The organism is Halorubrum hochsteinianum (genome assembly GCF_023702125.1).
GTDB classification, from domain to species: Archaea; Halobacteriota; Halobacteria; order Halobacteriales; family Haloferacaceae; genus Halorubrum; species Halorubrum hochsteinianum.
Genome location: NZ_CP098415.1, coordinates 1,555,082 through 1,609,872 on the forward strand (window position 1 = coordinate 1,555,082; position 54,791 = coordinate 1,609,872).

The window sequence follows — 54,791 nt, forward strand, 5'->3', positions numbered from 1 at the left end:
GACCGACGGCGGGACCCACGTCGGCCCGCGGACCGACGGGGGCCGCGCGGTCGACGACGCGGTCGTGGACGACCCGTGGGCCGCCGAGCGCTTCCTCGACGACATCGATCACGGCGCGTACGGCACGGACGCCGCGACGCTCCGCGACGGACTGGAGGTCGTCGCCGTCGCGGACCGCGTGTCGGTATCGCCCGGCATGCCGTTCGTCGTCCCGATGGCGATCGGGCTCGTCGTCTCGCTGACGTACGGCGACGCGCTGTTCGCGGTGCTCGGCGCGGTCGGTCTCGTCTGAACCCCGACTCCGAGAAAAATTCGTTCTCCCGGCGGCGACTCGTCTCAGCCCTCGGCCCAGACGTCGGCGGCGGCGAGGACGCGCGTCCCCGCCGGTCGCTTCACGAACTCCCCGAGGTCGCGGCCGATCAGGTCGTCGACGCCCCGCTGGGCCGCAACGTCGAGCAGGCGCTGGTCGACGGTCCCGTCGACGACGACGGCGTGCGGCGCGGTGTCGGCGGCGTCGAGCGCGTCGAACGCGTCGGCGGCGTCGACCTCGTCGAGGCGGTCGAACTCCGGGCCGAGAAAGCGCGCGCGCCCGGTCTCGCCCTCGACGACCTCCCGGACGTGGCCCCCGATCGACCGCGGTTCGTCAGCGGTCTCGGCGTCCTCGTCGGCCTCGCCGGGTCCGTCCGCCTCGTCCGTCTCCGTGTCCCCGACCGATTCGGCGTCCGTGTTCCCGGTCGGTTCCACGTCCGGTTCGTCAGTCGATTTCGGGTCCGGTTCGTCGGTCGGCCCCGCACCGAGGTCGTCGTCCGTCACCGAGCCTGACTCGACGTCGGTCCCAGCGCCGCCGCCGGTTCCGGGGCCCGCGGCCGTAGATTCCGCGGGTTCGTCGCCGGACTCGGTCGGTTCCTCGTCGGAGGCGTCCGGTTCCTCTCCCGATTCGGTCGGTTCGTCAGCCCGGTCGACGCCCGAGGATTCGGACGGTTCGGGCGACTCGGGCGACGGACCGCCCGCGTCGTCCGTCGGGGAGTCGCTCGGCACCGCGCCGCCGTCGCCGACGCGCGCGACCGATCCGGGGTCGTCGCCGTCGGCGGGCGACTCGTCGCTCGCGGCCGCCCGGAGGTCGGCGGCGTCCGCGAGGCTCGCGTACGGGACCTTTCCGCGGAGCGCCTCGAAGACGGCGTCGCGGCCGAGGTCCTCGACGGACTCGCCGGGCGGCGCGAACGCGACGTAGTCCACCTCGCCGACCTGCGCGAGCTCGCGGAGGATGAGCTCCCCCCCGCGGTCGCCGTCGAGGAAGGCGGTGACGGTGCGGTCTGCGGTCAGGTCGGCGACCGCCTCGGGGACGTTCGTCCCCTCGACCGCGACGGCGTTCTTGACGCCGCAGCCGAGCAGCGTCAGCACGTCCGCGCGCCCCTCGACGACGATGACGGCGTCGGAGTCGCCGACCCGCGGTCCGGCGGGGAGCCCCTCGTAGTCGACGATGCCCTCGACGCGGGCGGCGTCGCGGACCTCCTCTAACACGTCGCTGCTCGCGAGGCTCGTCTCCTCGAAGCCGCCGGCGACCAGCTCCTTGGCGCGCTCGACGACCTCGCGGCGCTTCGCCGCCCGCACGTCCTCGATGCTCGTCACCTCCACGGAGGCGTGACAGGGACCGATGCGATCGATCGTCTCCAACGCGGCCGCTAAGATGGCGGTCTCGACCTTGTCCAGGCTGGAGGCGACGGTGACCTCGCCGAACGACTGCCCGTTCTCCGACTCGACGGCGACGTCGATCCGGCCGACGCGCGAGGACTCCTGGAGGTCCCGGAGGTCCAGCTCGTCGCCGAGCAGCCCCTCCGTCTGGCCGAACACCGCCCCGACGACGTCGCTCCGCTCGACGACGCCGTCGGCCGCGATGGTGGCGTGTATCAGGTATTTTTCTGTGTCTTTCATGGTGTGTGAATAGTGATATCGGGCGGGAGAAGCCGCCCGCCTTACGTTTCGTCCGTCGCGGAAAATAGCTATCGCCACGCCCCTCCGTCGGCGACTATTGAAGAAAATTTCTCTCCGATTCGCCCTTTCGAACCTATCCGATAGTGACTAATGTCTACGGAAGTAGGTTCATCGTACATGACGCGCTCACGGAGTGATCTCGTGTGGATACCGACGTTCGCGACGCTCGTGGCGTTCGCGGTGCCGTGGCCCCTCTGGGGCGTCGACCGCGTCGTCGCGGGCCTGCCGGTGTGGATCTGGTGGCACGTGGCGTGGCTGGGGCTGTGTGCGACCCTCTTCTCGCTGTTCGTCCGGAGCGGCGCGTGGGAGCGGGGAATGGGACGAGAGGGGGCCGCGGCGGCGGAGCGCGGGGGTGGCGGCCGATGACGCTCGGGCTCTCGCTCGGCGTCGTCGTCGGCTACCTCGTCGTCGCGCTCGCGCTCGGCCTGATCGCGTACCGCGTCTCGGAGACGACCGCCGAGGACTACTACCTCGCGAGCCGGTCGATCGGGACGCTCGTGCTGCTTTTCACGACGTTCGCCACCCTGCTGTCGGCGTTCACCTTCTTCGGCGGCCCGAACCTCGCGTACGCCGCCGGGCCGGAGTGGCTGGTCGTGATGGGGACGCTAGACGGCGTCCTGTTCGCCGTGCTGTGGTACGTCATCGGCTACAAGCAGTGGCTGATCGGCTCCCGCAACGGCTACGTGACGCTGGGCGAGATGCTCGGCGACCGGTTCGGCTCCACCGGGCTGCGCGCGTTGGTCGCGGGCGTGAGCCTCCTGTGGCTGTTCCCGTACGTGATGCTCCAGCAGATGGGGGCCGGCGAGGCGCTCGTGGGGCTCACAGACGGCGTCGTCCCCTACTGGGGCGGCGCGGCGCTCATCACGGCGTTCATGATCCTCTACGTCACCGTCGCGGGGCTCCGCGGCGTGGCGTGGACGGACACGCTTCAGGGACTGTTCATGCTCTCTATCGTCTGGGTCGCCGCGGCGTGGGTCCTCTCCGCGGTCGGCGGCGTCGGGGCCGCGACCGGCGCAATGTTAGAGGCCCGCCCCGAGTTCGGGAGCTTCGGCGGCGGGACGTACACCCCCGGGTTCATCATTTCGACGGCGATCACCATCGCGTTCGGGGTGACGATGTTCCCGCAGATCAACCAGCGATTCTTCGTCGCGAAGTCGGCCGCGACGCTGAAGCGGTCGTTCGCGCTGTGGCCCGTGCTGGTCCTCCTCCTCTTCCTCCCCGCGTTCATGCTCGGCGCGTGGGCGGCCGGGATGCCGATCGAGGTCCCCGAGGGCGCGAACGTGCTGCCGGTCGTGCTGAACGAGTACGCGCCGGCGTGGTTCGCCGCCCTGGTGATCGCGGGCGCGATGGCCGCGATGATGTCCTCGTCGGACTCGATGCTGTTGTCGGGGTCGTCGTACTTCACCCGCGACCTCTACCGCCCGCTCGTCGACGCGGACGCCTCCGAGCGGCGCGAGGCGTGGATCGCGCGGATCGGCGTGGCGGCGTTCGCGACGCTGGCGTTCGTCGCGAGCCTGTTCCGCCCGGGGACGCTGATCGAGGTCGGCGACACCGCCTTCTCCGGGTTCGCGCTGCTCGCGCTCCCCGTGATCTGCGCGCTCTACTGGCCGCGGACGACGCGCACGGGGATGGTCGCCGGGATCGCGGTCCCGCAGGCGGCGTACCTGCTCGTGGTGTTGTCGTCGGTCCTGCCGCTCGTCCCGACGCTGCCGCGGACCGTCTTCGGCGGGTGGGACGTCGCGCTCGGACTGATGGTGTTGTCCGGCGCGCTGACGGTGGGCGTCTCGCTCGTGACTGCGCCGACCGCCGACGGCGACGCCTCGCGGTTCGCGGTGGTAAGCGATTAGCTGAAGCCAGGTCCTGACCGGCGCGCTGCCGAGTCGCGGTTGGCGTCTCGTGGTCGACGGAGCGGTAGCGACCACATTCGAATCCCCGGCCGGTTGTTTATGAATAGCTGAGTTCAAATCGGCGGTGAACACCTCCAAAGCCCCAGTCGCGAGGAGCCCGTACGCTCGCTGCGCTCCTCGCTCAGTCACTACGTTCCCTCGCTGTGGTGCTTGACGTCGCCTACGGGCTCCTCGCGACTGCCCCTTTGAGTCCCACCCCACCCCGCACCGCACCCCACCCCGCACCGCACAGCACCGCGCCTCACGCCTCCCCCAGCCTCGCCGCTCACGCCCTGCGGGCGTTCGCGGCGTCCCTCGCACGCGCTCCTCGCGGCCGCCCTCGGCGGCCGCTCGAAGGCGCGCGCCACCGAAACGGTCAGGTGGAAATAACGCCGCGGAACCGGTCCCACCGCGTCGGACTCGCCGAAAGCCAAAAGCCGATCTGTCCCCGACGATAGGTATGAACGAGCCCGGTACCGAGGGCGTGCTGCTGGATCAGGAGACGCTCCGCGGTCGGCTCGACGACGCTCCCGAGTGGCTCCGAGAGCACTACCGCACCTTCCGGGAGTCGATGCTCGGCGAGCGCGACGGGTCGCCGTTCCCCTGCTACTTCGGCATCGAGGTCGAGCGCGAGGGGGACCTCCTGTACGCCGCCTGCGAGTCGACGACGGACCCCGCCGCCCTCCTGCGGCTGCGGGACGTCCTCCTCGAATACCTCGACACCTACGAGGACCACGCCGACCGCGCGCCGCTCGCGGTGTTCTTCCGGCCGCCCGCGGGCGACCGCGGCGAGGCGCACTACCACGAGCGGCTCTGGCACGTCCTGGAGTTCCTCCACGTCCACGACCCCGAGCCGTGGCCCGACGACATCCCGACGGACCCGGACACCCCGCGCTGGGAGTTCTGCTTCGGCGGCGAGCCGCTGTTCCCGACCTCTCGCGCCCCGTTCTACGACGACCGGAAGAGCCGGTACTCGCCGGTCGGACTGGAGATCACCTTCCAGCCGCGGGCGGTCTTCGAGGGGCTCACGGCCGACACGGAGGCGGGCGAGCGCGCCCGCGAGACCATCCGCGACCGCATGGGCGAGTACGACGGCGTCTGCCCCCACGCCGACCTCGGCGACTGGGGAGCCGAGGGCGACCGCGAGTGGAAGCAGTACCTGTTCCGCGAGGACGACGACGCCGGCCCGGACGCGTGCCCGCTGTCGCCGACCCGCGACCACCCGAAGGCCCCCGAGCCCCTGCTCGAACCCGGCGCGTGGCGGCGGTTCGCGAGCGACGCCGACGCGGGCGACCGCGACGCCTCCCCCACCGCGGGGCTCGGCGATGACTGACCCCGACGACGCGGTCCTCCTCCTCGTCGACTTCCAGACCGGCTTCGACGAGCCGGGGTGGGGCGAGCGCAACAACCCCGACGCTGAGGCGGTCGCGGCCGCGCTCCTCGACCGCTGGCGCGAGGCGGGCCGGCCCGTCGCGCACGTCCGCCACGCCTCGACCGAGCCGGACTCGCCGCTGCGGCCGGACGCCCCCGGCCTCGCGTGGAAGCCCGAGACGACCCCCGTCGACGGCGAGCCGACCTTCGAGAAGACGGTCAACGGGGCGTTCCTCGACTCCGGGCTCGACGAGTGGCTCCGCGAGGCGGGTCACGAGTCGCTCGTCGTCTGCGGGCTGACCACCGACCACTGCGTCTCGACCACGACGCGGGAGGCGGAGAACCGCGGCTACGACGTTCGAGTCGTCGCCGACGCGACCGCGACGCACGCCCGCGAAGCGCCCGACGGCGAGCGGATCGACCCGGAGACCTCCCACCGCGTCGCGCTCGCGCACCTGAACGGCGAGTTCGCGGCGGTCGTCGAGAGCGACGACCTGCTCGGGGAGCGCTGACCGCGACCGCACCGCCGAGGGCGACCGCGCTCAGTCGTCTGCCGCCCCCGACCCCGCCCCGCCGCTCGCGCGTTCGGCCGCGTTCGCGAACATCCCGCGCCGGGTCGTGTACAGGAAGTAGCCGCCGAGTCCGACGAAGCCGAGGACGTTCGAGGCGGCGACCGCCCAGAAGACGGCCTCGACGCCCCACCCCAGTCCGGGGGTCACGGTGACGCCGAGCGCGCCGAACGTCGTCGCGACCGGCACCGCCGCGACCGCGATCGGGAACCGGATCGCCCAGTACTTGATCAGGTCGGCGACGAAGGCGGTGCGGGTTCTGGACGCGCCGTTGAACCCGGCCAGCAGGGTGTACGTCCCGCCGAGCGCCCAGTAGGAGGCCCCGAGGATCCGGAGGTACGTCACCGCGAGGTCGCGCCCGGTCGCCGTGAGGTCGGGCGCGAGGAGGTCCGCGATCCCGCCGGCGAACAGGAACTGGAGGGCACCGAGCGCGAGGAACCCGGCGACGACCATCCCGGTGCCGACGGTGGTCGTCCGTCGGGCGCGCCGGGGGGCGTTAGCACCGAGGTTCTGGCCGACCATCGACTGGGCGGCCTGCTGCATTCCGAGCGCCGGGACGATCGCGAGCGTCGCGACCCGCGCGCCGACCGTGTACGCCGCGACGCCCGCCGCGCCGCCGGCGATCGCGACGAGCCCGACGACGAACACCCGGACCACCTCGCTCACGCCGCGCTGGCCGCCCAGCGGGGCCCCCACGGTAACCACCTCGCGGACGAGCGCGGGATCGAACGCGAACGCCTCGCGGGTGAGCCGGAAGGTGTCGCGGCCGATCCCGGCCGCGTACCCGAGGATCCACAGGAGCCCGGCGACGCTCGCGAGGACGGTGCCGAGCGCGGCCCCAGCGACGCCGAGCTCCGGGGCGGGGCCGACCCCGAAGATGAGGACCGGCGCGGCGACGAGGTTGACGAGGACGCTGGCGAGGCTCACGTGGAACACCGCGCGGGTGTCCCCGTACGCGGTGAAACAGTTCTCGACGGTGTCGCCGACGGCCCCGATCGGGAGGACCGCGATCACGAGCGCGAGATACGTCGCTGTCGTGCCGGCAAGCGCGGGGTCGACCCCGAGCAGCGCCACCAGTTCCTCCGCGTAGACGACCGCCGGGATCGCGACCGCCGCCGTGACCGCGAACGCGACGAGCGCGCCGCTGCCCGCGACGCGGCGCGCGCCCGTCGCGTCGTCGTTCCCGGCGCGCTGCGAGACGAGGATCTGCGTGCCGACCGCGCCGATCACGACCGTCGCGCCGAGCAGCGACTGGACCGGGAGGCTGAGGCCCACCGCGGCGACCGCGTCCTCGCCGACCCGCCCGAGCCAGAACGTGTCGATCAGCGCGTTCGCGACGTACACGACGTTCTGTGCGACGAGCGGCGCGGCGAGCACGAGCAGCACGCGCCCGACCGGACCGTCGGTGATCGCCTCCTGGTCGACGTCCAACATCGAATCGTTCCGGTATTAGCAGGTGATAATAAAAGTGTGATGGTCGTGAACACGACCCTCTGATCCGGCGTCGGCCGTCGGTTCGGCGCGGAGTCGACCGCCGGCTCCCGCGCTCGTTCGACCCTCCCGCGCGGCCGCCAGTCGGCGCGAAGGGAAACCTCTTAATGGACTACGCGCGGAATTCGTGGTATATGAGCAACGGCGACGACGACCCGGCCGACGCCTCCGAGGGGGCCGACGCCGCGGACGACGGCGGGGAGGCCGGCGAGTCGACGGAGACGGCCGCCCCGACGCTCCCCGAAGACCCGACCGAGGAGTCCCTGACCGAGTACCTCGACGAGATCGCGGACCGGCTCGACGCCGCCGAGACGGAGGCGGACCTCGACGACGTCGAGGCGCTGCTGGACGACGCGGAGACCGGCATCGAGGAGGCGGACCTGCCCGAGCCGGACGAGGACGACGAGGACGCCGACGATCCCCGATCCGACCTCGAAGACCGCGTCGCGGAGCTCCGCGACGGCGTCGAAGACGCCCGCGGCCCCTACGGCGAGGACGTCGTCGAGGCGATCGAGGCCGCCGTCGGCACGGTCGAGGACACCGAGTGGACCGAGGACGGCCGCGACGACGTCGCGGCCGCGGTCGCGTCGTTCGTCGACGCGGCCGCCGAGACGGTCGACGCCGGTCCCGACGGCGACGAGATCGGGGACCTCGTCGCGGCGCTCGACGCCGTCGCCGAGGCGGTCGCCGACGCCGACCTCGACGCGGACGACGACGCCGACGACATCGCCGCGCTGCTGGAGGCGACCGACGGGCTGGAGGCCGACCTCGACGAAGCCGAGGAGTGGGACGATCTGGAGACCCACGAGCAGCTCCGCGCGCAGGGCTACTACGACGTGCTGGGCCACTACAAGGACTACCCGGTCGAGTGGGCCGCGCTGAAGGAGCACGAGGCGCAGGGGAACGTCGACATGATCCTGCTCGCGCTCGACTCGCTGGGGTCCGAGTTCATGGAGCGCCACTGTCTGGAGGCGTTCGAGCGCATGGGCAAGCGCGGCAAGACCGAGGCGTCCGTCGAAGAGATACTCGGCCGCGCCGAGAAGCGCGACCGCCCCGCGATCCGGATCCTCGGGAAGATGGCGGCCGCGGAGGCGACCGACACCCTCGTCGAGTACGTCGAGGAGGACTCGAACCCGCAGCTCCAGAAGGCCGTGTTCAAGGCGCTCGGCGAAATCGGCGCGACGGAGGCCGTCCAGCCGCTCGCGAACCGGCTCGACCCCGACGGCGACACCGAGGACCTGGTCCGCCCGCACGCCGCCCGCGCGCTCGGGCTGATCGGCGACACACGCGCCGTCAAGCCGCTCGCCGACGCGCTCGAAGCGCACCCGTCCGACGACGTCCGCGCGGCCGCCGGCTGGGCGCTCCGCCAGATCGGCACCCGCGAGGCGCTCGAAGCGGCCGCCGAGTACGCCGACGAGCACTCCTTCATCGTCTCGACCGAGGGCGAGAAGGCGCGCGACGCGCTCGACGAGGAGCCCGAGCCCGCCGCGACGGCCTGACGCGGCCTCGCCCTGACTCGGTCTCGCCCTGACTCGGTCTCGCCCCGACTCGACCGCGAGCGCCCGTCCCGACCGCGAACCCTTTTCCCGGATACCGCCGCCACGTCCTCCGTGCCGCTCAGCCGCCCGAGCCGCGTGTCCCGCCTCGCGGCGCTCGTCCTGCTCGTCGCCGCGGCGAGCGTCGGCTGTCCCCTGTCGGCGGCGGCCGCTCCCCCGGGGGCGGAGCCGACGCCGGCCGCCTCGCCCGCTGAGATCGAGTCGACGCCGACCAACGCCTCTGACGACGTCCGCGAGCCCCGGATCGTCGAACTGTACCCGAACCCGACGACCGAGGAGAACCGCGGCGAGTACCTCGTCGTCGCCCTCCCGGAACCGGGGAACTGGTCGCTCTCCGACGGCCACCACGACGCTCGGGTCCCGGCGAACGCGACCGGGAGGGTGGTGCTGTCGACCGCGCCGAACCGGACCGCGTCGATCCGCGACGGCTTCCGACGCGACGCCGAGTCAGCGGGTCCGGACGCGACCGGGACGGCCTCGACGGAGGTCCGCCGCCTCACCGACCACTTCCCGCTGTCGGCGTCGGGCGACCGGATCGAACTCCGGCGGAACGGGACCGCGGTCGACGCCGTCGCCTACAACCGCGCCCGGGAGGGGTACCGCTGGCGCGCCGCGTGGGGCGAGTGGCGGCCGCGGGGGTACGAGCCCCGCTCGGCGAAGCCGGTCCGGGACGCGGCCGTGACTCCCTTCGTGCTCCCGGACAGCCCCGCCGTCCCGGTCGAACCGCTCCGGGCCGCCGAGGACCGCCTGTTCGTCGCCGGCTACACCCTGACCTCGGAGCGGGTCGCCGACGCGCTCGTCGCGGCCGCCGAGCGCGGGGTCCGCGTCCGCGTCCTGCTCGAAGGGTCACCGGTGGGCGGCTTCCCCGCCCGGAGCGCGCGGCTGCTCGACCGACTGACGGCCGCCGGCGTCAAGGTCCGGATCCTCGACGGCGAGGTCGAGCGGTTTCGGTTCCACCACCCGAAGTACGCGGTCGCGGACGACGACGCCGTCGTGCTCACGGAGAACTGGAAGCGGTCCGGCACCGGCGGTCGGAGCAACCGCGGCTGGGGGGTCCGCGTGGAGGGCGACGTCGGCGGCGGAAACGGGACCGACGCGGGGCGGAACGCGACCGTCGCGGACGAGTTGGCAGCGCTGTTCGCCGCCGACTTCGGGGCGCGCGACGCTCGCTCGTGGCCCGAGTTCCGCGCCGAAACCGAGTTCCACGGAAGCGGGCGCGCGAACGGCTCGTACCCGACCCGGTTCGACGCGCCGCCCGCGCCCGCGACGGCCGACGTGACCGTGCTGACCGCGCCCGGCAACGCGGCCGACCGGATCGTCGCCCGGATCGACGCCGCCGACGAGCGGGTGCTCGCACTCGCGCCGCGCGTCGGCGGTCCCGACGACCGGATCGTCCGCGCGCTCCGGCGCGCCGCGGACCGCGGCGTCGACGTTCACCTGCTGCTGTCCGACGCGTGGTACGACCGGGAGGCGAACCGGAACCTCTCGGAGTCCCTCGTGGACGAGCCGATCGCGGTCGACCTCGCGGCCGGGCGCGGCCGCTACGAGAAGGTCCACGCGAAGGGGCTCGTCGTCGACGACGCCGCGGTCGTCGGCAGCCTCAACTGGAACCCGAGCGCGGAGACGACCAACCGGGAGGTGCTGCTGGCGATCGAGGACGAGTCGGTGGCGGAGTTCTACGCCCGGGCGTACGCGGCCGACTGGCGGGGCGGCGGCGTCCACCTCCCGCTCGGGCTCCTCGCGGTGTTCGGCGTCGCGCTCGCGGGTTCCGTGGCCGTCGCTCGGCGGCGGATCGCGTTCGGGTGAAGCGGGACCGAGAGCGGAGCGGGACCGGAGTCGTCGCGGTCAGTCGTCGAGCGCGATGGTCGAGGAGAGCGCCTCGTCGATCTCGGCGTCCGCCATCTTCGCGACGAGCGCCTCGATCACCTCGCTCCGGCGGCCCTTCACGAACTTGATCGAGCCGACGACGAGGTGGCCGCCGCCGGAGACGCCGGCCTCGGGCAGCTCCTCGTTCAGCTCGGTCACCATGTTCGGGATGTCGAGGCGGACCCCGTCCGAGCGCAGGACGGAGAAGTCCGGCCCGTAGCCGATGGTGATCACGGGGTCGCCCGTCTCCTTCACCTTGCGATCGTGGAGCTCGCCGGTCGTCTTCCCCGGCGCGGGGTAGGTGAACCGGTGGGCGTACTCGTCCAAGTCGATCCGGTAGAGGTGCGCGCCGGAGGCGAGCCGCTCGTGTTCGACGTGGTCGTCGACGGCGTCGAGCTGGCGTTCGACGTCGCGCTCGGCGCGGTCCGAGAGGAACGCCACGAGCTCCTCGTGGCGCTGTTCGTCGTCGCAGCCGACGTTGAGCGCGTCGTTGACCAGCGTCTTCCCCTCGGAGTAGCGGAGCCAGTGGGCGGCGTAGTCGAGCGCCTCGCCGATGTCGAGGAGGTCGGACTCCTCGTAGCCCGCCTCCTCGGCGAGCGCGACGTAGTCGTCCATCGCCTCCGCCTTCGAGCGGTCGGAGAGCCCGGCGACCGCCGGGACGTGCTCCAGCTCCCCGGTGATCGACGGGTCGATGAGCCGCGCGAGCTCGACGCACATCATCCCCGTGGTGACCCGGTAGTCCTCGTCGTGGAGGTAGGGGTTGACGTGGGCGTCGAGCAGCGGCTCGACCGCCTCGGGGTCGGGGTGGTGGTGGTCGACGGCCGCGATGGGGATGTCGTAGTGCGCGAGGTTCTCGTACGCGGGGACGTCCTCCTCGGTAGACCCGTTGTCTAACATTAGGAGGAAGGGGAGCTTCTGGCCGTGGCGGGCGCGCCCCTCCAAGGCGAAGTTGAGGTCGCGGGTGACGTCCTCCATCTCGTAGTAGGGGGCCTTGCTCGGGAGCCGCTTGAACAGGTGCCGGGCCGCGTCGGGGTCCCCGTGGACCTCCTCGACGAAGTTCTCCAGAGCGAGCTGGACGGGGATCGCGGCGCACATCCCGTCGCCGTCGGCGTGGTGGCGGACGCGGATCGGGCGGCCGGCGAGCACGGTCCGGCGGAGGAGTCGGGCCAGCTCGCGGAGGTCGTCGTGGATCGGCTCGAACGCCTCCCACTCGACGAGCGGGTCGAGGTCGGCCGGCTCGGCCCGCTCGTCGAGGGCCGCCTCGTAGCGCTCGCGGGCCTCGGCGGCGCGCTCGTCGGGGAGCGGTTTCAGCGAGTCGACCTCAAGCTGGAGGGCGTTCTCGCGGGTCTCGACCGTGCCGCTGACGTGGACCACGTCGCCGACCTCGACCTCGGGGTACGCCCGGACGCCGGCGGACTCGAAGGCGGCACAGGAGAGGACGCCCGAGGCGTCAGCGACGGCGAATATCGTCGGGCCGCCCGTCTGTTTCGCCTGGACGACCTCGCCCTCGACGGTGACCTCGTCGCCCGGGGCGAGCCCGCGGACCCGCGAGACGGTCGGCTCGTGGGCGACGGTCTCGGTGCGGTAGTCGTCGGGGGCGACGTCGTCGAACGCCACGTCGCCGTTCTCCTTCACCTCGGTGAGCCGGACGACCAGTCGGTCGCCGACCGCGTAGTCGCCGTCGAGGTTCGACTCGTGGACGAGGCCGCTCACGGCGTCGGAGAGGTCGACGAAGACGCCGTAGTCGACGACGCCGTTGACCTCGGCGTGGTACAACGCGTCGACCTCGGCGTCTTCGAGGGTACAGTCCGGGGCCAGATCGTAGACGGTCGGCCGGTCGTCGGCCGCCCCCTCCGCCGCGTCGGCGTCGGGTTCGAGGCTCGAATCGCCTCGCGTGCCGGAACCTCCGGCGGTGTTTTCGCTCATAGACATCTTTCGGGAACGGCCGGTGTTAAGCCTGTTCTCTCGCCGCTCGGGGCGGTACGCCGCCGCCGAGTCCCGCGGTCCGGAACCCCTATGAGGCGACGGCGACTTGTCTCGCACATGCGACTGTTCCGCTCGGACGAGCTCCTCGGGATCGCCCGAGAGACCTTAGACTTCGTCCTCGAGGCGAGCGAGGAGACGCACCCCAACGAGTACATGGGGTTCCTCCGCGCGGACGACGCCCGGAAGCTGGACCTCGACCGGGAGGGGAAGGTGATAACCGACGTGCTCGTCATCCCCGGGACGGAGTCGAGCCCGACGAGCGCCAGCGTCCGCAGCCACATGAAGCCGAACGACATGCGCGCCGTCGGCTCGGTCCACTCGCACCCGAACGGCGCGCTGCGTCCGAGCGACGCCGACCTCGCCACCTTCGCGCAGGGGGAGGTCCACATCATCGTCGGCGCGCCCTACGGGTGGGGCGACTGGAAGGCGTTCGACAACGAGGGGAACCAGACCACCCTCGACGTGCTCGACGTGGAGGTGCCCGACGAGCACTTCTTCGATTTCACGCAGGAGGACATCGACCGCGAGCTCGCTGACCGCGACGACGGCGGCTTCCTCTCGTGGTTCCGATGACCCGGGTCGTCGCGCAGGGGACCTTCGACCTGCTCCACCCCGGCCACGTCCACTACCTGGAGGACGCCGCGGCCCACGGCGACGAGCTCCACGCCATCGTCGCCCGCCGCACCAACGTCACGCACAAGCCCGCGCCGGTGCTGTGCGCCCGCCAGCGGCGCGACATGGTCGAGGCGCTCGACGCGGTCGACGAGGCGCACCTCGGCGACCCGGAGGACGTGTTCGTCCCCATCGAGCGGCTCGACCCGGACGTGATCGTCTTGGGGTTCGACCAGCACCACGACGAGGCCGACATCGCGGGCGCGCTCGCGGACCGTGGCATCGACTGCCGCGTCGAGCGCGCGTCGGGCCGCGAGCCGAAGTACGAGGACGAACTGCTCTCAAGCGGCGACATCGTCGACCGGATCCTCCGGGAGCGGGGCGACGGCGCGGACGCGACGCCCTCGTAGTCCGGCGCACCCTCGTGGCCGGCCGCGCCCTCGTAGTCCGGCGTCGGGTCGGACGCCACGGGCGGTCGGCCGCCGGCGAGCGACCCGGATCGACCGTTCCGAGCGGGTCCGGTACGGGAGCCGAAACGCGGCATCTAAATGGACTGACCCCCAAATCGAGGTGAGTGAACATCCCCGACAGATTCCCCGCGGTGCTGGCCGCGGCCGCGATGGGCGTGTACCTGCTCGTCGTCGTCGGCGCGACCACCTCCCTCACGGAGGCGGCGACCGCCTGCGGCGGCTGGCCCGCCTGCGGGAACGGTGCCGCCCTCCCGGCGTCGACCGAGGGGTGGATCGCGCTCGGCCACCGCGTCCTCGCGGTCGCCGTCGGCCTCCTCGTCGCCCTCTCCGCCGCGCTCGCGTGGCGGGACGGCGCTGACCGCCGGGTCAGAGCGGCGCTCCTCGCCGCGCTCGTCGTCTACCCCGCCCAGGCGGGGGTCGGCGCGCTCGTCGCGCTCGGCGACCTCCCGGCCCCGCTCGCCTCGGCGCACCTCCTGCTCGGGGTCGGCATCTTCGGTGCCGTCCTCGCCGCACTCGCCTGGTGGCTGGAGGACGAGACCGGCGAGCCGGGCGACGCGCCCGACGACTTCGAGCCCGGCACCGACGACCTCCCGCCGATCGAGGAGGCCCCCGAGCCGGAGATCCCGTCCGCGACGGTTCCGAGGCTGAAAGCCACCGCCTCCGCGTACTTCCGGCTGATGAAGCCGCGCCTGATGTGGCTGCTCTGCCTCGTCGCCGCGGCGGCGATGGCGCTCGCGGGCGGCTCGGGCTTCACGGCCCGGGTCGTGGCGGCGACGCTCGCCGGCGGGGCGCTCTCGATCGGCGCGTCCGGGACGTTCAACCACGTCCTCGAACGCGACGTGGACAAGCGGATGCAGCGGACCAGCGACCGCCCGCTCGCGACCGACCTCGTGCCGGTCTCGCACGCGCTCGCGTTCGGCGGACTCCTCACGCTCGTCTCGCTCGGGCTGTTCTGGACCGTGAACCCGCTGACGGCCGCGCTCGGGCTGGTCGCGATCGTGTTTTACAGCGTCGTCTACACGCTCATCCTGAAACCCAACACGGTGCAAAACACCGTCATCGGCGGCGCGGCCGGGGCGCTGCCGGCCCTCATCGGCTGGGCCGCGGTCGCCGGCGAGGTCGGCGGCGGCGGGCTGCTGCTCGCCGCGGTGATCTTCCTCTGGACGCCCGCCCACTTCTACAACCTCGCGTTGGCGTACAAGGACGACTACGAGCGCGGCGGCTTCCCGATGATGCCCGTCGTCCGCGGCGAGACCGCGACGCGCCGCCACATCCTCTGGTACCTCGGCGCGACGCTGATCGCCGCGGTGGCGCTCGCCGCGGCCGCCGACCCGCTCGGCGCGCTGTACGCCGTCGTCGGCGTCGCCGTCGGGGCCGTCTTCCTCTGGACGGTCGTCCGGCTCCACTACGAGCAGACCGAAGGCGCGGCGTTCCGCGCGTTTCACGCCTCGAACGCCTACCTCGGACTGCTGCTGTTCGCGGTCGTGTTCGACGCGCTGGTGGTCTGAATGCGACCGCCCTCCCGACCGGTCTCGACGCGAACGCGGCGCACAGTTTGATTTAAATACGCCTTCGCTAATGCGTCTTGTAGTCAGATGAGTGATCAGTTCCTCAGCGACGGACGGCTGCTGTGGCCGGTGTGGAGCCTCGGGGCCCTCCTTTCGGCTTCCCTCGTCGCGGAAGGGACACTCCTCGCGTTCGGAGTCGTCACCGCGCCGGACGGGTACTGGACCGGGGCGGTCTCCTCCGTCGTGAGTCTCGGGGGCGTGGGATACGCCCTCCATCGCCTCCCGAAATCGGATCTCTCCGTCGACCGGTACTCCCGGATCGGCCACTAGTGTCTCGTGGGGACGGTCGGATTCCTCCTGATCAACCTCGGATTCATGGCGGCGATTCCGACGACCACGACGTTTCAGGTCGTCGGGTGGGCCCGATGGGCGATCGGCTTCGGCGGCGGGATCGGACTCGCAGTCGGCGTCTTCGAGGCGCGGGCGATAGACCGGGAAGTCGCGGCGGAGCGTGCGCGCGTCCGTCGGGAGAAGGCCGAGCGCGAGCGCGACCGGCTCGACGAGTTCGCGAGCGTCGTGAGCCACGACCTCCGGAACCCGCTCAGCGTCGCCACCGGGCGTCTGGACCTCGCGCGCCGGGAGCACCCGGACGACGAGCACCTCCGGGCGGTCGAGAACGCGCTCGAACGGACCTCGGCCATCGTCGACGAGACGCTCGCGCTCGCCCGGGAGGGGAAGACCGTCGACGAGGCCGCAGACGTCGACCTCGCGACCTGCGCCGCCGACTGCTGGGCGCGGGTCGACACCGGCGAGGCAACCCTCGAAACCGCGGAGACGGCGACGATCCGGGCGGACCCCGACCGCCTCTCGCACGTCTTCGAGAACCTCTTCCGGAACAGCGTGGAACACGGTTCCACGAGCAGCCGGACAGAGTCCGGCGACAGCGTGGAACACGGTCCCACGAGCAGCCGGACAGAGTCCGGCGACAGCGTGGAACACGGTCCCACGAGCAGTCGGGCGGAGCCCGACGACAGCGTCGAGCACGGCTCGACGGGCAGCCGGACAGAGTCCGGCGACGCGGTCGGAGACGGCGGCGACGTCACGGTGCGGGTCGGGACGCTCGCCGACGAGAGCGGGTTCTACGTCGAGGACGACGGACCCGGGATCCCGGCGGACGAGCGCGACCGCGTCCTCGACCCCGGATACACGTCCGCCGACGACGGGACCGGATTCGGGCTCTCCATCGTCGACCGGATCGCCGCGGCGCACGGCTGGACCGTCCGCGTCGCCGAGAGCGCCGACGGCGGTGCGCGGTTCGAGTTCGCCGGCGTCGAGCGGCCCGAGTCCGAATGAGCGCCTCGTCGCCCCGGCGGCACGGCCGCCGCGCCCGACCGCTGGAGTCCCCTCCTCGGGCGGCTCCCGTTTTAAGTTCGCTCGGGACGAACGGAGGGGCATGACACGAGTCGAGATCGAGTACTGCGTACCGTGTGGCATGTTGAACCGCGCTCAGGACGTCTCCGAGGCGATCCTCAAGCAGTTCGGGGAGTCGATCGACGAGGTCGCGCTGGTGACGGGCGACGCCGGCGTGTTCGTCGTCCGCGCCGACGACGAGGTCGTCTTCGACAAGGAGGAGGACGAGTACGACGTCGACGCCATCGTCCGCGCGGTCAAGCCGCACGTCGGCGCGGCCGCGTGACCGCCGACCCGCCGGCTCTCGCCGCTCTCTGATCGGATCACGCGGTCCGACCGCTCTGTCGGTTTTTTCCCCGGCTGTTCGAACGGGACAAACTAATTGTCGGTGGCGGACGAACCGCCGGTCGATGTCGGACGCATCGGAGCGGACGCGCGGCGAGGTCGCCGCCGACGGTTCGACGGCCGCCGGTCGGACGACCGACGGCGACGGATCGGCCGCGAGCGACGGGGAACCGTCGCGCTTCGACCGGACATGGTACCGCTCGCCGCTCGGGATCGCGGTGATCGCCGTCGACCTCCTCCTCACCGTCGCGCTCGCCGCCGCGGCGTCGCTCGCGATCGACGCGCCGCTCGCCGGCGTCGACGGGCTCTCGCCCGGCGTGGTCCCTCCGTCCGTCCCCCTGTTCAGCCTGCTCGGGGCGCTCGGGTTCGTGTTCACGACGCTCATCGAGCGGTTCGACGTGTCGGTCGGCACGCTCGTGCGGTACAACTTCCGGCTGCCGGCGGCGCTCCCGCTCGGCGTCGGGATCTACCTGCTCTCGGACGTCGTCCTCGGACAGGGGGTCGACGACGTCCCGCTCGTCGTCGGCGTCGTCTTCCTCTCCGGGCTCTACGTCAACCTCGCGTACAAGCGGCTCGGGGCGCTCGCCCGGCGGCTCCTCCCGGCGGGACGCGACGAGAGCGAGGGCGGAGGAACGACGGCCGGCGGGCCCGAGGGCGACGCGAACTGACGGGCCGGCGCGCGGCGTCAGTCGGGGTCGAACACCACCCGCGCGGAGTTCGTCACCACGAGGAGGCTGCTCGACGCCATCGCGAGCGCGGCGAGCAGGGGGTTGAGCGCGCCGGACAGCGCCAGCGGGATCGCGACCGCGTTGTAGCAGAACGCCCAGCCGAGGTTCTGTCTGAGCCGCCGGTTCGTCCCGCGCGTGACCGCGAACAGCTCCGGGACCGCGGCGAGGCGGTCCTCCAGCAGGACGGCGTCGGCGGCGTCGGCCGCCAGGTCCGTGCCGGAGGCGATCGACACCCCCACGTCGGCCGCGGCGAGCGCGGGGGCGTCGTTGCTCCCGTCGCCCACCATCGCGACCGGGCCGTCCGCCCCGAGTCGCCGCACCGTCTCGGCCTTCGCCTCCGGCGGCACCTCGGCGAACACCTCGTCGATCGCGGGGTGATCCGCGAACCGACGCGCGGCCGCGGGCGCGTCGCCGGTGAGCACGACCACCCGCCGGCCGTCCGCGTCGAGGTCGGTGACGACCGACTCCCACCCCTCACGCACCTCGTCGCCCACGGTGAGGACCCCGCGAGCCCGCCCGTTCCAGCCCACGTAGACGGGGACGTTCCCGCGGTCGCGGGCGGATGCGCCGGCCTCGCGGAGCCGGTCGGCGACCGGCCAGTCGCGCTCCGCGAACAGCGACCGGTGGCCGACGACGACCTCGTCGCCGTCCACCCGCCCGAAGACCCCGCGGTCGCGGACGTCGACGTCGGTCGCGGGAGGATCGTCGGGCGACCCGGTCGGGGCCGCAGTCGCGGTCCCGCCGTCGGCCGCCGCCCGGTCCGCGGCGCGGTCCGGCTCGCCGCCGCGAACTCCCGAGACGATCGCCTCGGCGACCGGATGGACCGAGGCGCGCTCGACGGCGGCCGCGCGCTCGCGGACGCGGTCGACGCCGGTCCCGGGCTCGGCGGTCGCGTCGAGCAGCCGCATCTCCCCGTCGGTGAGGGTCCCGGTCTTGTCGAGGACGACGGTGTCCACGTCGGGGGCCGCCTCGAAGACGGCGTCGGAGACGACGACGATGCCGCGCCCGGCGGCGTCGCGGATCCCCGCGGCGACCGCGAGCGGGGTCGCGAGCCCGAGGGCACAGGGACAGGAGACGATGAGCACCGTCAGCCCGACGAGCGCGGCGTCGACCGGCGGCGACCCGAGCACGAGGGTGGCGACCGCGCCGACGGTCGCGACCGCGACGACGAGCGGGACGAACACGGTCGCGAGCCGGTCGACGAGCCGCTGGATCCCGGACCGGGAGCTCTGGATCTCCCACAGCAGGCGCACGAGCGTGTCGAGGGTGTTGGCCGCGTCCTCGCCGACCTCAACGACGACCGGCGAGTCGGTGACGACGGTGCCGCCGCGGACCGCGTCCCCCTCGCGTTTCGTCGCCGGCAGCGACTCGCCGGTTATCAGGGCCTCGTCGACCGCGGCGGTCCCCTCGGCGACGGTCCCGTCGAACGGCACGCGCTCGCCGGGGCGGACGAGGAGCCGGTCGCCGGGGGCGACCTCGTCGGCGGCCACGACGTCGCCCGCCTCCGTCCGCGCGGTGCGGTCCTCGGTCGTCGTCAGATCGGCGAGCATTCCGGTCGCCCGGCGCTTGATGATCGACTCGTAGTGGTTGCCGGCGGTGACGACCAAGATCACGGCGATGGTGACGTCGAAGTAGAGGTCGGTCCGGCCGACGAGCAGCGCGAGCGTGCTGTACGCGTACGAGCTCGCGGCCGCGAGCGACACCAAGAGGTCCATGTTCGGCTGCCGCGCCCGCAGGCTCACGTACGCGCCCCGCAGGATCGGGTAGCCGGTGTAAAACAGCACGATCGAGGCGAACAGCCAGATCTGCGCGAAGAGGTAGGTCCCGGAGACGCCGCCGAGATCGACGATCGGATCGTACCCGAAGTACGTCGGATACAGGAAGAGGACGTACCACAGCATCGCCATCATCCCGAAGAACCCGCCCCCGATCAGGAAGCGGACGACCGCGTCGTCGTCCCCGTCGTCCGGGTCCGAACGGTCGCTCGCGGTGTAGCCCGCGACCGAGAGCCGGTCGGGGAGCTCGTCCGCGTCCACGGTCTCCGGGTCGTAGTCGACCCGGATCGTGTCCGTGGCGTAGCTCGCCTCGGCGGCCGCGACCCCCTCCTGCTCGCCGGCCGTCATCTCTAAGAACGACTCGCAGGTCGCGCAGTGCATCCCGTCGACGTGGAGGAAGGTCGTCTCGCCGTCGAACCCCTCGCCCGGGGTCGCGTCGGGTCGCCGCGCGTCGAGGTCCCCGAGGTCATCGACGTCGTCGAGCGAGCGCGCGACCGCGAGACAGCCCCGACAGCAGAACTCGCCGTCGACGTCGGGAGCCGTGTGCGGGTCGTCCCCGGTCGGGAGGTCACAGAGCGTACAGCGTGACATGAGTGGTCGTTTCCGCCGTTTCGCCGGGTGTTGCCTCCCCGGTCCGTCAGTCTCGCCTCGGCGCGTTCCGGTCGGCGACGCCGTTCCGGTCGGCGACGCCGTTCCGGGTCGGGTACGCGTGTTCCGGGTCGGCTACGCGTGTTCCGGGTCGGCCGCGTCGCCGCCGAATCCCGGCAGGCTCCCGCCGGTCGCGATCCGGAGGCTCGCCCAGATGAGCAGGACGTTCACCATGGTCACCGCCACGACGAACTCCGCGCGGTTGGCGATGAACACCATCGCGGGGACGAGGCCGCCGAGAACGAGGAGCACGGCCTGTTGGATCGAGAAGTCCATACCGTGTCCTGTCGGTCTCAGGGAATATATAATACCCGTGTTTTCAGGGTCCGAGAACGGGTAGACATTATATGTTTCCCTGAACACAACGCCGCCCATGGGCCAAAACGAGACCGCACACGCTGGCGCGGAGGACGTGGGCGGCGGCGAGGAGTTCGACCCGATCGGGACGCTCACGCTCATCGGAATCTACTTCGCGATTCTGGTGCTCGCGTGGGTGTACATCTACTACGTGGAGTTCCTCGGGCGGGACCTCGTCGTAGTGGGGTGATCAGACGTGCACATTCACGCCTACGAGAAGCTCTGGCTCGCGCTGTCGATCGTGCTGATCCTCGCGCTCATCGGAACCGTGACGTACGGCGCGGTGGGTCCGGGCGTGGCGATGGTCGCCGACACGCAGCAGACCGTCGACTCGGGAGCGCTCGACGAGGACGAGCGGTTCTCCGAGCCCCGCGTTGAGCAGGTCGGCGAGAACGAGTACGAGGCGTACGTCGTCGCCTACCAGTTCGCCTTCGAACCCTCCCCGATCGTCGTGCCGGCGAACAGCACCGTGACGTTACACGTCACCTCTCGCGACGTGATCCACGGCTTCGAGGTCGCGGGCACGAACGCGAACACGATGGTCGTTCCCGGCGAAGTCTCGGAGATAACCGTCGAGACGGACGAACCAGCCGAGTACGGGATCGTCTGTAACGAGTACTGCGGGGCGGGCCACCACGTCATGGAGGGGAAGCTCCACGTCGTGAGCCAGTCGGAGTTCGAGAACCGAGGGGGTGACTCGGCGTGAGCACCGCCCTCGAGGCCGAGCAGACGTTCGTCGACAAGTTCCCCGACGAGGCGCGCGTCGTTCGCGCGGCCTTCCTGAGCGCCTTCTTCGCGCTGTTCCTCGGCGCGATATTCGGCATCATCCAGACGCTCCACCGGACCGACGTCGCGCGGATCATCCCTTCGACGGACTACTATACCGTTCTCACCGCACACGGCGTGTTCATGGTGATCAGTTTCACGATCTTCTTCCTCGTCGGACTGTTCACCTGGGCGCTGACGCGCAGTCTGGATCGACCGCTGATAAACATCAAGATCACGTGGACGTGGTACGGGCTGATGGCGGTCGGCATGACGCTCACCGGAATCTCGATCCTCGCCGGGTTCGTCGACTCCATCGACATGAGCGCGGACGTGCTGTTCACCTTCTACGCGCCGCTTCAGGCGCATCCGCTGTTTTACACCGGGCTCGTGGTGTTTATCGTCGGCACGTGGATCGCCGGCGCGGACTGGTTCCGGACGTTCCTCGCGTGGCGGAGCGACCACCCCGACCAACGGATTCCGCTCCAGACGTTCATGGTGTTGACGACCATGACGATGTGGTACATCGCCACGTCCGCCGTGGCGGCCTCCGTGCTGCTGTTCCTGCTCCCGTGGTCGCTCGGCCTGATCGACCAGGTGAATCCGACGCTCACCCGGACGCTGTTCTGGTTCTTCGGTCACCCGGTCGTCTACTTCTGGCTGATGCCGGCGTACATGCTCTGGTACACGGTTCTGCCGAAAATCGCCGGCGGGCGACTGTTCAGCGACCCGCTGGCCCGCGTGGTGTTCGTGCTGTTCCTCCTGCTTTCGACCCCGGTCGGGATCCACCACCAGTACCTCGACCCCGGCATCGCCGAGGGGTTCAAGTTCATCTCGATGACGAACACGATGTTCCTGCTGTTGCCCAGCCTGCTCACGGCGTTCACCGTCGTCGCGAGCGTCGAGTACGGCGCTCGTCAGAACGGCGGCACCGGGCTGCTCGGCTGGCTCACGAACCTCCCCTGGCGCAAGCCGGAGTTCACCGGCATGATGCTCGCCGGTCTGATGTTCGCCGCTGGCGGCTTCTCGGGAATGGTCAACGCGGGGATGAACATCAACTACCTCATCCACAACACGCTGTGGGTGCCCGGCCACTTCCACCTCACCGTCGGGACCGCGGTCGCGCTGACGATGATGGCCGGGACCTACTGGATCTGGCCGCAGATCAGCAACAAGCCGATCTTCAGCAGTCAGATCGGGTTGTTCCAGGTCGTGCTCTGGTTTATCGGCATGGCGCTGATGTCGAACGCGATGCACGCCCAGGGCCTGCTCGGCGTCCCGCGGCGGACCGCGGAACCGGAGTACTCCGGCTTCGACTACCCGACGATGTTCGGCGGATTCGAGGAGCTGAACGTCCAGATCGCGATCGGCGGGACGCTGCTGTTCGTCTCGACGATCCTCTTCCTCGGGAACCTCGCGTTGACGATGGGGAACCCTCGCGTGTCCGGGCTCGCGGAGCCGCTTCCGAGCCCCGTCTCCGGCTCGGAAGACGCCCCGCAGGTGCTCGATAACCTCCGCCTGTGGGTGAGCATCGCGGTCGTGTTGGTCGTCCTCGCGTACGCCCTCCCGATAGCGGCGATCATCCAGCGCGGGGGTCTGCTCGGCCCGGGCGTCGGCACCTACCCGGTGTGGGTCGCGCCGCTGTTCGACGCGCTCGCGGACGCCGCGACGCCGCTCGTCGGCGCGGTCACCGACGCCTCGGCCTCGCTCGTCGAGGTGGTTCGGTGAGCGTCGATGTCTCCCGCGGCGGGCTGCTCGTGACGCTCGCCATCTTCGGCGTGATCGTCTACGAGATGCGGACCGTGCTGGACTTCGTCGGCGTCGAACTGCCGATCATCCCCTACATGGCCGCCGTCTTCGGCCTCGCCGGCGCGACGGTCTGGTACGTCTCGCTGAAAGGCGGGTGGCGGACCGAACCGGAGCGCGACGACCCCGCGTAGCGCTCCCGGCCTCTCTTTCGACACAACGCCTCGACCGCGGTCGTTATCCTTCCGTGACCCGAGGCGACCGTATGGACGAAACGCGCGTTACGGTCCGGTGTCGCGACTGCTCGCACGCGACGACCCACGACGGGCTCCGGGACGCCCGCGTCGCCGTGAGCGACCACGAGTCGGCGACCGGCCACGACGTCGCGTGGGACATCGAGTCCGTGGACGCCGGCGTCTCCCGGGCCGGTGCCGACGCGGGCGTCTGCGGCCGCCCGGAGTGCGCGAACGAGGACTCCCCGCTCGTCGACCCGGGGCCGCCGGAGTCGGGATCGAAGTCGGAGTCGGAGTCCCACCCGGAATCGTAGCCGAGAGCGGCCACCTCCGTGCGATCGACGCTCGCGGCGAGGGTTTATTTCCGGCCGCCCCCGACGTGAGGCATGGAATCCAACAGCGCCCCCGGAAGCGACGGCGCTTCCGGCGGCCCGGACGCGGACGGGTCAGCGGTCCGGTCTCGGCCGACCGCTCTGCCGGACGAGGAGGCGCTCGACGCCTTCGTCGAGGACGCGGGAGTCGCGCTCTTGATGTTCTACACCGAGGGCTGCGGGATCTGCGCGAGCATGGAACCGGTGGTCGGAAACGTCGCTCGCGGCGTCGCGGCGGACGTGTCGGTCGGGCTGGTGAACCCCCGCGACGACCCGCCGCTCGTCGAGCGGTTCGACGTGCGGAGCGTCCCGCTGTTCGTGCTCTTCGTCGACGGCGAGCCGGTCGCGCGGCGCGCGGATGGGTTCGTCCCGGGCGAGGACCTCGCGGCGTGGGTCGACGAGCACGCGGCGTAGGTCGGGGTCGATCGCGCGTTCCGGCGGAAGGGTCGGTCGTCACGTCCGCTCGAAACCGCTCGGTACGAGACACCCGCACGGAACCGGTTCGATCCGTTCCGCGGGCTTCGGTTTGAACGAACAAAGTACCGCGAGTTTATTTTAGTCGTTGGGAATTTAACGGGTTGTTGAGTGATATCGTCCGGATCTTCCGCTTGGAGGCAAACTATGTCGGTCTCACCCGTCGAGCGCGAGGTCTTCGGCGATCCGCTGGCACCGATCGACCGCTTCGTGTGCGGTCTGACCGTCGCGGTCGGGGCGATCGGACACGCCGCGTTGGCGGCTGCGATCGTGACGTTCCTCTACGCGGTCGTCTCGGTCGGCCTGTGACGGCCGCGTGCGGTCGGCGAGCCGGAACAGTCCGTCTCCCCGGTTTCTCCCGCCCGTTTCCCGTCCACGGCGTCGTTCCCCGCGACGGTTTCTTCGAGTCCCGTCCCGCAACCGCACGACACCTCGCCCCACCGCACGGCCGTCCGGATTTATAAGCGACTGCGCTCGACGGAACTCTTTTGAGCCGGAGCGGCCTACTCGGAGGCAGTATGGGACTGGGCTCGGACATGTACCGGCAGCAGATCCTCGACCACTACAAGAACCCGCGCAACTACGGGGAACTCGAGGATCCGGACTTCACGCACGTCGGCGAGAACCCCTCCTGTGGCGACACGATCCGGATGGACGTCGACCTCGACGACGCCGGAGAGACCGTCGAAGCGGTGCGGTTCACCGGCGACGGCTGCGCCATCTCGATGGCCTCCGCGAGCATGCTCTCCGAGCGGCTCCACGGGATGGGCGTCGAGGAGCTCCACGAGATGGACACCGACGACGTCACCGAGATGCTCGGCGTCGACATCTCCCCGATGCGCGTGAAGTGCGCGGTGCTCGGACGACAGGTCGCGCAGGACGGCGAGAAGATCCACCGCGGCGAGCTCGACCCCGAGGACCACGACCGCACGGCGACCGAGGAGTAGTCGGTCCGCGTCCGAGAGCCGCCCCCACAGCGCCGAGGGCCCTCTCGCCCCGAGCCCACCGGACTTTTGCCCGCGAACCACGTTCGTCCGCGTATGAGCGACGGGTTCGACAAGGAGGCCGAACGAGAGAAGCTCCGCGAGAAGCTCGCGGACGACGAACAGAAACGCGAACACACCCAGCGGATGTCCGAGCTCCTCTTAAAGGGCGCGACGATGACGAACCGCCACTGCGACAACTGCGGCGACCCGATCTTCCGCCACGACGGCCGCGAGTTCTGCCCCTCCTGCGGGAACGAGGTCGGCGGGGCCACCGGCGCGAACGCGGACGAGAACTCGGCCGGGGCCGCCGACTCTCCGGCCACCGACGCCGACTCTCCGGCCACCGACGCCGACTCTCCGCCCGTCGCGAACGCGACCCCGGAGGGCGGCGTCGACGCCGGCACGGCCGACCCTGACCCGGGCGCGGTGCCCCCCGATGCGGGCGCGGTGGCCCCCCACGCCGGAACGGCCGAGACCGACGCGGCCAGCGCCGACACATCGGTCGATTCCGGCGCACCCGAGAACGGCCGATCGCCGGCCTCGTCCCCGGCCGCCGCGCCGTCCGGGCAGCCAGAGCCGCGGCGGGCGGAGCCGCGGCGGTCGTCGCCGGACGAGCGCTCCGAGCCGGATCGCTCTGCCCCTCGACAGGCCGAGCCCTCCCCGTCCGCGTCTCCGCGGTCGGCCGCCGACGCGGGGGGCGTCGACGCCGCCCGCGCGTCGCTGACGCGCACGCTGACCCGGTTCGCTCGGGCCGCCGAGGAGACCGACGACCCGCGGCGCGCCCGCGACCACCTCGAAGCGGCCCGCGAGGCGGCCGAGGCGCTGGCCGCATTAGACTGACTCTACTGCTCAATCGCTGCCAGCGAGCCCGCGGGGGAGACCGCCGAAGCCCTTAGGCGCTCGGCTGTACGTACTGGGTTTCGTCGGGAGTACCTCCGTGACCGAGAACGCCGAAGCCCCAGTCGCGACGGCTCGCGCGCCTCGCTGCGCTCCTCGCTCGTTTGCTTCCGCTCACTCGCTGCGGTGCTTGCTGCGGCGAGCTTCACCCTCGCGACTGCCCCTTCGAGTCCCGCCCCGCAACAGCACCACCCCGCGCCTCACGCCTCCCCAGCCTCGCCGCTCGTTTGCGGGCTCCCTCCGGTCGCCCGCGGCACTCGCGGCGTCCCTCGCACGCGCTCCTCGCGGCCGCCGGTGGCGGCCGGGCGGCGGCGCGCGCCACCGCAGTTTCGTAGAAGGGGTCGTCGTTATCGGCCGCTCTCGACGGCGACCCGCATGTCCGTCGCCAGCCGCTCGGCGCGGTCGGCGTCGGCGGACTCCGCGTAGATCCGTATCTTCGGCTCGGTGCCGGAGGGGCGGACGAGCACCCACGCGTCGCCGTAGTCGAGGCGGTAGCCGTCGGTCGTGTTCGGCTCCGCGTCCGCGGTCTCGACGTAGGCGCGGGCGGCCGAGAGCATCTCGTCGCGCTCGTCGTCGTCCTCGTACTCGACGTTCGCCCGCACGAAGTGGTAGTCGGCGTACGGCGCGACGACCTCGCTGACGGGCGCGCCGCCCGCGGCCGCGAGCAGTTCGAGGAACCGGGCCCCGATGTACGCCCCGTCCCGCGAGAGCCGGTACGGCGGGAAGAACACGCCCCCGTTCCCCTCGCCGGCGATCGGGACGTTCGTCCCCTCCTCGTGGAGGTCGCGGGTCCGGGTGATGATGTTCGTCGCGCCGATGGGGGTCAGTTCGAGGTCGGCGTCGTTGTCGGCGCAGACGTCGACGAGGCGCTGTGAGACGTTGACCGCGCTGACGACCGCGTCGCCGGGTTCGAGGCACGCGTCCGCCATCGCCGCGAAGGAGGTGTCGCCGTCGACGAACGCGCCGGTCTCGTCGACGAAGACGGCCCGGTCCGCGTCGCCGTCGTGCGCGATCCCCACGTCGGCGTCGGTGGTCGCGACGAGCCGCCGGAGGTCGGCGAGGTTCTCGGGGACCGGCTCTGAGTCGCGGCCGGGGAAGTGCCCGTCCGGCGTCGCGTTCACCGTCAGCACCTCGCAGCCGAGTTCGCGGTAGATACGGGGAGACGCGACCGAGGCCGCGCCGTGGCCCGGATCGACCGCGACGGTGAGGTCGGCGTCCGCTATCGCGTCGCGGTCGACCGCCTCGATCAGCTGGTGGACGTAGTCGTCGACGACCCCGTCGACCGGCGTCGTCGCGCCCGCTTCCCGCCAGTCGGCCCGGTCGTACTCGTCGTCGAGGACGCGGCGCTCGATCCGCTCTAACACGTCGACCGAGAGCTCGACGCCGTCGTCGCCGACGAGCTTGATCCCGTTGAACTCCGGCGGGTTGTGCGAGGCGGTGACGAGGACCGCGGGGACCCCCGCCGACTCGCAGTAGTTGCCGACCGCCGGCGTCGGGACGACGCCGAGTCGGTCGACGTCGCAACCCACCGCGGCGAGCCCGCTCGCGGCCGCGTTCGCGAACAGCTCGCCGGTGGTCCGCGTGTCGCGGGCGACGGCGACGCGGTCGGCGTCCCACACCGTCCCGGCCGCCTTCGCGATGTCGAGGACCAGCGCGGGCGTGAGATACCGCAGCGCGACCCCGCGGATGCCGCTCGATCCGAACAGCTCCATGCGGAGCAGTCCGGCGGCCGACGGGAAAGCGGTTCCGAACCGCCCCGACCGAGGCTCCCCGACGCGCTCGGCGCGCCGACCGTCCGCGCCGACGCGTGCGGTTCATGCCGCTGGCGCTCCTCGGTCCGGTATGGACCACATGCGACGCGACGCGCTCGCCGGGGGCGCGCTCGCGCTCTCCCTCGCGACGGCCGGCTGCCTCGATTTCGCGGCGGGCGATGGCCCGCAGGGACCGGAGGGAACGCCGGCGACGCTGACCTGCGACGAGGACGGGTTCGTCCGACTCGACCAGCCGTTCGAGGCGTCGGTCGTCGGCACTCCCGTCGAGACCGACGAGACGGAACTGGAGCTCTCCACCGAGGGGACGACCGAGACCTACGGCCAGTCGCTCCGGGTGGTGCTCCGGAACGCGGGCGACGCCCCCGCCCCCACGCTCGGCGAGTCCGCCTACTCGGTCCAGCGCGAGACGGAGGCGGGGTGGCTCGACGTCCGCGGCGGGACGGGCGGCGAGGCGGTCGAACTCCCGCGGAGCGAGGACTCGGTCGCCGTGAGTTCGGCGTACTCGTGGGACCTCACGCTGACGGAGGCGGGGATCGCGGACGCGGTCGACGGCGTCGACCTGACGGTGTGTCCGCCGCTCGGACCCGGACCCTACCGGTTCGTCTACTGGGGACTCGTCGGGGCCCCGCCGGTCGGCGTGGAGTTCGAACTGGTCGGATAGGGTCGCTCGCCGCCGCTGACTCCGGCTCAGAACGGTTTCCAGTCGGAGGGCTGCCCGACGCGGCCGCGGACGCGGAACTCCCGCGCGTCGTCGTCGACCCGGGTCTCGACGACGGTCTCGAACGGTTCGTGGAGGGTGTGAACGACCTGCTCGTCGTGGGCGGTCGAGCCGAGGACGCCGACGAACGGCCACCCCTCGCCGGAGGTCTGGGAGGTCATCACTCTGGTGAACTGGTAGATCCGCTCGGGGTCCCAGTACATGAGCAGCTGCGACAGCGAGTAGATCCCGACCGCGCGCTCGCGGCCGGCGGAGGACTCGACGACGTCGGTGAACTTGATCCCGATGTCGGTGAGGTTGCCGGCGCTCGCGACGTACTTCGTCGTCGGCGTGTCCTCCCGCTTGTCGCCCTGCTCGTGGGTCACGCAGTCGATGACGACCACGTCGTCGCCCGGGTTTCCGGTGAGTTCCTCGTAGTCGCCCCGGACCTTCTCCGCCGTCCGCCCCGTCGAGATCACGACCGGGCCGTCGGACCACGAGGCCAACAGCCGGTTGAACAGGTCGTACTTCCCGCTCATCGGGGGACCGCTGATGAGGACGCTGTCGGCACCGCGGACAGCGTCGGGAAGCAGAGTCATTTGGTGAACGTGAGAGAGTGTTCGGTAAAACCCTTCCGAGGGATCACTTTCGGAGCATTGAGGGGAGGTCGAGCGAGGACGGCGGCCCCTCCCGCGGCCGCTCGGTGAGTGTCAGTTCGCGTATCGCGCCGGGCAGCGCCGCGGGCACCGGCGACTCGCGCGGAGCTCCGAGGTCGTCGACGAGGGAGCTCCACACCTCCTCGTCGTCGGGGTCGTCGCCCTCCGCCTTCGCCTCCAGGGCCTTCGTCCGCCCCTCGTCGTACGCCAGTTCGACGATGCTCCGGTCGTAGCTCCCGGGGAACGCCTCCAGCACCCGGTCCAGCTCGTCGGGGCGGGCCTCGTCGACCCCGGCGGCGACCCCCAGCGCGAAGGCGCGCTCGACGGCCTCCTCCCGCGAGAGCTCGTCCCACTCCGTGCCGAACGTGCGGTCGTACATCAGTGGGTCACCGTCGCCGCCGAGCCGACCCGGAGCCCGCCGTCGGTGAACTCGACGTCCTGAATGTCGGTGTCGACGTCCGTTCCCCGCATCTTCAGCACCTGAACCCCGCGGCGCATCCCCTCGTCCTCGAGGTAGTTGTGCATGAAGACGACGCCGTGCGCGAGGTAGTGCTCCTCCGAGTAGGCGCTCGGGTCGGTCATCTCGGAGATCAACAGCGTCGTGGCGTCGGTCCGCTTCAGCGAGGAGAGCAGCTGGATCATCGTGTCCTCGTCGTCGTCCAAGAGGAACCGCAACAGCATGGTGGAGTCGAAGACGACCCGGTCGATGTCGCGGGAGTTGATGAACCCGGTGAGGCGGTTGGTGACGCCGGACCGGTCGCGGCGGTCCCCGGGCAGCCCGAAGAACCGCCGGCCGTCCGAGGAGAAGGAGTCGAGGAACGTGACGCGGTCGGAGTCGAGCGCGCGGTCGAACCCGAAGTCGTAGCCGCTCATGTCCTCGCGGATCCCGGCCTTGGTCTCGTGCATGCTGATGTACAGCACGTCCTCGCCGTTTCGAGCGCCCTGAGCCGCGAACTGCGAACAGAAGGTGGTTTTGCCGCTCCCGGGCGGACCGCTCACAACGTACAGACGGTCCTCGGGGAATCCCCCGTCGACGAGATCGTCGAACCCCGGGACGCCGCTTGAGACGCGCATACGTACGCAACCCATTGCGCGGCTGATAAGCGTTGCCACCCGGTTCTCACGGGTGAGAACCGATAGCCGTGGTTCGGCCGGCCGACGGCCCCCGGCTCGCGCCGTCGGCACCGCGTCGCTTCGGCCCCTCCCGGCGACCGCCTCGGCGTGCCTCCCAGCGCCGTCTACGCCTCCGCGGCCTCGACGTCGCCGAGCTCGGCCGCCAGCTCGTCGTCGACGTCCGGGGAGACCCACACGACGAAGCGGTCGTCGGACTTGACGATGCCGCGGACGCCCTCGTCCTCGACGGTGGTGCTCTGGTCGACGTCCTCGGGCGCGACGTCGCGGACCTGGAACACCTCGTCGACCATCCAGCCGACCGTCCCGCCCTCGTCGATCTCGCTGTCGTCGAACACGACGATGCGCTCCCGGGGGCCCTCCTCGTCGATCTCGAACAGCGTCTTCGGATCGACGATCGTGGTCGTCCGGCCCCGCAGGTCCATCACGCCCTCGACGTGGTCCGGCGAGTTCGGGATCCGCGTGAGCTCGCCGGCGTCGACGATCTCGTCGATGACGCCGATGTCCAGACAGTACGTCCCGTCGCCCAGGCCGAACTCCAACACCTTGGTCGGTTCGGCGTCCGCCTCTGTGGCTGCCATACACGCACCTGCGGTCAACCGACAAATAATCGTGTCCCCTGAATTATCAGGGGTGATTACTGGGTCCGTGGATTTATGCTGATTCTGGGTCCGGTGTTGAACATGAGCAGGACGACGGATCGGCGCGGCGGTCGGGACGGGTCGCCGCGGGTGGTGGTCGTCGACGACTCCCCGTTCATGCGGGGTCTGATAAGCGATCTCTTGAGCGATGCGGGGGTCGCGGTCGTCGGCGAGGCGGGGGACGGAGAAGAGGCGCTCTCGGTGGTCGCCGAGGAGCGCCCCGACGTCGTGACGATGGACGTCGAGATGCCCGGAATGGGCGGGCTCGAAGCCGTCGAACGGCTGATGGAGGAGACGCCGACGCCGGTGTTGATGCTGTCGGCGCACACCGACGAGGGCGCTGAGGTCACCTTCGAGGCGCTCGACCGCGGGGCGGTCGACTTCTTCGCCAAGCCCGGCGGCGAGGTCTCGACCGGCGTCTCGCGCGAGTCCGAGCGGCTCGTCGAGGCGGTGCGGTCGGTCGCGGACGCCGACCTCGACGCCGCGACGCGCGAGCGCGACGACCCGAGTTCCGCGGCGTCGGAGCGCTCGGACTCCGGCTCCGACGCGGACGCGGCCGACGTGGACGGCCCCCTGACCGTGGTCATCGCGGCGTCGACCGGCGGCCCGAACGCGGTCGAGCGCGTGCTGTCGGCGCTGCCGATGGCGGACTGCCGCGTGGTGATCGTCCAGCACATGCCGGAGGCGTTCACGTCGCGGTTCGCGAACCGGCTCGACGAGGCGTCCGCGTACGACGTGCGCGAGGCGAGCGACGGGGCGCGGATCGGTGCCGGCGAGGCGCTCGTCGCCCGCGGCGGCAGCCACACCCTGATCGACAGCTACCGCTCGGGGCGGCTCCGCGTCAAGCTCGACGCGGACGACGACTCCCACACCGTCACCCCCGCGGCAGACGTGACGATGCGCTCGGCCGCCGAGGTGGTCGACGACCCGCTCGTCGGCGTCGTGCTGACCGGGATGGGATCCGACGCCGCCGAGGGGATCCGCGCGATGGCCGACGCCGGGGCCCGGACGCTCGCGCAGAGCGAGGGGACCTGCGTCATCTACGGGATGCCGAAGCGCGCCGTCGAGACCGGCGGGGTCGACGAGGTACACGACCTCGACGACGTCGCCGGCGCGATCGTGGGGGGTGAGGCCTGATGGACTCCCACCGCGCCGCGTTCGTCGCCGAGGCCGAAGACGGGATCACGGACCTGAACAACGCGCTGCTCGCCCTCGAAGCCGACCCCGAGGACGCCGAGGCGATGGACGACGTGTTCCGCGTCGCGCACACCCTCAAGGGGAACGCCGCTGCGATGGGGTACGAGGACGTCTCCGACTTCGGGCACGCCCTCGAAGACCTGCTGGACGCGGTCCGGCAGGGCGACCGCGAGGTGACCCCCGAGCTGATGGACCTCCTCTTCGAGGGGGTCGACGCAGTCGAGGCGATGGTCTCGGAGATCGCCGACACCGGCGAGGTGTCGACGGACCCCTCCGACCTCGAGTCGCGCCTGCGCGAGATGGAGGAACACGGCACCGTCGGCGGCGGCGAGGGCGACGAGTCCGGAGCCGACGACGCCGGAGGCGACGGCGAGATCGACGGGACCGCCGACGCCGATTCCGACGCTGGCGATCCCGGCGCAGACGAGGACGCCGAAAGCGACGAGGCCGACGCGCCCGACGTCTCGGTGCCGGAGCCGCCCGCGGCCGCGGCCGACCTGCCCGAGCCGGTCGCGTACGCGGACGTGACGATCGGCGAGGCGAAGATGGCGGGGGTCGACGCGGCGCTCGTCCTCCAGGCCCTCGACGAGCAGTTCGACGCGCACGCGACGGACCCCGACCCGGAGGCGCTGGAGGACGGCGAGTACGACGAGCGGTTCGACGCGTTCGTCGGCGGCACCGAGCCCGCGGTCCTCGCCGAGGGACTCGAAGCGCTCACGCAGGTCGAGTCGGTGACGGCGGTCGCGCTCGACGGGTCGGCGGACGGCGAGGCGGCCGACGACGCCGAGGGGACGGCGGCGGACGCGACGGGCGACGCGGTCGAGGAGACGGCCGCGGACGCCCCGAGCGACGAGGCCGACGACGAGTTCGATGCCGCCGACCCCGAGGCGACCGGATCCGAGGGCGTCGACGGCGAGACCGACGACGCAGACTCGGAGGGCGACGAGACGGACTCCGGAACCGACGACTCCGGGCCGTCCTCCGGTGGCTCGGACTCCAAATCCGGCGACGAGATCAAGTCGATCCGCGTCGACGTGGACCAGGTCGACGAGCTGTACGGGCTGGTCGAGCAGCTGGTGACGAGCCGGATCAAACTCCGCCGCGAGATCGAGGGGACGGACGCCGAGTCCGACGCCTTAGACGAGCTGGACAAGCTCGCCTCCAGCCTCCAGGACACGGCGATGGACATGCGGCTCATCCCGTTCTCGCAGGTGTCCGACTCGTTCCCGCGGCTCGTCCGCGACATCTCCCGGGACCTCGACAAGCGGATCGACTTCGAGATCGAGGGCGACGACGTGGAGCTGGACCGGACGATCCTCACGGAGATGCGCGACCCGCTCGTGCACGTCCTGCGGAACGCGGTCGACCACGGGATCGAGTCGCCGGAGGAGCGCGAGGCCGCCGGGAAGGACCCGACCGGCCACGTGGAGCTGACCGCCGAGCGCGAGCGCGACCACGTGATCATCGAGGTCACCGACGACGGCGGGGGGCTCGACCCCGACCAGCTCCGCGACAAGGCGGTCGACGAGGGCGTCAAGAGCCGCGAGGCGGTTGAGGCGATGGAGGACGACGAGGTGTACGACCTCGTGTTCCACCCCGGCTTCTCCACCGCGGAGGAGGTCACGGACGTCTCCGGCCGCGGGGTCGGCATGGACGTGGTGCGGACGACCGCGCGCGACCTCGACGGCTCCGTCTCGATCGAGAGCGAGCCGGGCGAGGGGAGCACGGTCCGGTTCCGGCTCCCGGTCACCGTCGCCATCGTGAAGGTGATGTTCGTCGACGTCGGCGGCACGGAGTACGGCATTCCGATCAAGTCGATCGCAGAGGTCGCCCGCGCGGACGACATCGAGGAGGTCCACGGCGACGAGGTCGTTAGACACGAGGACGACCTCTACCCCGTCGTCAGGCTCAACGAGCGGCTCGGTGAGGTCGACCCCGGAGCGGTCGAGGCGTCCGCGGCGGCGTCCGCCGACGAGACCCCGGCCGCCGACGGGGGCGTCGCGGTCGACGACGGGACCGCCGACGCGCCGGGCCCCGACGACGCCGGGGACGGGGGCGACGAGGCCGGCGACCCGGACGACGCCGGCATGCTCGTCCGGATCCGCGAGGAGACGCGGCAGGTCGCGCTCCACTGCGACGCCGTCTTAGACCAGGAGGAAGTGGTCGTCAAACCGCTCGACGGTCCGCTCTCGGGGACGCCCGGCCTCAGCGGCACGGCCGTCCTCGGCGACGGGGACGTCGTGGCCGTGCTCGACGTGGTGAGCCTATGAGCGAACCGGGCGACGAGGGCGAAACGGCGTTCGAGGGGGTCCTCCGGCAGATCGACGATACGGTCCCGTTCGAGCCGGGGTACTACAACGAGTCGTACCTCGACCGGCGGATCACGGCGCGGATGCGGCGGCGCGACACGGAGTCGCACGCCGAGTACGAGCGCATCCTCCGCGACGACGACGACGAGCGGCAGGCGCTGATGGACGCGCTCACGATCAACGTGACGGAGTTCTTCCGCAACCCGGAGATGTGGGACGTCCTCCGCGAGGTGTTGCGCGAGCGGACCGCGAACCAGCGGCGCGTCAGGGTGTGGTCCGCGCCGTCGGCCGACGGCCGCGAGCCGTACTCCGTCGCGATGTTGGCCTGCGACGACGACCGGATCGACGAGTCGCGCGTGGAGGTGCTCGGCTCCGACATCAGCGAGGAGGCGCTCGACAACGCCCGCGAGGGCGTCTACCACACGACACGGACGACCGACATCGCCGAAGAGCTGGAGCCGCTCTCGGACCCGGACCGGTACGTCGAGCGCGACGAGGACACGTTCCGCGTGCGGCCGGCGGTCAAGCGCCTTGTCGACTTCGAGACGCACGACCTGATCCGCGACGGGGCGCGCGACCCCTTCGACGTGGTGTTGTGTCGCAACCTGCTGATCTACATCGACGTCGACCACAAGGCCGCCCTGTTCGACACGCTGGAGGCGTCGCTCGCCGACGACGGCGTCCTCGTGTTGGGGATGACCGAGAGCGTCCCCCCGAACCGGAGCGACCGCTACGAACCGATCGACAAGCGACGGCGGGTGTTCGGGAGGCGCTGATGTCGCTGTACCAGCACGCTCGGGACGGGAACGCGGAGCGCCTTCGGGACGCGCTCGGCAGCGACAGCGCGGCCGTTCGCCGCCGCGCCGCCGAGTTCCTCGGCGAGATCGGCGAGGAGGGCGACCAGCCGACGGTCGACGGCCTGCTCCGCGCCGCGACCACCGACGACGACCCCGAGGTCCGTGGGGCCGCCGTCGACGCGCTGGACGCCATCGGCGAGGCCGCCCTCGAACAGCTCCTCGAAGAGCTCACCGGGGGCGGCAACGACGGCGAGGCCGAGTGGGTCACCGCGCGCAAGTTCGCCCGCGCCCTCGAGGCCGACCGCCCGGAGCTCCGCATGGCCGCGGCGAACGCGCTCGGGCGGCTCGACGACGCCAGCGGCCTCCAGCCGCTCGTCGGGGCGCTCGACGACGAGGACGAGCGCGTCCGCCTCCGCGCGGCGCAGGCCTGCGGCACCTTCGCCGACGCGCGGGCCGTCCCCGGTCTCCGCGACGCGCTCGGCGACGAGGACCCGCGCGTGCGCCGCGCCGCGGCGAACGCGCTCGGCACGATCGGGACGGACCAGGCGCTGTCGCCGCTCCTCGAACTGCTCGACGACGGCGACGAGTCGATCCGACGCATCGCGGCCGGCGCGCTCGGGAAGGCGAGCAACCCGGAGCCGGTCGAGCCGCTCGCGCGGGCGCTCGGCGACGAGAGCCCCGTCGTGCGCAACGCGGCGGTGTACTCCGTCATCGAACTGCTCTCGAACGTGCCGACCCAGCAGAGCCACGCGGTCCGCGATCAGGTCGTCTCGGAGCTGAAGCAGGCCGACGACGCGACGGTCGTCGAGCCGCTCGTCGAGATCCTCACCGACGGCCAGCAGTCCCGCCAGCGCCGGAACGCGGCGTGGATCCTCGGGCGCGTGGCGGACCCGGATACGTCGACCGCGGTGGAGGCGCTCGCGGACGCGCTCGCGGACGACGACCCGCAGACCGCGCAGTTCGCGGCCACGAGCCTGAAGAGCCTCGGCGGGCCGGTCGTCGAGGACCGCCTGCTCGACAAGCTGGGCCCCGAACACCCGGAGGACGCCCGCGCGAAGGCGGTGTTCGTCCTCGGCCAGATCGGCGGACAGGAGACGCTGAACCGCCTCGAAGAGTACGCCGACGACGACAGTCAGGCCGTCAGAAAGCGCGTGTTCTCGGCCGTCTCGAAGCTGCGCGCAGGGGGACCGTAAATGTCCCAAGAGGACAGCGAGTACAAGATCACGGACACGCAGGCGAAGTTCGCGGTCGCGGTCCGCGAGGGCCGGAAGGTGAGCGACGTCTCGTGGACCCCCGGGCGGGTCCTCCTCTCGAACCGGCGGCTCATCCTCGCCGGCAACGACGGGAAGCGGACCGTCCCGCTGTCGAAGCTGGAGCGGCTCGGCGGCCGCCACGACGCGAACCAGACGGTCGCGCGCGTCTCCAACTACGTGAGCTTCGATCTGGGCGAGCAGGTGCTGCTCGTCGCCGCCTCCGACCACGAGTCGTTCGAGCGCGACGTCTACCGCGCGCTGCTCGACCAGAAGACCGTGATGGCGAAACACCCCGCGATCGAGGGGGGCGTCGTCCAGGACACCGAGTGGGAGCAGGCCCGCGTGAAGATCGACGACAACGGGCTCAACGCCGCCCTAGAACGCGGCGTCTTCGTGAAGTTCGACCTCGACGACATCAGCGGTCTCGACGCGGCGAAACGCACCGTCAACGGCGGCAAAAAGCCCGTCATCGAGGTGTCACACACCGACGACGAGGGGACGAGCATCGAGACGCACGTCGCGGGCGACCCGAACCGGATGCGGTTCGTCGAGTCGTGGCTCCGCAAGGGCGAGGAGCGCTCGTCGACGAACGTCGACCTCTCCAGCCGCGACCGGGAGGTACTGATGGCGCTGTACTCCGGCGTCTCGCCGTTCGAGATCCCTTCGTTCCTCGGGATGGACGTCGACGACGTCGAGGAGACGTTCGAGCGGCTGGTCGACCTCGAAGTGGTCGAGGAGGTCCGGATCCGCCGGGAGGTCGCGCTCAACTCCCGCGGGCGAAACATCGCCAGCGAGGCGATGAACGAGCAGTAACCGGACGACGCCACTTTTTAAGTCGGGGCGGGTCCCGTCGGCGCGTCGAAGCACGCTTAAGTCGATGCCGCGTCGAGTCCGTCCATGAGCTACGAGGCGGTGCTTTTCGACCTCGACAACACGCTGTACCCGTACGCTCCCTGCAACGAGGCGGGCAAGCGGGCCGCGCTCGACGCCCTCCGCGAGCGCGGGTACGACCTGGACCGCGAGGCGTTCGACGACCTGTACGCGACCGGCCGCCGCGAGGCGAAACGCGAGACACGCACCACCGCCGCGTCCCACGACCGCCACGTCTACTTCAAGCGGGGCCTGTTCCGGCGCGCGGGCGAGCCGGACGTCGCGGGCGCGCTGGCGGCCGGCGACGCCTACTGGGACGGCTTCCTCGACGAGATGGCGCTCTGCGAGGGCGTCGAGCCGCTCTTCGACGCCCTCTCGGCGGCGGGGACCGACGTCGCGGTCGTGACCAACCTCACGACGCGGGTCCAGCTGCGCAAGCTCGCGCGCCTCGGGATCGACGACCGCATCGACCTGCTCGTCACCTCCGAGGAGGTCGGCCGCGAGAAGCCGAGCGCGCTCCCGTTCACGACCGCGCTCGCCGAACTCGACTACCGACCGTCCGAGGCGCTCGCGGTCGGCGACAACGTCGACGCGGATATCGCCGGCGGGAACGCGGTCGGCGTGGACACGGCGCTGTTCGTCGCCGACGGCGACGCGCCCGACGCGGCGGACCTCACCGGTCCGCGCCGCCCGGACCACCGACTCGACGCGCTCGCCGACCTGACGGAGGTGGCGGCGTGAGCCGCGACGACGCGAGCGGGTCGGGCCGGGACGCGAACCCCGACCTCCTCCGCGAGGCGCGCGAGGCGGTCGTCGAGCACGCGCCCGCGCTGGCGGACCTCACCCCCGGCCGGACCGGGAACCTGAGCGTCCGGGTGGGCGACCGCGTCGCCGTCACCCCCACCGGCGTCCCGTACGACTCCTTCGACGCCGTCGACGTGCCCGTCGTCTCGCTGGAGGGCGAGCGGCTGGCCGGGCGGATGGCCCCGTCCAGCGAGGTGCCGATGCACACGGGCATCTACGGGCACGACCGGCCGGGCGCGATCGTCCACACCCACTCGCCGTGGGCGACGACGATGGCGACGCTTCACCGGAAGCTGCCGCCGATCCACTACATGATCGCCGCGGTGGGACGGGAGGTGCCGCTGGCCGACTACGCGCCGTACGGGACCGAGGAGCTGGCCGCCAACGTCGTCGCCGCGATGGCCGAGGCCGACTCCGACGCGGCCATCCTCGCGAACCACGGGCTGGTGGTGACCGGCCCCGACGTCGAGACAGCCGTCGAGAACACTCGCCACGTCGAGGACATCTGTCGGCTCTACCTCCGCGCGTCCGCGGTGGGCGAGCCGCACGTCCTCTCCGACGAGCAGATGGCGACCGTCGAGGAGCGGTTCGAGAGCTACGGCCAGCAGCCCGACGCCGAGTGACCCCCGGCCGCTCCGGCAGTCGGCCGGTTTTATAAATACGCGGCGGGCTACGGGATCGGTATGACAGACACGGAGCCGGCCCCGGCGGTCCGCGAGACCGCCGAGGCGATCGCGACCATGGAGACCCGCGGCGCGGCGACCATCGCCGCCGCGGCCGCCGAGGCGCTCGCCGAGCAGGCGGCGGCGGCGGCCGAGGCGGACGCGACCGCGAGCGACCCCGAGGCGTTCCGCGCGTCGCTGCGCGCCGCGGGGCGCACCCTCCGCGAGACGCGGCCGACGGCGGTGTCGCTGCCGAACGCCCTCCGGTACGTCCTCCAGCGGATGGAGGGGGAGACGGTCGACGCGCTCCGGGACAGCGTCGTCGACGCGAGCGACGCGTTCGTCCGCCAGCTCGACCGCGCGCAGGACGACCTCGGGGAGGTCGGCGCGAACCGCCTCGCCGACGGCGACACGGTGATGACCCACTGTCACTCCACCGACGCGCTCGCGTGCATCGAGGCGGCCGTCGAACAGGGCAAGTCGATCTCGGCGGTCGTCAAGGAGACGCGGCCGCGCCAGCAGGGCCACATCACGGCCGAGGCGCTGCGGGAGATGGGCGTCCCCGTCACCCTGATCGTCGACTCGGCGGCGCGGCGGTACCTCGACGAGGTCGACCACGTGGTCGTCGGTGCCGACTCGATCGCCGCGGACGGCGGCGTCATCAACAAGATCGGCACTTCGGGGCTGGCGGTCAACGCCCGCGAGCGCGGCGTCCCGATCATGACCGCGGCCCAGACGATCAAGCTCCACCCGGAGACGCTGACGGGCCACACCGTCGAGATCGAAATGCGCGACGAGGACGAGGTGATCGAGCCGGGGACCCGCGAGGCGATCGGCGAGATCGCGGTCGAGAACCCGGCGTTCGACGTGACGCCGCCGCGGTACATGGACGCGATCGTCACCGAACACGGACAGTTCCCGCCGGAGAGCATCGTGACGCTGATGCGGGAGCTGTTCGGCGAGGGCGCGGCCGAACCGTGGGCGGAGCCATGAGCGGGCCCGACGACGCGGCAGACGGCGACGCCGACGACCCGGTCGCTGCCCCCGAGGAAGGCGTCGACGACTGGGACGAGACGGTCGCGGAGTGGGACCGCGAACTCGACGAGTGGGAGGGCGAGGACGCGCCCGCCGACGGCGGCGAGGGGAGCGAGGACGCGCCCGCCGACGGCGGCGAGGGGAGCGAGGACGCGCCCGCCGACGGCAACGCCGGGGGAAGCGACGACGCCGTCGACCCCGAGGTCGACGCCGATCCGGACCTCGGCCCCGAGGAGGGCGCTCGCGTCCCGAAGGTCGTCTCCGCGGGTCACATCAACTGGGACGTGACGATCCACGTCGACACCCTCCCGGAGCCGGACGGCGAGACCCGGATCGAGCGGCTCGAACAGTCCGGCGGCGGCAGCGCCGCGAACGTCGCGGTCGGACTCGTCGATCTGGGCGGCCAGTCGGTCGTCTACGGCAGCGTCGGCGGCGACGAGTCGGGCGCGCTGGCGCTGCGCGAGCTGTCGAAGGCCGGCGTCGACCCCGGACAGGTGCTCGTCGACGCCGCCGAGCCGACCTCGGTGAAGTACGTCGTCGTCGACGGCGGCGGGGAGCTGCTCATGCTCGCCAACGACGGCGCGAACGAGTCGTTCTCGGCGGCCGGACTCGACCGCGACACGCTCGCGGCCGCCAATCACCTCCACCTCACCGGCCAGCAGCCCGAGACCGCGGCGGCGCTGGCGACCGCGGCCGCGGAGGCGGGCGCGACGCGGAGCTTCGACCCCGGCCGCCGGGTGGCCGACCGCGAGTTCGACGCCGCGCTCGCGGCGAGCGACGTCCTGTTCCTGAACGACCGCGAGGCCGACGCGCTTGACGCCGAGACCGACGTCGACCCGTGGGAGCCGGACGACCGCGTCGTCGCGATCAAGCTCGGCGGCGAGGGCGCGACGGTCCGCACCCCGCACGGCAGCGTCTCGCACCCGGGGTTCGACGTCGACCCGGTCGACACGACCGGCGCGGGCGACGCCTTCGCGGCCGGGTTCCTCGCGGCCGCGCTGCGGGAGCCGGAGATCACCGGCGACGGCTTCTCGCACGACCCGCGCGACTACCAGGTGCCGATCCTAGTCGCCAACGCCTGCGGTGCCGTCGCGACGGAGTCGGTGACCGCGCGGACCGACCTCTCGTGGGAGCGCGTCCGCGAGACGATGGGCGAGTCGCCGGAGACGGACCTCCTCATCGAGGTCCGCGCCTGACGCGCGCCGTCGCGACCGAACGAGACCGGAGCGCCCGGCGGGTCGCCGTCGGGCCGAACGCCGCCCGCGAGACTACTGCTCGGGAACCCCGTCGCCGTTCCGGACCGTTCCCGTCTCGCCCCAGCCGTCCGTCACAGAGAGCCGAGCCGCATCGGGGAGCGGATCGCTCGTGACGCGGAGCAGCGCGGACGAGTAGGTGACCGCCTCGCCGCAGGCAACGTCGTCGTCGGCCCCCTGAACCGTCGCGTCGGCGACGAGCGTCCCGTCCTCGACGCCCACCCCGTCGAGCGCGACCTCGTCGTGGCAGGTCGTCGGCCCGACGGACTCGACGTAGCAGACGACCGACTCCGCGAAGTCGGTCCCCGCGAGGAACTCGCGGGCCGACTCGGGGGCCTCGTCGAAGATTCCCGTGCCGTCGCCGTTCCCCTCCGTGATCAGCACGCAGATCCCGCGCCGCTGCGTCCGGTCCCACGCCGGGCCGGAGAGCGGTTCGCCGACCTGCTGGACGGCGGTCTCGATGTCGGCGTCGCCGCCGTCGCCGTCATCGCCGTCACCGTCACCGCTGTCCCCGGCGGTATCGTTCCCGGGATCGACGCCGCCTCCGTCGGCGGAGCCGTTCCCGCCCGGCACGGGATCGCCGGTTCCGGTACACCCCGCGAGCGCGGCGACGCCGCCGGCGGCGACGCCGTAGAGGACCCTCCGTCGCGTGAACTCGGTCATACCCCGCGGTACGCGGCCGACGTATAAGGGCTTCGTGTACGCACAAACAGCCGTCTGAGCGACCGCGGCCGGCGATTATACGGCTCGACGGCGGCTACGCCGGTTCGAACAGCGCCTCGATCCCGTCCCGGTCGAGGCCGGCGGCGAGGCCGAGCGCGAGCGCGACGCGCGCCTTCGCGGCCGGGAGGTCCCCGGCGAACGTCACCCCGTGCTCGGCGAGCGTGACGGCTCCGCCCGGCGTTCCGTACACCGGTTCCGTCGGTCCGGCCGGCGGACGGCCCGCCACGACCACCGGGACGGAGCCGACCGCCTCGCCGATCGCGTCGCCGAGCGCGCCGGTCACGTTCCCGAGCCCGGTCCCCTCCACGACGACCCCGCCGACGCCCGCGTCGAGCGCGCGTTCGAGCGCGCCCGCGCCGACGCCGGTCCCGGAGTAGATCACGGGGACCTCGGGCACGGCCGCGGCGTCCTCGACCGCGTCCGCGAGCGGGTCGACGGAGACGCCGCGCTCGGGCGTCCGAAGGTGTCGCGAGGCGGCCCGGGTGAACGTCGCGACCGGGCCCGCTCCCGGCGACGTCATCGTCGACAGCGCGTTGCTGTGGCCCTTCACCACGTCGCGGGCGGCGTGGAGTTCGTCGTCGAACGCGACGTGGACGCCCGCTGCGAACCGGTCGTCCGCGGCCGCCCGGACCGCGAGCGCGAGGTTCGCGGGCACGTCGCTGGAGGGCTCGTCGAGGCGACGCTGCGCCCCGGTCACGACGACCGGCGCGTCGAGGTCGGTGAGCAGGTCCAGCGCGAACGCGGTGTCCGCGAGGGTGTCGGTTCCGTGCGTGACGACGACGCCGTCCGCGCGTCCCTCGTCTGACTCGTCACCGCTGTCGTCGTCCGGTCCCTCACCGACCGCGTCGCGTGCTGCGGTCGCGGTCGCGAGCACGTCCTTCCAGCGGACGTCGAACCCGGGCTGTGAGCACACCTCTCTGGTCGTCACCCGGGCGTGGTCCGTCACGGCCGGCACCGCCTCCACGAGGTCGGCCCCGGACTTCTCGGGGGCCGCGCCGTCGTCGCCCGGCTCCGAGGCGATGGTGCCGCCGCAGGCGACGACCGCCACCAGCGGGCGGCCGCCGTCGGCGCGCGCCGCGGAGCGGTCTCGGTCGGTTCGGTCCTCGCGTCGGTCGCAGCGATCGGTTCCGTTCACACCACTCCCTCGCTCCCGACGGACAAATCGGTTGGTGCCGCGGCAGTCGCTCGCCGCCGGCGGCGACGGTCGGAGCGATCCGCGGGGCCGGATCCGACCGAAACCGCCGGATCGAGTGGAATTCGGAAACAAAGGATTAGGGCGCGCGATAAACAGTTAAACCGAATCTGACGCGGTTTTAAAACGTCTCTCGCGCCCGAGAAACGTGGTGAAATTCATCGAACCCTCGTCGGGCTATATGTGGTCCCCCGTCGTACGGAGAAGCGTCCATGTCAACCCCCGCTCCCACGCAGATCGCCTCCGGCGAACGGCTCGCCGGGCTGATGACCGGAACCGTCAAAGCGGCCGCCTTCTGGGCGGCCATCGCGATCCCCGCCGCGTACCCCGTCCTGCTGTACTCGGGGCTCGACGGCGGCACCGGCCGGCTGTTCGTCGCCCTCCTGTTCGCCAACGCCCTCGCGCTCGCGCTCGGCCACGACTACAAGCGCTGAGGACTCCCGCCGAACCGCCCGGACGATCACCTGCCGCGCCGCGTGGACACGGACGCGACGCCCTCCCGCCCTCCGCCTTCTGCCGCCCCTCGCCGACCGCCGTCTCTCTCCTCCGCCACCGACTCCCGCCCCCGGCCTGCTCTTCGCCTTCCGCTCTCGAAGCGCTTACCTCCGCCCCGGTCCGACTGCGGGCATGAGCGACGAGACTCGCGTCGAGTGGCGCGACTGGGGTCCCGAGGCGTTCGCCGAGGCGGACGAGCGCGACTGCCCGGTGCTGCTCTCGCTGTCGGCCACGTGGTGCGAGGGCTGTCACGAGATGGACGCCGTCACCTACGCCGAACCGCGGATCGCCGCCAACGTCAACGAGGGGTTCGTCCCCGTCCGCGTTGACGTCGACCGCCACCCGCGAGTCCGCGAGCGGTACAACATGGGCGGGTTCCCGACGACCGCCTTCCTCACGCCCGAGGGGAAACTGCTGACCGGCGCGGGGTACCTCGACGTCGACGGCATGCGGCAGGTCCTCGAATCGGTCCGGGAGATGTGGGCCGACAAGGGCGGGGACGCGGGCCGGGTCCCACGCGCGCTGAACGCCGACCTGCCGCCCCGCGGCGACCTGACCGACGGGATCGAGAGCCACCTCGCCGGCCAGTTGGAGGCGAAGTACGACGACGAGTACGCCGGCTGGGGCACCGACGCGAAGTTCCCGCTGCCGCGCACCGTCGAGTTCGCGCTGAATCGCGACCGGAGCCGAGCGCTGCGGACGCTCGACGCGGTCCGCGACCACCTCGCCGACGACGTGGCGGGCGGGTTCTTCCGCTACGCGGGCACCCGCGACTGGGGCGACGTCGCCTACGAGAAGCCGCTCGACACGAACGCCGCGGTGACCCGGGCGTTCGCCAACGCCTTCCTCTACACCGGCGACGACGCCTACCTCGACCCCGCGCTCGACGCTGTCGGCTTCCTCACCGACGACCTCTGGACCGGCTACGGCGTCGGCGGCAGCCTCGGCCCCGGACTCGGCCGGGCGTACTACGCGGCACCCGCCGAGGACCGCGCGGACTTGGACGACCCCCGCCGCGACCTCACCGTCTTCGCCGGCGGCAACGCGCTCGCCGCGGACGCGCTGCTCGCGGTGGCCGCTTACACCGACGACGAGCGCGCCCGCGAGTACGCCGACCGGATCCTCGACGGCCTCGAACGCGACCTGATCGACGCCGAGAGCGGCGAGGTGACCCACTACCGCGGCAGCGACGAGGCCGGCGAGTCGGACCTGCTGGAGGACGCCGCCCGCGTCGTCGGCGCGTACGTCTGCGCCGCCGGCGTGCGCGGCGAAGGGGTCGAAGTCGCCCGCGCGGTCGCGGACCGGGCTATCGACGAACTCCGCGTCGACGGCTCGTTCGTCGACGGGCCGCGCTCGGGGTCGGGGCTGCTCGACCGGTCGTTCCGGCCGCTCGACGCCAACGTGGAGATGGCGACGGCGCTGACCGATCTGGCGGCGCTCACGGGCGAGGACCGGTACCGCGAGGTCGCCCGCGACACGGCCGAGGCGTTCGCCGGCGCGACCGAGCGGCTCAGCGTTCAGGTGGCCGGCTACGGGAGCCTCGCCGCCCGGCTCCGCCGCGGAACGACGGTCATCGCGGTCGGGACCGATCCCGGCAGCGACCTCCACCGCGCCGCGTGGCGGGTCGCCGACCACGAGAAGGTGGTCGCGCCGAACGCCCACGAGGACGACGCGCCCGCGCCGCGGTCGGTCCCGGCGGGCACCGCGGTCGTCCTCGCGGGCGAAGACGCCTCCGAGCCGGCGGAAACGCCGGACGAGTTGATGGATCGCGTCGGCGACGTGCTGGCCTGACGCGCGGGGGCGCGTCGGGGGCGACGCGTCGTCGGATCGGCGGCGGCCGGGTCGCGCTCGGCCGGCGCGCTCGCGCGGATCGTAAACGTGCGACGCGTTTATACGGGTGCCGCGGCATCCCCGGGTATGGCATCTCTCCGCGACCTGGGGCTCTCCGAGTACGAGGCCCGGGCGTACCGCGCGCTCCTCCGGACCGGGCCCACCACCGCGAAGGATCTCTCCCGGGCGAGCGAGGTCCCGATGGGCCGGATCTACGACGTGCTCAACAGCTTAGAGCAGCACAGCCTGGTCCGCAGTCAGGCGGCCAGCCGGCCGAAGAAGTACGTCGCGGTCGAGCCGGACGCCGCGCTCGACCGCCTCCTCGACGAGAAGAAGCAGGAGCTTCAGACGCAGGCCGAACAGTACGAGTCGGTGGTCGACGACCTGTCGACCGAACTCGACGCCGGCGAGCCGGTCGACGGCCAGTTCTGGACCGCGGCCGTCGGCGCGGAGGAGGCGACGGACCTCCTCTTAGAGCGGATCGCCGCCGCGGAGCGCCGGGTCGTCGTGGTGGCGGGCGCGCCCGCGACGGGGTTCGACCTCGGCACGATCGGCGAGCGCGTGACGGCGGAACTTGAGTCCGCGCTCGAACGCGGCGTGGAGATCCGGGTGCTCCTGTCGCCGGAGACGGTGGACGCGCTCCCGCGGAGCGTCGGCCGCCGCTACACGTCGGAGCTGACCGAGGCGGACGGCTTCGAGGTCCGAACCTCGCCCGGCGTTGACGGGACGTTCAACGTGTTCGACGAGATCGAGGTGTGCATCGAGGTGCCGCATCCCCTCTCGGCGGACGAGCCGTTCGCGATGATCGACGTGAAGGACATTGAGTTCGCGACGAGCGTCAAAGAGCAGTTCGAGCCGCGCTGGGCGGAGGCGGAGCCGCTGACGTTCGGATGACGGAACGGGAACCGATCCGCGCCGGGGTCGTTCTCCTCTCGAACGCGGCGATCCTCGCCGGGACGATCGTCTTCGGGTGGAGTCCCCTGACTGTCGTCGCCGCCTTCGTGATCGACGCCGCCCTCGGAACCGCCCGGATCCTCTTGGAGCGCTCGCTCGCCGGACGCCCACCCGGCGAGGCGGTTCCCCCGGACGATCCGTATAACTCATTCGAGCAGTTCTACGGATACCTGCTGGCGAAGCGCGGCGCGATACGAGTCGCTCACCGGCTCCCCGCGCTGTATCCCCGTAACGCTCCGTTCGTGTTCAGCAGGCACATCGTCTTCTTCGCGCTCGGCGTGCTGGCGGCCCTGACGGCGGTGTACGTTCGCCTCCCGGCGGGCGGAATCGCCCCGTCTCTCGTCGCGGTGCTCCCGTTCGTCGTCGGAAAACACCTCTCGATCCTCGCCGGATGGCACGCGACGGGGGTGTACGACCGGGCCTCCGCGGTCACCGTTCGACCTCGCGAACTCCTGTACACGGTTCTCGTGGGGCTCGCTGCGGTTCTGGTGGCGTTCGCGTGGCCGCGGGGCTCCGAACAGGTAGCGGCTGCGACGGCGCTGGCGCTCGTTCCGAAACTCGCCTTTGACTTCCGCGAGGCGGGGATCGGCCCCTGCCCGCTGACCTTCGATCCCCGCGCCGGTGCGACGGAGGAACCCGTCGAGGTTCCGGCCGGAACCCCTGACCGGGTGTTCGGGACCGACGATCGGGCGGTGGACCGCGAGGCGCTGGCGTTCGGACTGGTTTACGCGATCTACCCGGGTCTCCTCGTGACCGGTCCCTGGGGCGTGGCCGCCGTGGTGTCGTTCGACTCGCTCCGGATAACCCCGGCCACGACCGCACTCTGGGTCGCTCTCACGCTGGTCGTCACGTTGTCGGTAACTTTCCCCTGGATGCGGCTCGGGTGCGCGAACGTCGAGTACCGCGTTTACGAGGGGAGTCTGGTCGCGTACGACGCGTTTCTTGAAGAACCGCAGTGGGTTCTCTCCGACAACGTCCGTGCCGTTTCGGTGGACGGTGACGTGAGGATCCGGGGGTACGACGGCACGGAGCGCCGGATCGAGTTCCTCGAACGGCCGAACGAGTTCGCTCGCTCCGTCCGTCGGGCGCTGGTCGAAACCGCGTGATACACGGGTGCATCCGGCCCAACCGCGACGAAACGTCCAGATGAAGCGCCACCGACGGAATACGGTATCCGCTCCCGCGACCGGTCGGAAACGTCTCTGAGTGTGTCGTGTCGTTCGACGAGTGTGACCGCGAGAAGGGAGGCCTACCGATCGAGCTCGTCCCGCAGGTCGCCCAGCCGGACCTCGCGTTCGGCGTGGGCGTTGTGCTGGTGGATCGACTCGTCGTTCGACTGTTTCATGTGGACCACGGCGTCGTCGGAGAGGTGCGGGAACTCCTTGACCGTCCCCTCGGCGAGCGCGCGGACGCAGTCCTCGACGAACTTCGCGTCCGCGTGGGCCTCGTAGGTCATGTGGTCCTCGTCGGGCCGCTTCGCCATGTTGTAGATGCGCGCGCTCATCGAGTCGCGGGCGACGTCGATCACGTCGCGGAGGTCGACGTCCGGGTGGCCGTCGGTCGTGATCGTCAGCGTCGCGTGGCCGCGCTGGGAGTGGCCCGGCTGCGGGACGGCCTCCAGGAACTCCTCGGTCGTCTCCTCGTCGACGCCCAGCTCGGCGAGCTTGTCACGGGCCCGCGACTCGCTCATCCCCTGCGAACAGGGGCAGACGGTCATGCCGGTGACCTCCGCGCCGATCTCCTCGCGGGTCCCGTCCTCGGTGGCGGTCGCGCTGGCGACGATCGTCGCCGTGCTCTGCGTCTCGATGTCGGAGGCGGGGGTGTTCTCGCGGGTGACGAGCTCCGCCGACATCGACACCTCGGCGGTGGTGGTGTAGTCGTGCTTCTCTAAGAGCCGCTCCGCGGCGTCGCCGCACACGTCCTCGACGCGGTACGCCTCCTCGCGGGTGATGTCTTCGAGGATCTCGTCGACCGTGGCGAGGTTCCGCGACATGTCGATCCCCTTCCGGCCGCTGGGGAGGTCGACGAACACCTCGAACTCCGCCATGAGAACGATGGGTCGTTTGTCGCCCCGCGCCAGTTTGACAAGCTTCTCCACGCCGGTGACGCCGACCTGCGACAGCCCGACGGTGACGTCGGGCGCGGACGCCTGTACGTCCGGCAGCTGATGACTCATTACGAACATGATAGGGACTCCCGGGATTAGCCCTTTCGGAAGGGGGAGGTCCGTCTGGTAGTTGCGCGCGTGCGAGCCGGCGCGCGTGAGGCGGGACTGCGCGCGACGGCCGCCCCGCGACCGTCACGTACCCCGCGACCGTCACGTGTGTGAGCCGCACACTCTCTGCGGCCCGTAACGCACGATTTATAACGGCGGCAGCGGAAGACATCTCAAGACCATGCCGAGTTCCAATGGGCCGCAGAAGGCGACTCGCGACAAGCTCTCGAACAAACCCCGCAACCGCGGCACCTCCCCGCCGCAGCGAGCGATCCAGGAGTTCGACGAGGGGTCGCAGGTCCACCTCAAGATCGACCCCAGCGTCCCCAACGGGCGCTTCCACCCGCGCTTCGACGGCCGGACGGGCACCGTCGTCGGCAAGCAGGGATCGGCGTTCAAGGTGGAGATCCCGGACGGCGGCAAGACGAAGACGCTCATCGTCACCGCCGCCCACATGCGCGCCCAGCAGAACTGAGATGACGATCTTCAAAGAGAAGCTCGACGAGGAGTACGTCACCGTCTCCGAGGCGAAGGAGATCCTCGTGGAGATCGAAGACGAGCGCGCGGCCGACGAGGACCGCGACCTCCGCTACGAGCTGGCGCGCGCGATCGAGCACGTCAACCGGTTCGCGGACCTCGACGCCGAGGAGTCCCGCGAGCTGGTCGAGGAGCTGACCGAGCTCGACCAGATCGACGTGCCGACAGCCGTGAAGATCACGGACCTGCTCCCGGAGGACCGCACCGAGCTCCGCTCGGTGTTCGCCCAGGAGCGCTACTCGCTCGACGGCGAGGAACTCGACGAGATCCTCGACGTCGTCGCGAAGTACGCCTGACCGCGGACCGCCCCCTCCTCCGGCCACCCCGTTTTCGGGCCGTCGCGTTCCGCGGCGTTTCCGCGCGTTCGACCCGTCCCGTTCGAGCGAGTGCCCGCTCTCGCCAGCGGTTTTTTCACCGCTCGGAGCGATAAACGATACATGGACCACGCCGACGGCGACGGGACGCCGGGCGACGATCGAGACGGGGGTGACGACGCCGCGGACGCCGGATCGGACGGCGTCGACGACGGCGGTCCCACCGCCGTCCTACTCGACGTCCTGCCGAACGGCCGCCCCGACGACGACCGCCCGCAGTCGCGCAAGTCGCCGGTGGCGTACGGGCTCGGGAACGCCTCGTTCGCGCTGTACGAGCTGTCGCTCGACGGCGACGCCGACGTCTCCGTCGGCGACCGGATCGCGCTGGACGGCCCCGCCGTCGGCCGGTACCGCGAGGTGTCGTTCGACGACCTCACCCGCAACGCGGCCGCGGAAATCGAGTACGCGGTCGAGGCCATCGTCGAGGCCGACGAGGAGCGGTTCGTCGACTTCTACAACGAGGCGGGCCCGATCACCCTCCGGCTCCACCAGCTGAACCTGCTGCCGGGGATCGGCAAGAAGCTGCGGAACGACCTGTTGGACGAGCGGAAGCGCGGCCCGTTCGAGGGCTTCGACGACGTCGAGGAGCGCATCGCCGGCCTCCACCGCCCGCGGGAGGTGATCTTGGAACGGATCGTCGAGGAGATCCGCGAGTCCGACCTGAAGTACCGGACGTTCGTCGGCCGCGAGGAGTGAGTCGGGGCGTCGTCGGTCCCTCCCGTCCCGAGGGCTGCGCGGGGGCCGGCGTCGATCCGCCGCAGCGGGCGCGGACCGCGACCCGCCGCAGCGTCCCGGAAACGAGACTTTTACCCGAACACCGCGTGTATCGCGGCCATGACCGACTCATCGACGGGTGAGGACGCCGCGTACGGGGGCCGCGACCCCGACGCGCTCGCGAGGCGGGCCGGCTCGCGCGCCGACCCCGACCGCGACCAGCACTTCCTCGTCGACGACCGGGTCCTCGACCGGATCCCCGGCTACCTCCCGGACGACGCCGACCGAAGCCGTCTCTTGGAGATCGGCGGCGGCGCGGGCGCGCTCACGGACCGCCTGCTGGCGGCGGCGACCGCGCCTTCGACCGCCGGCGCGACCGGCGACACGGCCGCCGACGCGACCGCCGAACCCGGCCACGTGACCGTGATCGAGCGCGACGGGGCCTTCGTCGACTTCCTCCGCGAGGAGTTCGCGGCCGCGATCGCGGACGGGTTACTCGACGTGGTCGAGGGCGACGCGCTCGACGTCGACCTCCCGCCGTTCTCCGCCTGCGTCGCCAACCTCCCGTACGGCGTCTCCTCGGAGATCGCCTTCCGCCTGCTCCCGGAGAAGCGGCCGCTCGTGTTGATGTTTCAGGCGGAGTTCGCCGAGCGCATGGTGGCGTCGGCCGGCGAGTCCGAGTACGGCCGGCTCTCGGTCTCCGCGCAGCACTACGCCGACGCCGAGATCGTCGAGCGCGTCCCGAAGGAGGCGTTCGACCCCCAGCCGGCCGTCGAGAGCGCGGTCGTGCGCTGTACGCCCCGCGACCCCGACTACGCCGTCGGCGACGAGACGTTCTTCCTCCGGTTCGTGAAGGCGCTTTTCACCCAGCGCCGCAAGACCGTGCGGAACGCGATCCGGAACACCGGTCACATCTCGGGGCTGGACGAGCCCGAAGCGGTCGTCGACGCGGCCGACGAGGAGTTGCTGAGCAGCCGGCCGGGCACGCTGGAGCCGGCCGCGTTCGCCGCGCTGGCGGAGCTGGCCCGCGAACGCGGGTCGCCTACGGAGGCGTGAGATGAGCGGGTGGATCGGTCTCGCGACGGAGCTTCAGAACGCGTTCGCGGGCAACCTGCGGCGGTTCGTCGCCTCGGCCGGGATCGTCGTCGCCGTGCTGGCGGTGCGGTTCCTCACGGGCCGCCTGAAGCGCCGGGACGAGGCGCTCTCCTCCACCTATCGGCTGCTGCTCTCGGCGGCGGTCGGCGTCGCCACCGCGCTGGGCGCGATCGCGCTGATCGCGGTGTGGGACCGGAGCGGCGCGCTCTTCGAGACCGTTCAGTCGGCGCTCAGCGCCGACCAGCTGTCGAACGTCGTCCTCGCCGTGATCCTCCTCGCGATCGCGTACGCGCTCACGGACTTCCTCGGCGGCGTCGTCCGCGAGATCGGTTCGGAGAGCGCGTCGATCTCCAAACACCAGCAGGAGGTGATACTCCGGATCACGCAGCTGACGGTCTACACCGCCGCCTCGGTCTCCGTCGTCGGCCTGTTCACCGACAACGTCGGCAGCCTCCTCGTCGGCGCGGGGTTCCTCGGGATCGTGGTCGGGATGGCGGCGCGGCAGACGCTCGGCGCGGTGCTGGCCGGCTTCGTGCTGATGTTCTCCCGCCCGTTCGAGGTGGGCGACTGGGTCGAGGTCGGCGACCACGAGGGGACGGTGACGGAGATATCGATCATGAGCACGCGGCTGCGCTCGTTCGACGGCGAGGTGATCACGATGCCGAACGACACCGTCCGGTCGGGGTCGATCGTCGACCGCTCCCGGCGGAACCGGCTGCGGATCGAGATCGAGGTGGGCGTCGACTACGACACCGACGTCGAGCGCGCGGTCGCGGGCGTCGAGGACGTCGCCGAGATGCCGGAGCCGAACGCCGTGACGAAGCGCTTCGCCGACTCAGCGGTCGTGTTGGGGCTCCGCTACTGGATCCGCAACCCCAGCATGCGGAAGCGCTGGCGGACCCAGACGGCCGCGATGAACGCGATGAAGGACGCCCTCGAAGCCGAGGGGATCGTCATCCCGTTCCCGCAGCAGACGCTCTCCGCCCGGTCGGACGACGCCGCCGGGCCGCAGCTGGACGCGTCGGTCGAGGGTCGGGCCGCGACGCGCGGCGGGTCCGGCTCCGGGGGTCGCGGCGGGTCCGACTCCGTTGATCGCGACGCGGAATCCGGCGGTGAGGGCGACGACGGGTCGGGTGAGTCCGACCGATGACCGACGACGAGAGCGGCGATCTCGCGTCGCGGCGCGGCCTCGACGACGCCGTCGTCTACCAGCCAGCAGAGGACTCCGGCCTGCTCGCGGAGGCGGCGGTCGCGGAGGCGCACGGCCGCGTCCTGGAGGTGGGCACGGGGTCCGGCTGGGTCGCTCAGCGGATCGCCGAGGAGCGCGGCCTCGACACCGTCGGCAGCGACCTCAACCCCCACGCGGCGCGACAGGCCCGCGAGCGCGGCGTGGAGGGGGTCGTCGCAGACCTCTGCTCGCCGTTCCGGGCGGACGCGTTCGACACGGTGTGTTTCAACCCGCCGTACCTGCCGACGGACCCCGACAACGAGTGGGACGACTGGATGGAACACGCGCTCTCGGGCGGCGAGTCGGGCCGAGCGCTCATCGAGCCGTTCCTCGACGACGTGGGCCGCGTCCTCGCGCCCGACGGCGTGGTCCTCCTTCTGGTCTCCTCCCTCACGGGCTACGACGAGGTGCTGGCGTTGGCCGAGGACGCCGGGTTCTCCGCCGAGCCGGTCGTCGAGGAGTCGTTCCCCTTCGAGACGCTCACGGTGCTGGCGCTGCGGCGGACGTAGTCCGCGCCGCCGTGAATTACTTCAGGACATAATACACATTAGCAAATATTATACGGTGGCATATCGAACCAACGGTGATGACTGAACGAGTCGCGGCCACGCCGGGGTTGTATCCGCTCCCCGACTGGGCGAAAGAGACGCTCTCGAACCTGAAGGGCCACCAGAAGGGTGACCTGCTGAGCGGCGACGAGAGCGAGGCGATCGTCGGGGAGTACGCCGAGGTGCGCGCCGAGTACGTCGACGACCAGCTCGACGCCGGCCTGGATCTGGTCACCGAGGGACAGGGGCGCTGGGACGACATGATCGCGCACCCGCTCACGGTCCACGACGCCGTCGAGACCGGCGGCATCGTGCGGTACTACGACAACAACAACTTCTACCGCGACCCCCGGGTCGTCGACGACCTCGGCTTCTCGGGCGACGTGGCGCGCGAGTTGGAGCGGGCGAGCGACCTGCTCGCCGACGCCGACGGCGCTGCGGACGCGTCGCTCGCCGCCACGCTCCCCGGCCCGTACTCGCTCGCGCGGCTGGCGACCGACGAGCAGTACGGCGACGAGGCGGAGTTCCAGGCCGCGATCGCCGAGTTCCTCGCGGGCGAGGTCGAGGCGTTCCCGGCCCACGAGACGCTGTTCCTCGTCGAGCCGTCGCTCGTCACGGACCCGCCCGCGGAGGGCGAGGAGTCGACCGCGACCGACGCGATCGCGACGGTCGCCGCGGCGACCGACGCCGACGTGGTCGTCCAGACCTCGTACGGCGCGCTCGGCGAGAAGCTGTACGCCCACCTCGTCGACGAGGCGGGCGCGGACGCGCTCGGCCTCGACCTGGTCGCCGGCGACCGCGACGACTCCGTGTACAACGTCCAGGAGTTCGGCGCGACCGACTCGCTCGCCTTGGGCCTCGTCGACGGGCAGAACACGCTCGTCGAGGAGCCGGAGACGGTCGCGGAGCGCGTCGAGTGGTTCGAGTCGCAGATCCCCAACGAGGCGTTCGACCGGACCTACCTGACGCCGAACACCGAGCTGTTCTACCTGCCGACCAACAAGTACCGCGCGAAGCTGAACGCGCTCGCCGCCGCCACGGAGGTGCTCGACTGATGGCCCGAAACCCCGCAGCCAACCGCGACCAGTTCCGCCCCGACGACCACCCGAACGACACGTTCCTGCTCTCGACGGTCGTCGGCTCGTACCCGAAGCCGAAGTGGCTGAACCGCGCGGACGAGCTCGTCGACGACCCGGACTCGAAGTTCGACGAGTCGGACCTCGAAGAGGCCCACGACGACGCCTGTCGGCTCATCACTCACGAGCACGAGCGCGCCGGCCTCGACACGGTCGTCGACGGCGAGATGCGCCGCAACGAGATGGTGGAGTTCTTCGCCGACCGCATCGACGGCTACGAGTTCAACGGCCCCGTGAAGGTGTGGGGCCACAACTACTTCGACAAGCCGAGCGTGGTCGAGGAGGTCGAGTACGACGAGCCGTGGCTCGTCGACGAGTTCGAGTTCACGTCCTCGGTCGCCGAGCGCCCCGTCAAGGTACCGATCACGGGCCCGTACACCCTCGGATTCTGGGCGTTCAACGAGGCGTACCCCTCCACCGAGGAGCTGGTCTACGACCTCGCGGACCTCGTCAACGAGGAGGTCGAGAAGCTGGTCGAGGCCGGCGCGCGCTACATCCAGATCGACGAGCCGGCGCTGGCGACGACCCCGGAGGACCACGCCATCGTCGGCGAGGCGCTCGAACGGATCGCCGACGGCATCCCCGAGGAGGTCCGGATCGGCCTCCACGTCTGTTACGGCGACTACTCGCG

Annotated in this window: 58 protein-coding genes (2 of these 58 running past the window's edge); 45 read left to right on the forward strand and 13 right to left on the reverse strand. The window is 71.5% G+C overall.

All coding sequences use genetic code 11. From position 1 onward, the window contains the following. Window positions 1–292, forward strand: the 3' portion of a protein-coding gene (locus tag NAF06_RS07750) for a prepilin peptidase (RefSeq protein ID WP_008584677.1). 680 nt of this gene lie to the left of the window's left edge; 292 of the gene's 972 nt are visible here — the last part of the coding sequence; the start codon falls outside the window, past its left edge; the stop codon is at window positions 290–292. Between the two features lie 44 nt (window positions 293–336). On the opposite strand, the gene dnaG is transcribed toward NAF06_RS07750, so the two are convergent. Continuing rightward, window positions 337–1,932 (reverse strand): DNA primase DnaG, encoded by a 1,596-nt coding sequence (dnaG, locus tag NAF06_RS07755; RefSeq protein WP_008584675.1) that lies wholly within the window; start codon window positions 1,930–1,932, stop codon window positions 337–339. 177 nt (window positions 1,933–2,109) lie between these two features. On the opposite strand from dnaG, the gene NAF06_RS07760 reads away from it, so the two are divergent. The 4 genes from NAF06_RS07760 to NAF06_RS07775 all read left to right on the forward strand — a co-directional run bounded on the left by NAF06_RS07760 (window position 2,110) and on the right by NAF06_RS07775 (window position 5,761). After that, complete coding sequence (locus NAF06_RS07760) at window positions 2,110–2,358, forward strand: DUF3311 domain-containing protein (protein WP_008584673.1); 249 nt, start codon at window positions 2,110–2,112, stop codon at window positions 2,356–2,358. Continuing rightward, window positions 2,355–3,839 carry a sodium:solute symporter family protein gene (locus NAF06_RS07765; RefSeq protein WP_008584671.1) on the forward strand — a complete coding sequence of 495 codons (1,485 nt, stop codon included), beginning with the start codon at window positions 2,355–2,357 and terminating at the stop codon, window positions 3,837–3,839. The genes NAF06_RS07760 and NAF06_RS07765 overlap by 4 nt, the downstream gene beginning before the upstream one ends. A gap of 499 nt (window positions 3,840–4,338) precedes the next feature. Then, entirely contained in the window at window positions 4,339–5,211 is an 873-nt protein-coding gene (locus NAF06_RS07770) for a YqcI/YcgG family protein (RefSeq protein ID WP_008584669.1), read from the forward strand. Beyond that, the gene (locus NAF06_RS07775; protein ID WP_008584667.1) at window positions 5,204–5,761 is read left to right on the forward strand and encodes a cysteine hydrolase family protein; all 558 of its coding nucleotides are present in this window, start codon (window positions 5,204–5,206) and stop codon (window positions 5,759–5,761) included. Before NAF06_RS07770 ends, NAF06_RS07775 begins: the two co-directional genes overlap by 8 nt. 30 nt (window positions 5,762–5,791) lie before the next feature. Here NAF06_RS07775 and NAF06_RS07780 read toward each other — a convergent pair whose 3' ends face one another. Next, a complete protein-coding gene (locus tag NAF06_RS07780; protein WP_008584665.1) occupies window positions 5,792–7,252 on the reverse strand; it encodes an MATE family efflux transporter in 1,461 nt (486 codons plus the stop codon). 191 nt (window positions 7,253–7,443) lie between these two features. Here NAF06_RS07780 and NAF06_RS07785 point away from each other — a divergent pair, with 191 nt between their 5' ends. Further along, on the forward strand, window positions 7,444–8,808 hold the full coding sequence (locus tag NAF06_RS07785; protein ID WP_049908812.1) for a HEAT repeat domain-containing protein: 1,365 nt from the start codon (window positions 7,444–7,446) through the stop codon (window positions 8,806–8,808). A gap of 111 nt (window positions 8,809–8,919) precedes the next feature. After that, complete coding sequence (locus NAF06_RS07790; protein WP_192813812.1) at window positions 8,920–10,671, forward strand: phospholipase D-like domain-containing protein; 1,752 nt, start codon at window positions 8,920–8,922, stop codon at window positions 10,669–10,671. A 39-nt stretch (window positions 10,672–10,710) separates the two neighbouring features. On the opposite strand, the gene han is transcribed toward NAF06_RS07790, so the two are convergent. Then, window positions 10,711–12,657 (reverse strand): Hef-associated nuclease, encoded by a 1,947-nt coding sequence (gene han / locus NAF06_RS07795; RefSeq protein ID WP_008584657.1) that lies wholly within the window; start codon window positions 12,655–12,657, stop codon window positions 10,711–10,713. Between the two features lie 117 nt (window positions 12,658–12,774). Between han and NAF06_RS07800 the strand changes: the two genes are divergently transcribed. The 7 genes from NAF06_RS07800 to NAF06_RS07830 all read left to right on the forward strand — a co-directional run bounded on the left by NAF06_RS07800 (window position 12,775) and on the right by NAF06_RS07830 (window position 17,730). Then, entirely contained in the window at window positions 12,775–13,290 is a 516-nt protein-coding gene (locus tag NAF06_RS07800) for a Mov34/MPN/PAD-1 family protein (protein ID WP_008584655.1), read from the forward strand. Beyond that, window positions 13,287–13,739: an FAD synthase family protein gene (locus tag NAF06_RS07805; RefSeq protein WP_008584653.1), complete on the forward strand. Its 453-nt coding sequence runs from the start codon at window positions 13,287–13,289 to the stop codon at window positions 13,737–13,739. Before NAF06_RS07800 ends, NAF06_RS07805 begins: the two co-directional genes overlap by 4 nt. A gap of 164 nt (window positions 13,740–13,903) precedes the next feature. Next, window positions 13,904–15,307: a heme o synthase gene (locus NAF06_RS07810; RefSeq protein WP_008584651.1), complete on the forward strand. Its 1,404-nt coding sequence runs from the start codon at window positions 13,904–13,906 to the stop codon at window positions 15,305–15,307. Between the two features lie 87 nt (window positions 15,308–15,394). After that, window positions 15,395–15,637 (forward strand): hypothetical protein, encoded by a 243-nt coding sequence (locus tag NAF06_RS07815; RefSeq protein ID WP_008584648.1) that lies wholly within the window; start codon window positions 15,395–15,397, stop codon window positions 15,635–15,637. A gap of 6 nt (window positions 15,638–15,643) precedes the next feature. Further along, a complete protein-coding gene (locus NAF06_RS07820) occupies window positions 15,644–16,660 on the forward strand; it encodes a sensor histidine kinase (RefSeq protein WP_008584645.1) in 1,017 nt (338 codons plus the stop codon). A 100-nt stretch (window positions 16,661–16,760) separates the two neighbouring features. Next, on the forward strand, window positions 16,761–17,003 hold the full coding sequence (locus tag NAF06_RS07825; RefSeq protein WP_049908811.1) for an Rdx family protein: 243 nt from the start codon (window positions 16,761–16,763) through the stop codon (window positions 17,001–17,003). Window positions 17,004–17,127: 124 nt separating this feature from the next. After that, window positions 17,128–17,730 (forward strand): hypothetical protein, encoded by a 603-nt coding sequence (locus NAF06_RS07830; protein ID WP_008584641.1) that lies wholly within the window; start codon window positions 17,128–17,130, stop codon window positions 17,728–17,730. Window positions 17,731–17,747: 17 nt separating this feature from the next. Here the strand turns inward: NAF06_RS07830 and NAF06_RS07835 are convergent, their stop codons facing one another. After that, window positions 17,748–20,156 carry a heavy metal translocating P-type ATPase gene (locus NAF06_RS07835; protein ID WP_008584639.1) on the reverse strand — a complete coding sequence of 803 codons (2,409 nt, stop codon included), beginning with the start codon at window positions 20,154–20,156 and terminating at the stop codon, window positions 17,748–17,750. 132 nt (window positions 20,157–20,288) lie between these two features. Further along, a complete protein-coding gene (locus tag NAF06_RS07840; protein WP_008584637.1) occupies window positions 20,289–20,489 on the reverse strand; it encodes a DUF8131 family protein in 201 nt (66 codons plus the stop codon). 97 nt (window positions 20,490–20,586) lie between these two features. Here NAF06_RS07840 and NAF06_RS07845 point away from each other — a divergent pair, with 97 nt between their 5' ends. From NAF06_RS07845 to NAF06_RS07885, 9 genes are all read left to right on the forward strand, one after another. Then, complete coding sequence (locus NAF06_RS07845; protein ID WP_006630309.1) at window positions 20,587–20,760, forward strand: hypothetical protein; 174 nt, start codon at window positions 20,587–20,589, stop codon at window positions 20,758–20,760. A gap of 6 nt (window positions 20,761–20,766) precedes the next feature. After that, complete coding sequence (locus NAF06_RS07850) at window positions 20,767–21,276, forward strand: cytochrome c oxidase subunit II (protein ID WP_008584634.1); 510 nt, start codon at window positions 20,767–20,769, stop codon at window positions 21,274–21,276. Then, window positions 21,273–23,063 (forward strand): b(o/a)3-type cytochrome-c oxidase subunit 1, encoded by a 1,791-nt coding sequence (locus NAF06_RS07855; protein WP_008584632.1) that lies wholly within the window; start codon window positions 21,273–21,275, stop codon window positions 23,061–23,063. The genes NAF06_RS07850 and NAF06_RS07855 overlap by 4 nt, the downstream gene beginning before the upstream one ends. Continuing rightward, window positions 23,060–23,275 carry a hypothetical protein gene (locus NAF06_RS07860; RefSeq protein WP_008584630.1) on the forward strand — a complete coding sequence of 72 codons (216 nt, stop codon included), beginning with the start codon at window positions 23,060–23,062 and terminating at the stop codon, window positions 23,273–23,275. Before NAF06_RS07855 ends, NAF06_RS07860 begins: the two co-directional genes overlap by 4 nt. A 71-nt stretch (window positions 23,276–23,346) precedes the next feature. Continuing rightward, on the forward strand, window positions 23,347–23,628 hold the full coding sequence (locus NAF06_RS07865) for a DUF7542 family protein (protein WP_008584628.1): 282 nt from the start codon (window positions 23,347–23,349) through the stop codon (window positions 23,626–23,628). Window positions 23,629–23,700: 72 nt separating this feature from the next. Next, window positions 23,701–24,099, forward strand: coding sequence for a thioredoxin family protein (locus NAF06_RS07870; RefSeq protein WP_008584626.1), 399 nt, complete (start codon window positions 23,701–23,703; stop codon window positions 24,097–24,099). 207 nt (window positions 24,100–24,306) lie between these two features. Continuing rightward, a complete protein-coding gene (locus NAF06_RS07875; RefSeq protein ID WP_192813811.1) occupies window positions 24,307–24,468 on the forward strand; it encodes a hypothetical protein in 162 nt (53 codons plus the stop codon). A 209-nt stretch (window positions 24,469–24,677) separates the two neighbouring features. Then, complete coding sequence (sufU, locus tag NAF06_RS07880) at window positions 24,678–25,106, forward strand: Fe-S cluster assembly sulfur transfer protein SufU (RefSeq protein WP_006630315.1); 429 nt, start codon at window positions 24,678–24,680, stop codon at window positions 25,104–25,106. Window positions 25,107–25,199: 93 nt separating this feature from the next. Further along, window positions 25,200–25,985 carry an Sjogren's syndrome/scleroderma autoantigen 1 family protein gene (locus tag NAF06_RS07885; protein ID WP_008584622.1) on the forward strand — a complete coding sequence of 262 codons (786 nt, stop codon included), beginning with the start codon at window positions 25,200–25,202 and terminating at the stop codon, window positions 25,983–25,985. Window positions 25,986–26,389: 404 nt separating this feature from the next. Here the strand turns inward: NAF06_RS07885 and glmM are convergent, their stop codons facing one another. After that, a complete protein-coding gene (gene glmM, locus NAF06_RS07890; RefSeq protein WP_251106141.1) occupies window positions 26,390–27,754 on the reverse strand; it encodes a phosphoglucosamine mutase in 1,365 nt (454 codons plus the stop codon). Window positions 27,755–27,884: 130 nt separating this feature from the next. Between glmM and NAF06_RS07895 the strand changes: the two genes are divergently transcribed. Next, window positions 27,885–28,475 carry a hypothetical protein gene (locus tag NAF06_RS07895; protein ID WP_008584603.1) on the forward strand — a complete coding sequence of 197 codons (591 nt, stop codon included), beginning with the start codon at window positions 27,885–27,887 and terminating at the stop codon, window positions 28,473–28,475. 26 nt (window positions 28,476–28,501) lie between these two features. Here NAF06_RS07895 and NAF06_RS07900 read toward each other — a convergent pair whose 3' ends face one another. The 4 genes from NAF06_RS07900 to NAF06_RS07915 all read right to left on the reverse strand — a co-directional run bounded on the left by NAF06_RS07900 (window position 28,502) and on the right by NAF06_RS07915 (window position 30,879). Next, window positions 28,502–29,110 carry a DUF7504 family protein gene (locus tag NAF06_RS07900; protein WP_006630320.1) on the reverse strand — a complete coding sequence of 203 codons (609 nt, stop codon included), beginning with the start codon at window positions 29,108–29,110 and terminating at the stop codon, window positions 28,502–28,504. 43 nt (window positions 29,111–29,153) lie between these two features. Then, window positions 29,154–29,546: a DUF8057 family protein gene (locus NAF06_RS07905; RefSeq protein WP_008584600.1), complete on the reverse strand. Its 393-nt coding sequence runs from the start codon at window positions 29,544–29,546 to the stop codon at window positions 29,154–29,156. Beyond that, entirely contained in the window at window positions 29,546–30,241 is a 696-nt protein-coding gene (locus NAF06_RS07910; protein WP_006630322.1) for an RAD55 family ATPase, read from the reverse strand. The genes NAF06_RS07905 and NAF06_RS07910 overlap by 1 nt, the downstream gene beginning before the upstream one ends. Before the next feature lie 164 nt (window positions 30,242–30,405). Then, a complete protein-coding gene (locus NAF06_RS07915) occupies window positions 30,406–30,879 on the reverse strand; it encodes a chemotaxis protein CheW (RefSeq protein WP_008584597.1) in 474 nt (157 codons plus the stop codon). A 102-nt stretch (window positions 30,880–30,981) separates the two neighbouring features. Here NAF06_RS07915 and cheB point away from each other — a divergent pair, with 102 nt between their 5' ends. From cheB to NAF06_RS07960, 9 genes are all read left to right on the forward strand, one after another. After that, on the forward strand, window positions 30,982–32,076 hold the full coding sequence (cheB, locus tag NAF06_RS07920) for a chemotaxis-specific protein-glutamate methyltransferase CheB (RefSeq protein WP_192813810.1): 1,095 nt from the start codon (window positions 30,982–30,984) through the stop codon (window positions 32,074–32,076). Further along, window positions 32,076–34,406, forward strand: coding sequence for a chemotaxis protein CheA (locus NAF06_RS07925; RefSeq protein ID WP_008584593.1), 2,331 nt, complete (start codon window positions 32,076–32,078; stop codon window positions 34,404–34,406). The genes cheB and NAF06_RS07925 overlap by 1 nt, the downstream gene beginning before the upstream one ends. After that, window positions 34,403–35,221, forward strand: a complete 819-nt coding sequence (locus NAF06_RS07930) for a CheR family methyltransferase (RefSeq protein WP_008584591.1) — start codon at window positions 34,403–34,405, stop codon at window positions 35,219–35,221. Before NAF06_RS07925 ends, NAF06_RS07930 begins: the two co-directional genes overlap by 4 nt. Continuing rightward, the gene (locus NAF06_RS07935) at window positions 35,221–36,435 is read left to right on the forward strand and encodes a HEAT repeat domain-containing protein (protein WP_008584588.1); all 1,215 of its coding nucleotides are present in this window, start codon (window positions 35,221–35,223) and stop codon (window positions 36,433–36,435) included. Before NAF06_RS07930 ends, NAF06_RS07935 begins: the two co-directional genes overlap by 1 nt. Beyond that, a complete protein-coding gene (locus tag NAF06_RS07940) occupies window positions 36,436–37,308 on the forward strand; it encodes a CheF family chemotaxis protein (protein WP_008584586.1) in 873 nt (290 codons plus the stop codon). Window positions 37,309–37,392: 84 nt separating this feature from the next. Further along, the gene (locus NAF06_RS07945; RefSeq protein ID WP_008584584.1) at window positions 37,393–38,106 is read left to right on the forward strand and encodes a ribulose-1,5-bisphosphate 5-phosphatase; all 714 of its coding nucleotides are present in this window, start codon (window positions 37,393–37,395) and stop codon (window positions 38,104–38,106) included. Then, window positions 38,103–38,792 (forward strand): ribulose-1-phosphate aldolase, encoded by a 690-nt coding sequence (locus tag NAF06_RS07950; protein ID WP_008584582.1) that lies wholly within the window; start codon window positions 38,103–38,105, stop codon window positions 38,790–38,792. The genes NAF06_RS07945 and NAF06_RS07950 overlap by 4 nt, the downstream gene beginning before the upstream one ends. 60 nt (window positions 38,793–38,852) lie before the next feature. Continuing rightward, window positions 38,853–39,824, forward strand: a complete 972-nt coding sequence (locus tag NAF06_RS07955) for a ribose 1,5-bisphosphate isomerase (RefSeq protein WP_008584580.1) — start codon at window positions 38,853–38,855, stop codon at window positions 39,822–39,824. Continuing rightward, on the forward strand, window positions 39,821–41,062 hold the full coding sequence (locus NAF06_RS07960; RefSeq protein ID WP_008584578.1) for an ATP-dependent ribose-1-phosphate kinase: 1,242 nt from the start codon (window positions 39,821–39,823) through the stop codon (window positions 41,060–41,062). The genes NAF06_RS07955 and NAF06_RS07960 overlap by 4 nt, the downstream gene beginning before the upstream one ends. 72 nt (window positions 41,063–41,134) lie before the next feature. Here NAF06_RS07960 and NAF06_RS07965 read toward each other — a convergent pair whose 3' ends face one another. Both NAF06_RS07965 and NAF06_RS07970 read right to left on the reverse strand, forming a co-directional pair. Next, window positions 41,135–41,782: a hypothetical protein gene (locus NAF06_RS07965; RefSeq protein ID WP_008584575.1), complete on the reverse strand. Its 648-nt coding sequence runs from the start codon at window positions 41,780–41,782 to the stop codon at window positions 41,135–41,137. Window positions 41,783–41,876: 94 nt separating this feature from the next. Beyond that, window positions 41,877–42,977: an asparaginase domain-containing protein gene (locus tag NAF06_RS07970; protein WP_008584573.1), complete on the reverse strand. Its 1,101-nt coding sequence runs from the start codon at window positions 42,975–42,977 to the stop codon at window positions 41,877–41,879. Between the two features lie 269 nt (window positions 42,978–43,246). On the opposite strand from NAF06_RS07970, the gene NAF06_RS07975 reads away from it, so the two are divergent. The 4 genes from NAF06_RS07975 to NAF06_RS07990 all read left to right on the forward strand — a co-directional run bounded on the left by NAF06_RS07975 (window position 43,247) and on the right by NAF06_RS07990 (window position 47,419). Further along, a complete protein-coding gene (locus NAF06_RS07975) occupies window positions 43,247–43,468 on the forward strand; it encodes a DUF8028 family protein (protein ID WP_006630335.1) in 222 nt (73 codons plus the stop codon). A 193-nt stretch (window positions 43,469–43,661) separates the two neighbouring features. Beyond that, window positions 43,662–45,320 carry a DUF255 domain-containing protein gene (locus NAF06_RS07980; RefSeq protein ID WP_008584569.1) on the forward strand — a complete coding sequence of 553 codons (1,659 nt, stop codon included), beginning with the start codon at window positions 43,662–43,664 and terminating at the stop codon, window positions 45,318–45,320. A gap of 126 nt (window positions 45,321–45,446) precedes the next feature. After that, window positions 45,447–46,253 (forward strand): TrmB family transcriptional regulator, encoded by an 807-nt coding sequence (locus NAF06_RS07985; RefSeq protein ID WP_008584567.1) that lies wholly within the window; start codon window positions 45,447–45,449, stop codon window positions 46,251–46,253. A gap of 107 nt (window positions 46,254–46,360) precedes the next feature. Then, window positions 46,361–47,419: a phosphomannomutase gene (locus NAF06_RS07990; protein ID WP_152418750.1), complete on the forward strand. Its 1,059-nt coding sequence runs from the start codon at window positions 46,361–46,363 to the stop codon at window positions 47,417–47,419. Between the two features lie 143 nt (window positions 47,420–47,562). Here the strand turns inward: NAF06_RS07990 and mptA are convergent, their stop codons facing one another. Beyond that, window positions 47,563–48,489, reverse strand: coding sequence for a GTP cyclohydrolase MptA (gene mptA, locus NAF06_RS07995; RefSeq protein WP_008584563.1), 927 nt, complete (start codon window positions 48,487–48,489; stop codon window positions 47,563–47,565). 220 nt (window positions 48,490–48,709) lie between these two features. Here mptA and NAF06_RS08000 point away from each other — a divergent pair, with 220 nt between their 5' ends. The 8 genes from NAF06_RS08000 to NAF06_RS08035 all read left to right on the forward strand — a co-directional run. Next, window positions 48,710–49,003 carry a 50S ribosomal protein L21e gene (locus tag NAF06_RS08000; protein WP_008441398.1) on the forward strand — a complete coding sequence of 98 codons (294 nt, stop codon included), beginning with the start codon at window positions 48,710–48,712 and terminating at the stop codon, window positions 49,001–49,003. Window position 49,004: 1 nt separating this feature from the next. Then, on the forward strand, window positions 49,005–49,361 hold the full coding sequence (locus NAF06_RS08005; RefSeq protein ID WP_008584561.1) for an RNA polymerase Rpb4 family protein: 357 nt from the start codon (window positions 49,005–49,007) through the stop codon (window positions 49,359–49,361). A gap of 141 nt (window positions 49,362–49,502) precedes the next feature. Next, window positions 49,503–50,135, forward strand: coding sequence for a DUF655 domain-containing protein (locus NAF06_RS08010; RefSeq protein ID WP_008584558.1), 633 nt, complete (start codon window positions 49,503–49,505; stop codon window positions 50,133–50,135). Window positions 50,136–50,273: 138 nt separating this feature from the next. Next, window positions 50,274–51,209, forward strand: coding sequence for a 16S ribosomal RNA methyltransferase A (locus tag NAF06_RS08015; RefSeq protein WP_008584556.1), 936 nt, complete (start codon window positions 50,274–50,276; stop codon window positions 51,207–51,209). A gap of 1 nt (window position 51,210) precedes the next feature. Further along, window positions 51,211–52,398, forward strand: coding sequence for a mechanosensitive ion channel family protein (locus NAF06_RS08020; protein ID WP_008584554.1), 1,188 nt, complete (start codon window positions 51,211–51,213; stop codon window positions 52,396–52,398). Further along, window positions 52,395–52,985: a HemK2/MTQ2 family protein methyltransferase gene (locus NAF06_RS08025; protein WP_008584552.1), complete on the forward strand. Its 591-nt coding sequence runs from the start codon at window positions 52,395–52,397 to the stop codon at window positions 52,983–52,985. Before NAF06_RS08020 ends, NAF06_RS08025 begins: the two co-directional genes overlap by 4 nt. Window positions 52,986–53,062: 77 nt before the next feature. Then, window positions 53,063–54,079 carry a hypothetical protein gene (locus NAF06_RS08030; RefSeq protein ID WP_008584550.1) on the forward strand — a complete coding sequence of 339 codons (1,017 nt, stop codon included), beginning with the start codon at window positions 53,063–53,065 and terminating at the stop codon, window positions 54,077–54,079. Beyond that, window positions 54,079–54,791, forward strand: partial view of a methionine synthase gene (locus NAF06_RS08035; protein WP_008584548.1) — the 5' portion only. Its footprint extends 361 nt past the window's final position; 713 of the gene's 1,074 nt are visible here — the first part of the coding sequence; its start codon is at window positions 54,079–54,081; its stop codon lies beyond the right edge, outside the window. The genes NAF06_RS08030 and NAF06_RS08035 overlap by 1 nt, the downstream gene beginning before the upstream one ends.

What these genes read in the sequence shown, in the direction of transcription:
- NAF06_RS07865 (WP_008584628.1), top strand. Translation starts at nt 23,347, where the DNA reads ATGGACGAAACGCGCGTTACGGTCCGGTGTCGCGACTGCTCGCACGCG.
- sufU (WP_006630315.1), top strand. Translation starts at nt 24,678, where the DNA reads ATGGGACTGGGCTCGGACATGTACCGGCAGCAGATCCTCGACCACTAC.
- han (WP_008584657.1), bottom strand. Translation starts at nt 12,657, where the DNA reads ATGAGCGAAAACACCGCCGGAGGTTCCGGCACGCGAGGCGATTCGAGC.
- glmM (WP_251106141.1), bottom strand. Translation starts at nt 27,754, where the DNA reads ATGGAGCTGTTCGGATCGAGCGGCATCCGCGGGGTCGCGCTGCGGTAT.
- NAF06_RS07935 (WP_008584588.1), top strand. Translation starts at nt 35,221, where the DNA reads ATGTCGCTGTACCAGCACGCTCGGGACGGGAACGCGGAGCGCCTTCGG.
- cheB (WP_192813810.1), top strand. Translation starts at nt 30,982, where the DNA reads ATGAGCAGGACGACGGATCGGCGCGGCGGTCGGGACGGGTCGCCGCGG.
- NAF06_RS07955 (WP_008584580.1), top strand. Translation starts at nt 38,853, where the DNA reads ATGACAGACACGGAGCCGGCCCCGGCGGTCCGCGAGACCGCCGAGGCG.
- NAF06_RS07765 (WP_008584671.1), top strand. Translation starts at nt 2,355, where the DNA reads ATGACGCTCGGGCTCTCGCTCGGCGTCGTCGTCGGCTACCTCGTCGTC.
- NAF06_RS07965 (WP_008584575.1), bottom strand. Translation starts at nt 41,782, where the DNA reads ATGACCGAGTTCACGCGACGGAGGGTCCTCTACGGCGTCGCCGCCGGC.
- NAF06_RS07770 (WP_008584669.1), top strand. Translation starts at nt 4,339, where the DNA reads ATGAACGAGCCCGGTACCGAGGGCGTGCTGCTGGATCAGGAGACGCTC.
- NAF06_RS07760 (WP_008584673.1), top strand. Translation starts at nt 2,110, where the DNA reads ATGACGCGCTCACGGAGTGATCTCGTGTGGATACCGACGTTCGCGACG.
- NAF06_RS07895 (WP_008584603.1), top strand. Translation starts at nt 27,885, where the DNA reads ATGGACCACATGCGACGCGACGCGCTCGCCGGGGGCGCGCTCGCGCTC.
- NAF06_RS07800 (WP_008584655.1), top strand. Translation starts at nt 12,775, where the DNA reads ATGCGACTGTTCCGCTCGGACGAGCTCCTCGGGATCGCCCGAGAGACC.
- NAF06_RS07960 (WP_008584578.1), top strand. Translation starts at nt 39,821, where the DNA reads ATGAGCGGGCCCGACGACGCGGCAGACGGCGACGCCGACGACCCGGTC.
- dnaG (WP_008584675.1), bottom strand. Translation starts at nt 1,932, where the DNA reads ATGAAAGACACAGAAAAATACCTGATACACGCCACCATCGCGGCCGAC.
- NAF06_RS07980 (WP_008584569.1), top strand. Translation starts at nt 43,662, where the DNA reads ATGAGCGACGAGACTCGCGTCGAGTGGCGCGACTGGGGTCCCGAGGCG.
- NAF06_RS07915 (WP_008584597.1), bottom strand. Translation starts at nt 30,879, where the DNA reads ATGGCAGCCACAGAGGCGGACGCCGAACCGACCAAGGTGTTGGAGTTC.
- NAF06_RS07905 (WP_008584600.1), bottom strand. Translation starts at nt 29,546, where the DNA reads ATGTACGACCGCACGTTCGGCACGGAGTGGGACGAGCTCTCGCGGGAG.
- NAF06_RS07875 (WP_192813811.1), top strand. Translation starts at nt 24,307, where the DNA reads ATGTCGGTCTCACCCGTCGAGCGCGAGGTCTTCGGCGATCCGCTGGCA.
- NAF06_RS08000 (WP_008441398.1), top strand. Translation starts at nt 48,710, where the DNA reads ATGCCGAGTTCCAATGGGCCGCAGAAGGCGACTCGCGACAAGCTCTCG.
- NAF06_RS07975 (WP_006630335.1), top strand. Translation starts at nt 43,247, where the DNA reads ATGTCAACCCCCGCTCCCACGCAGATCGCCTCCGGCGAACGGCTCGCC.
- NAF06_RS08015 (WP_008584556.1), top strand. Translation starts at nt 50,274, where the DNA reads ATGACCGACTCATCGACGGGTGAGGACGCCGCGTACGGGGGCCGCGAC.
- NAF06_RS07825 (WP_049908811.1), top strand. Translation starts at nt 16,761, where the DNA reads ATGACACGAGTCGAGATCGAGTACTGCGTACCGTGTGGCATGTTGAAC.
- NAF06_RS07840 (WP_008584637.1), bottom strand. Translation starts at nt 20,489, where the DNA reads ATGGACTTCTCGATCCAACAGGCCGTGCTCCTCGTTCTCGGCGGCCTC.
- NAF06_RS07835 (WP_008584639.1), bottom strand. Translation starts at nt 20,156, where the DNA reads ATGTCACGCTGTACGCTCTGTGACCTCCCGACCGGGGACGACCCGCAC.
- NAF06_RS07845 (WP_006630309.1), top strand. Translation starts at nt 20,587, where the DNA reads ATGGGCCAAAACGAGACCGCACACGCTGGCGCGGAGGACGTGGGCGGC.
- NAF06_RS08010 (WP_008584558.1), top strand. Translation starts at nt 49,503, where the DNA reads ATGGACCACGCCGACGGCGACGGGACGCCGGGCGACGATCGAGACGGG.
- NAF06_RS07945 (WP_008584584.1), top strand. Translation starts at nt 37,393, where the DNA reads ATGAGCTACGAGGCGGTGCTTTTCGACCTCGACAACACGCTGTACCCG.
- NAF06_RS07930 (WP_008584591.1), top strand. Translation starts at nt 34,403, where the DNA reads ATGAGCGAACCGGGCGACGAGGGCGAAACGGCGTTCGAGGGGGTCCTC.
- NAF06_RS07830 (WP_008584641.1), top strand. Translation starts at nt 17,128, where the DNA reads ATGTCGGACGCATCGGAGCGGACGCGCGGCGAGGTCGCCGCCGACGGT.
- NAF06_RS07910 (WP_006630322.1), bottom strand. Translation starts at nt 30,241, where the DNA reads ATGCGCGTCTCAAGCGGCGTCCCGGGGTTCGACGATCTCGTCGACGGG.
- NAF06_RS07785 (WP_049908812.1), top strand. Translation starts at nt 7,444, where the DNA reads ATGAGCAACGGCGACGACGACCCGGCCGACGCCTCCGAGGGGGCCGAC.
- NAF06_RS07775 (WP_008584667.1), top strand. Translation starts at nt 5,204, where the DNA reads ATGACTGACCCCGACGACGCGGTCCTCCTCCTCGTCGACTTCCAGACC.
- NAF06_RS07985 (WP_008584567.1), top strand. Translation starts at nt 45,447, where the DNA reads ATGGCATCTCTCCGCGACCTGGGGCTCTCCGAGTACGAGGCCCGGGCG.
- NAF06_RS08025 (WP_008584552.1), top strand. Translation starts at nt 52,395, where the DNA reads ATGACCGACGACGAGAGCGGCGATCTCGCGTCGCGGCGCGGCCTCGAC.
- NAF06_RS08020 (WP_008584554.1), top strand. Translation starts at nt 51,211, where the DNA reads ATGAGCGGGTGGATCGGTCTCGCGACGGAGCTTCAGAACGCGTTCGCG.
- NAF06_RS07870 (WP_008584626.1), top strand. Translation starts at nt 23,701, where the DNA reads ATGGAATCCAACAGCGCCCCCGGAAGCGACGGCGCTTCCGGCGGCCCG.
- mptA (WP_008584563.1), bottom strand. Translation starts at nt 48,489, where the DNA reads ATGAGTCATCAGCTGCCGGACGTACAGGCGTCCGCGCCCGACGTCACC.
- NAF06_RS08005 (WP_008584561.1), top strand. Translation starts at nt 49,005, where the DNA reads ATGACGATCTTCAAAGAGAAGCTCGACGAGGAGTACGTCACCGTCTCC.
- NAF06_RS07900 (WP_006630320.1), bottom strand. Translation starts at nt 29,110, where the DNA reads ATGACTCTGCTTCCCGACGCTGTCCGCGGTGCCGACAGCGTCCTCATC.
- NAF06_RS07815 (WP_008584648.1), top strand. Translation starts at nt 15,395, where the DNA reads ATGAGTGATCAGTTCCTCAGCGACGGACGGCTGCTGTGGCCGGTGTGG.
- NAF06_RS07940 (WP_008584586.1), top strand. Translation starts at nt 36,436, where the DNA reads ATGTCCCAAGAGGACAGCGAGTACAAGATCACGGACACGCAGGCGAAG.
- NAF06_RS07885 (WP_008584622.1), top strand. Translation starts at nt 25,200, where the DNA reads ATGAGCGACGGGTTCGACAAGGAGGCCGAACGAGAGAAGCTCCGCGAG.
- NAF06_RS07805 (WP_008584653.1), top strand. Translation starts at nt 13,287, where the DNA reads ATGACCCGGGTCGTCGCGCAGGGGACCTTCGACCTGCTCCACCCCGGC.
- NAF06_RS08030 (WP_008584550.1), top strand. Translation starts at nt 53,063, where the DNA reads ATGACTGAACGAGTCGCGGCCACGCCGGGGTTGTATCCGCTCCCCGAC.
- NAF06_RS07780 (WP_008584665.1), bottom strand. Translation starts at nt 7,252, where the DNA reads ATGTTGGACGTCGACCAGGAGGCGATCACCGACGGTCCGGTCGGGCGC.
- NAF06_RS07925 (WP_008584593.1), top strand. Translation starts at nt 32,076, where the DNA reads ATGGACTCCCACCGCGCCGCGTTCGTCGCCGAGGCCGAAGACGGGATC.